52 protein-coding genes (1 of these 52 running past the window's edge) are annotated in these 57,671 nt (G+C 41.7%); 28 read left to right on the top strand and 24 right to left on the bottom strand.

From position 1 onward, the window contains the following. A protein-coding gene (locus ACTQ53_RS09620; protein ID WP_218417003.1) for a vWA domain-containing protein crosses the window boundary here: on the top strand, positions 1-400 show its 3' portion. It extends 224 nt beyond the left edge of the window; the window shows 400 of its 624 coding nt (coding positions 225-624); its start codon lies off the left edge, out of view; it ends in the stop codon at positions 398-400. Between the two features lie 474 nt (positions 401-874). Here the strand turns inward: ACTQ53_RS09620 and ACTQ53_RS09615 are convergent, their stop codons facing one another. The 7 genes from ACTQ53_RS09615 to ACTQ53_RS09585 all read right to left on the bottom strand — a co-directional run bounded on the left by ACTQ53_RS09615 (position 875) and on the right by ACTQ53_RS09585 (position 4,110). Beyond that, positions 875-1,339 (bottom strand): putative polyvalent protein kinase domain-containing protein, encoded by a 465-nt coding sequence (locus tag ACTQ53_RS09615; RefSeq protein WP_441932850.1) that lies wholly within the window; start codon positions 1,337-1,339, stop codon positions 875-877. 4 nt (positions 1,340-1,343) lie between these two features. After that, positions 1,344-1,544: a hypothetical protein gene (locus ACTQ53_RS09610; protein WP_427866531.1), complete on the bottom strand. Its 201-nt coding sequence runs from the start codon at positions 1,542-1,544 to the stop codon at positions 1,344-1,346. A gap of 267 nt (positions 1,545-1,811) precedes the next feature. After that, positions 1,812-2,108 carry a DUF3791 domain-containing protein gene (locus tag ACTQ53_RS09605; protein ID WP_441932849.1) on the bottom strand — a complete coding sequence of 99 codons (297 nt, stop codon included), beginning with the start codon at positions 2,106-2,108 and terminating at the stop codon, positions 1,812-1,814. A gap of 12 nt (positions 2,109-2,120) precedes the next feature. Further along, positions 2,121-2,597 (bottom strand): DUF3990 domain-containing protein, encoded by a 477-nt coding sequence (locus ACTQ53_RS09600; protein WP_441932848.1) that lies wholly within the window; start codon positions 2,595-2,597, stop codon positions 2,121-2,123. Then, the gene (locus ACTQ53_RS09595) at positions 2,594-2,809 is read right to left on the bottom strand and encodes a DUF3791 domain-containing protein (RefSeq protein ID WP_022120288.1); all 216 of its coding nucleotides are present in this window, start codon (positions 2,807-2,809) and stop codon (positions 2,594-2,596) included. The genes ACTQ53_RS09600 and ACTQ53_RS09595 overlap by 4 nt, the downstream gene beginning before the upstream one ends. A 59-nt stretch (positions 2,810-2,868) precedes the next feature. Then, entirely contained in the window at positions 2,869-3,696 is an 828-nt protein-coding gene (locus tag ACTQ53_RS09590; RefSeq protein ID WP_441932847.1) for an ADP-ribosylglycohydrolase family protein, read from the bottom strand. Between the two features lie 24 nt (positions 3,697-3,720). Beyond that, complete coding sequence (locus ACTQ53_RS09585; RefSeq protein WP_153094400.1) at positions 3,721-4,110, bottom strand: A1S_2505 family phage non-structural protein; 390 nt, start codon at positions 4,108-4,110, stop codon at positions 3,721-3,723. A 1,009-nt stretch (positions 4,111-5,119) separates the two neighbouring features. Here ACTQ53_RS09585 and ACTQ53_RS09580 point away from each other — a divergent pair. The 3 genes from ACTQ53_RS09580 to ACTQ53_RS09570 are packed head-to-tail and all read left to right on the top strand — an operon-like array spanning position 5,120 to position 6,631. Next, positions 5,120-5,659, top strand: a complete 540-nt coding sequence (locus ACTQ53_RS09580; protein WP_441932846.1) for an RNA polymerase sigma factor — start codon at positions 5,120-5,122, stop codon at positions 5,657-5,659. Positions 5,660-5,707: 48 nt separating this feature from the next. After that, positions 5,708-6,097, top strand: coding sequence for a hypothetical protein (locus tag ACTQ53_RS09575; protein WP_441932845.1), 390 nt, complete (start codon positions 5,708-5,710; stop codon positions 6,095-6,097). Between the two features lie 54 nt (positions 6,098-6,151). Further along, positions 6,152-6,631 carry a hypothetical protein gene (locus ACTQ53_RS09570; RefSeq protein ID WP_441932844.1) on the top strand — a complete coding sequence of 160 codons (480 nt, stop codon included), beginning with the start codon at positions 6,152-6,154 and terminating at the stop codon, positions 6,629-6,631. Between the two features lie 71 nt (positions 6,632-6,702). Here the strand turns inward: ACTQ53_RS09570 and ACTQ53_RS09565 are convergent, their stop codons facing one another. The 3 genes from ACTQ53_RS09565 to ACTQ53_RS09555 form a co-directional block, all read right to left on the bottom strand. Further along, positions 6,703-7,824 (bottom strand): DUF3810 domain-containing protein, encoded by a 1,122-nt coding sequence (locus ACTQ53_RS09565; protein ID WP_441932843.1) that lies wholly within the window; start codon positions 7,822-7,824, stop codon positions 6,703-6,705. A gap of 474 nt (positions 7,825-8,298) precedes the next feature. Then, the gene (locus tag ACTQ53_RS09560) at positions 8,299-8,997 is read right to left on the bottom strand and encodes a M15 family metallopeptidase (RefSeq protein WP_441932842.1); all 699 of its coding nucleotides are present in this window, start codon (positions 8,995-8,997) and stop codon (positions 8,299-8,301) included. An 11-nt stretch (positions 8,998-9,008) separates the two neighbouring features. After that, positions 9,009-9,485 (bottom strand): Lrp/AsnC family transcriptional regulator, encoded by a 477-nt coding sequence (locus ACTQ53_RS09555; protein ID WP_118141730.1) that lies wholly within the window; start codon positions 9,483-9,485, stop codon positions 9,009-9,011. 250 nt (positions 9,486-9,735) lie between these two features. On the opposite strand from ACTQ53_RS09555, the gene ACTQ53_RS09550 reads away from it, so the two are divergent. After that, the gene (locus tag ACTQ53_RS09550) at positions 9,736-10,869 is read left to right on the top strand and encodes a 5-methyltetrahydropteroyltriglutamate--homocysteine S-methyltransferase (protein ID WP_441932841.1); all 1,134 of its coding nucleotides are present in this window, start codon (positions 9,736-9,738) and stop codon (positions 10,867-10,869) included. Between the two features lie 183 nt (positions 10,870-11,052). On the opposite strand, the gene ACTQ53_RS09545 is transcribed toward ACTQ53_RS09550, so the two are convergent. Beyond that, the gene (locus ACTQ53_RS09545; RefSeq protein ID WP_441932840.1) at positions 11,053-12,642 is read right to left on the bottom strand and encodes a PepSY domain-containing protein; all 1,590 of its coding nucleotides are present in this window, start codon (positions 12,640-12,642) and stop codon (positions 11,053-11,055) included. 222 nt (positions 12,643-12,864) lie between these two features. On the opposite strand from ACTQ53_RS09545, the gene greA reads away from it, so the two are divergent. Continuing rightward, complete coding sequence (gene greA, locus ACTQ53_RS09540; RefSeq protein WP_089544955.1) at positions 12,865-13,329, top strand: transcription elongation factor GreA; 465 nt, start codon at positions 12,865-12,867, stop codon at positions 13,327-13,329. Between the two features lie 217 nt (positions 13,330-13,546). Here the strand turns inward: greA and ACTQ53_RS09535 are convergent, their stop codons facing one another. The 4 genes from ACTQ53_RS09535 to ACTQ53_RS09520 form a co-directional block, all read right to left on the bottom strand. Then, positions 13,547-15,490: a MutS-related protein gene (locus ACTQ53_RS09535; RefSeq protein WP_441932839.1), complete on the bottom strand. Its 1,944-nt coding sequence runs from the start codon at positions 15,488-15,490 to the stop codon at positions 13,547-13,549. Between the two features lie 12 nt (positions 15,491-15,502). Beyond that, on the bottom strand, positions 15,503-15,892 hold the full coding sequence (locus ACTQ53_RS09530; RefSeq protein WP_153119074.1) for a nitroreductase family protein: 390 nt from the start codon (positions 15,890-15,892) through the stop codon (positions 15,503-15,505). Positions 15,893-15,910: 18 nt separating this feature from the next. Further along, positions 15,911-17,125: an ATP-binding protein gene (locus tag ACTQ53_RS09525; protein WP_295347634.1), complete on the bottom strand. Its 1,215-nt coding sequence runs from the start codon at positions 17,123-17,125 to the stop codon at positions 15,911-15,913. A gap of 248 nt (positions 17,126-17,373) precedes the next feature. Beyond that, positions 17,374-17,694: a hypothetical protein gene (locus ACTQ53_RS09520; protein WP_441932838.1), complete on the bottom strand. Its 321-nt coding sequence runs from the start codon at positions 17,692-17,694 to the stop codon at positions 17,374-17,376. A 281-nt stretch (positions 17,695-17,975) separates the two neighbouring features. On the opposite strand from ACTQ53_RS09520, the gene ACTQ53_RS09515 reads away from it, so the two are divergent. The 4 genes from ACTQ53_RS09515 (at position 17,976) to ACTQ53_RS09500 (ending at position 21,041) form a co-directional block, all read left to right on the top strand. Continuing rightward, on the top strand, positions 17,976-18,455 hold the full coding sequence (locus tag ACTQ53_RS09515) for a helix-turn-helix domain-containing protein (protein ID WP_441932837.1): 480 nt from the start codon (positions 17,976-17,978) through the stop codon (positions 18,453-18,455). Next, positions 18,452-18,943 carry a DUF3990 domain-containing protein gene (locus ACTQ53_RS09510; RefSeq protein ID WP_441932836.1) on the top strand — a complete coding sequence of 164 codons (492 nt, stop codon included), beginning with the start codon at positions 18,452-18,454 and terminating at the stop codon, positions 18,941-18,943. The genes ACTQ53_RS09515 and ACTQ53_RS09510 overlap by 4 nt, the downstream gene beginning before the upstream one ends. A 4-nt stretch (positions 18,944-18,947) precedes the next feature. Continuing rightward, positions 18,948-19,151: a hypothetical protein gene (locus ACTQ53_RS09505; RefSeq protein ID WP_118117227.1), complete on the top strand. Its 204-nt coding sequence runs from the start codon at positions 18,948-18,950 to the stop codon at positions 19,149-19,151. Positions 19,152-19,475: 324 nt separating this feature from the next. Beyond that, positions 19,476-21,041: an ATP-binding protein gene (locus ACTQ53_RS09500; RefSeq protein WP_441932835.1), complete on the top strand. Its 1,566-nt coding sequence runs from the start codon at positions 19,476-19,478 to the stop codon at positions 21,039-21,041. A 589-nt stretch (positions 21,042-21,630) separates the two neighbouring features. Here ACTQ53_RS09500 and ACTQ53_RS09495 read toward each other — a convergent pair. The 6 genes from ACTQ53_RS09495 to ACTQ53_RS09470 form a co-directional block, all read right to left on the bottom strand. Then, on the bottom strand, positions 21,631-22,800 hold the full coding sequence (locus tag ACTQ53_RS09495) for a DNA-methyltransferase (RefSeq protein WP_288232177.1): 1,170 nt from the start codon (positions 22,798-22,800) through the stop codon (positions 21,631-21,633). Between the two features lie 10 nt (positions 22,801-22,810). Beyond that, complete coding sequence (locus ACTQ53_RS09490) at positions 22,811-24,592, bottom strand: restriction endonuclease FokI C-terminal domain-containing protein (RefSeq protein WP_441932834.1); 1,782 nt, start codon at positions 24,590-24,592, stop codon at positions 22,811-22,813. A gap of 4 nt (positions 24,593-24,596) precedes the next feature. Beyond that, positions 24,597-25,427, bottom strand: coding sequence for a DNA adenine methylase (locus ACTQ53_RS09485; protein ID WP_441932858.1), 831 nt, complete (start codon positions 25,425-25,427; stop codon positions 24,597-24,599). Next, positions 25,427-26,446 (bottom strand): DNA adenine methylase, encoded by a 1,020-nt coding sequence (locus ACTQ53_RS09480; RefSeq protein ID WP_441932833.1) that lies wholly within the window; start codon positions 26,444-26,446, stop codon positions 25,427-25,429. Before ACTQ53_RS09480 ends, ACTQ53_RS09485 begins: the two co-directional genes overlap by 1 nt. Positions 26,447-27,154: 708 nt before the next feature. Beyond that, positions 27,155-28,684, bottom strand: coding sequence for a hypothetical protein (locus tag ACTQ53_RS09475; RefSeq protein WP_441932832.1), 1,530 nt, complete (start codon positions 28,682-28,684; stop codon positions 27,155-27,157). Between the two features lie 62 nt (positions 28,685-28,746). Continuing rightward, entirely contained in the window at positions 28,747-31,563 is a 2,817-nt protein-coding gene (locus ACTQ53_RS09470; protein ID WP_441932831.1) for a TonB-dependent receptor domain-containing protein, read from the bottom strand. 283 nt (positions 31,564-31,846) lie between these two features. On the opposite strand from ACTQ53_RS09470, the gene ACTQ53_RS09465 reads away from it, so the two are divergent. Then, complete coding sequence (locus ACTQ53_RS09465; RefSeq protein WP_441932830.1) at positions 31,847-32,662, top strand: carboxypeptidase-like regulatory domain-containing protein; 816 nt, start codon at positions 31,847-31,849, stop codon at positions 32,660-32,662. An 86-nt stretch (positions 32,663-32,748) separates the two neighbouring features. Then, a complete protein-coding gene (locus tag ACTQ53_RS09460) occupies positions 32,749-33,066 on the top strand; it encodes a helix-turn-helix domain-containing protein (protein ID WP_006848442.1) in 318 nt (105 codons plus the stop codon). A 161-nt stretch (positions 33,067-33,227) separates the two neighbouring features. On the opposite strand, the gene ACTQ53_RS09455 is transcribed toward ACTQ53_RS09460, so the two are convergent. Continuing rightward, positions 33,228-34,361 (bottom strand): AAA family ATPase, encoded by a 1,134-nt coding sequence (locus ACTQ53_RS09455; RefSeq protein ID WP_441932829.1) that lies wholly within the window; start codon positions 34,359-34,361, stop codon positions 33,228-33,230. A gap of 368 nt (positions 34,362-34,729) precedes the next feature. On the opposite strand from ACTQ53_RS09455, the gene nhaD reads away from it, so the two are divergent. Next, positions 34,730-36,100, top strand: coding sequence for a sodium:proton antiporter NhaD (gene nhaD / locus ACTQ53_RS09450; protein ID WP_441932828.1), 1,371 nt, complete (start codon positions 34,730-34,732; stop codon positions 36,098-36,100). Between the two features lie 337 nt (positions 36,101-36,437). Here the strand turns inward: nhaD and ACTQ53_RS09445 are convergent, their stop codons facing one another. Continuing rightward, complete coding sequence (locus tag ACTQ53_RS09445; protein WP_441932857.1) at positions 36,438-36,626, bottom strand: DUF3874 domain-containing protein; 189 nt, start codon at positions 36,624-36,626, stop codon at positions 36,438-36,440. Positions 36,627-36,940: 314 nt separating this feature from the next. Next, positions 36,941-37,270 carry a DUF6078 family protein gene (locus ACTQ53_RS09440; protein ID WP_441932827.1) on the bottom strand — a complete coding sequence of 110 codons (330 nt, stop codon included), beginning with the start codon at positions 37,268-37,270 and terminating at the stop codon, positions 36,941-36,943. A gap of 931 nt (positions 37,271-38,201) precedes the next feature. On the opposite strand from ACTQ53_RS09440, the gene ACTQ53_RS09435 reads away from it, so the two are divergent. The 15 genes from ACTQ53_RS09435 to ACTQ53_RS09365 all read left to right on the top strand — a co-directional run bounded on the left by ACTQ53_RS09435 (position 38,202) and on the right by ACTQ53_RS09365 (position 57,419). Next, positions 38,202-39,752: a hypothetical protein gene (locus ACTQ53_RS09435; RefSeq protein WP_441932826.1), complete on the top strand. Its 1,551-nt coding sequence runs from the start codon at positions 38,202-38,204 to the stop codon at positions 39,750-39,752. Positions 39,753-39,782: 30 nt separating this feature from the next. Further along, positions 39,783-40,124 (top strand): hypothetical protein, encoded by a 342-nt coding sequence (locus ACTQ53_RS09430; RefSeq protein WP_044080479.1) that lies wholly within the window; start codon positions 39,783-39,785, stop codon positions 40,122-40,124. A gap of 15 nt (positions 40,125-40,139) precedes the next feature. Further along, the gene (locus ACTQ53_RS09425) at positions 40,140-41,813 is read left to right on the top strand and encodes a hypothetical protein (protein WP_441932825.1); all 1,674 of its coding nucleotides are present in this window, start codon (positions 40,140-40,142) and stop codon (positions 41,811-41,813) included. 20 nt (positions 41,814-41,833) lie between these two features. After that, the gene (locus ACTQ53_RS09420) at positions 41,834-45,703 is read left to right on the top strand and encodes a hypothetical protein (RefSeq protein WP_441932824.1); all 3,870 of its coding nucleotides are present in this window, start codon (positions 41,834-41,836) and stop codon (positions 45,701-45,703) included. An 82-nt stretch (positions 45,704-45,785) separates the two neighbouring features. Further along, the gene (locus tag ACTQ53_RS09415) at positions 45,786-47,705 is read left to right on the top strand and encodes a hypothetical protein (protein ID WP_441932823.1); all 1,920 of its coding nucleotides are present in this window, start codon (positions 45,786-45,788) and stop codon (positions 47,703-47,705) included. A gap of 23 nt (positions 47,706-47,728) precedes the next feature. Further along, positions 47,729-48,376 (top strand): TerD family protein, encoded by a 648-nt coding sequence (locus ACTQ53_RS09410; RefSeq protein ID WP_441932822.1) that lies wholly within the window; start codon positions 47,729-47,731, stop codon positions 48,374-48,376. A 23-nt stretch (positions 48,377-48,399) separates the two neighbouring features. After that, positions 48,400-49,005: a TerD family protein gene (locus tag ACTQ53_RS09405; protein WP_441932821.1), complete on the top strand. Its 606-nt coding sequence runs from the start codon at positions 48,400-48,402 to the stop codon at positions 49,003-49,005. 20 nt (positions 49,006-49,025) lie between these two features. Continuing rightward, complete coding sequence (locus ACTQ53_RS09400) at positions 49,026-49,625, top strand: hypothetical protein (protein ID WP_441932820.1); 600 nt, start codon at positions 49,026-49,028, stop codon at positions 49,623-49,625. A gap of 450 nt (positions 49,626-50,075) precedes the next feature. Further along, positions 50,076-50,438, top strand: a complete 363-nt coding sequence (locus ACTQ53_RS09395) for a hypothetical protein (RefSeq protein ID WP_441932819.1) — start codon at positions 50,076-50,078, stop codon at positions 50,436-50,438. A gap of 2 nt (positions 50,439-50,440) precedes the next feature. Beyond that, positions 50,441-50,941, top strand: a complete 501-nt coding sequence (locus ACTQ53_RS09390) for a DUF3761 domain-containing protein (RefSeq protein ID WP_441932818.1) — start codon at positions 50,441-50,443, stop codon at positions 50,939-50,941. 34 nt (positions 50,942-50,975) lie between these two features. Next, positions 50,976-51,677: a TerD family protein gene (locus ACTQ53_RS09385; protein ID WP_441932817.1), complete on the top strand. Its 702-nt coding sequence runs from the start codon at positions 50,976-50,978 to the stop codon at positions 51,675-51,677. A 44-nt stretch (positions 51,678-51,721) separates the two neighbouring features. Continuing rightward, positions 51,722-53,761 carry a tetratricopeptide repeat protein gene (locus tag ACTQ53_RS09380; protein ID WP_441932816.1) on the top strand — a complete coding sequence of 680 codons (2,040 nt, stop codon included), beginning with the start codon at positions 51,722-51,724 and terminating at the stop codon, positions 53,759-53,761. 13 nt (positions 53,762-53,774) lie between these two features. After that, positions 53,775-56,624 carry a cation-translocating P-type ATPase gene (locus ACTQ53_RS09375; RefSeq protein ID WP_441932815.1) on the top strand — a complete coding sequence of 950 codons (2,850 nt, stop codon included), beginning with the start codon at positions 53,775-53,777 and terminating at the stop codon, positions 56,622-56,624. A gap of 80 nt (positions 56,625-56,704) precedes the next feature. Further along, positions 56,705-56,869 (top strand): hypothetical protein, encoded by a 165-nt coding sequence (locus tag ACTQ53_RS09370; RefSeq protein ID WP_167639501.1) that lies wholly within the window; start codon positions 56,705-56,707, stop codon positions 56,867-56,869. A gap of 1 nt (position 56,870) precedes the next feature. Further along, positions 56,871-57,419: a phosphatidylglycerophosphatase A family protein gene (locus ACTQ53_RS09365; RefSeq protein WP_441932814.1), complete on the top strand. Its 549-nt coding sequence runs from the start codon at positions 56,871-56,873 to the stop codon at positions 57,417-57,419. Positions 57,420-57,671: the final 252 nt, after the last annotated feature.

The following is a 57,671-nucleotide window of genomic DNA, read 5'->3' as shown; positions in this document are numbered from 1 at the left end:
AAGGGATTACAACCCATGTGGCGGCACCCCTCTTTATGATGCCATCGGCATGGGCATCGCCAAGATCAACGCCCTGACCACCGAGGATGATAGCGTATTGGTAACCATCATTACAGATGGTGAGGAGAACTGCAGCGAGGAGTATGATTTGAAGATGATCAAGAACCTCATTGAGAAGTTGAAGAAGCAGAACTGGACCTTTACCTTCATCGGCACCGATGATCTTGATGTGGAGAACATAGCTCATGGTATGGGCATCGACAACCACTTGCAGTTCTCAGAAGATGAGGCTGGCACCAAGGCGATGTTTGCCAGAGAAAACAGAGCCCGAGAGCGCTACAACAAGTGCCGTGCGATGGATTGCAAGATGGAAGCAGGCAGTTATTTTGAGGAGAAATAAAGGATGGACCTCAGTATAAGCAGAGAATTACCCGCAAGCGAGTAAACTAAATTATAATATGAGGGGTGTGTTATAAGGCAATGGCGCACCCTTTTTGTTTTTGCAACAGATGGAATATTGAAAAGGATTAGTGTTTTTCTATCTGCTGTATTATAATTGTTTTTTTCAAGAATTGCCATAATCTGCCATATATTGCCATAAAATCAGCGAAATATAGGTGTTTTAGAGGAATTTTGGGACTAAAAATAAGAAAGCATTGAACAAAAAAACTTTTCCCCGGTTCAATGCTGGGCGTTTTCAATCTCTTTTTTGCAATTTTGACTGACGACGTAGAAGAAATTACGTCCCGACGTAGCATCTGATACGTCCCGACGTACAGTCTACTACATCCCGATGCAGTTTCCAAGACGTTCTGCCTACTCTCAAGTAAGTTCTTAATCAGGCATGACGTAATTTAAGCCCTCATAATTAGGCTTATTGAAATTCTACTTCGTTGGTTAAAATACGAGTTCCTCCTGTCCTGAGTTCTGGGATATTGATACGTATATCGCAATCTATTACGCAAATATGTCCGTCTGGAGTACGAAGAACATTCTCATCATGCATATCGCTAAGATAAATATCCTTATTTGCAAAGGTCCAATTTCTAGGATTGATAGATTTAAAACCCATTTGTTCCACGAAAGTTGCAATCTCAGTGTCAGTCATCATCTTGCCGTGAATAAAAGGTTGTTCTATTATCACCATAAAATCTTTATTGGTATTTCTGCCAAATCCCAATACATTCATTTCTGTTTCTTCGAAATAAGCATTGTGCAAAGAGATTCTATCTAAGGCCAAGATAGGCTGGATGAAATAATCTAACCCGATAGCCTTTAATACTTTATTACCATTGTCAAACACAATGGCTTCTCCGCCTTGATCGATTTTTTCGCCCAATCTTCTATTCTCTTCTCTTGGATCTTTCCGAGTTGCTGCTCTCTTTTGAAACTGCCTTCTGGCGCAGAGAGTTGATCTGTGCCAACTTCTGCTCCCGCGAGTAAGGATGCAATAACATGGATTCTACCTCCTTCACGGCACCCATACTGTTCTGACGGTGAAAATCGTTTATATAAGATCTTTCCAGTACTGAATTGTTCTGCATAATCATCTAATTTTGCTAGACCTTCAGATGTAAATCCTTCATTGATTATGTCACTGATGGACATCCAAAAATCATGATTCGTCATATTTACTTGTTTTAATTGCCACAAAATTACGGTTTTTCTTCGATAACACCAAATTATTTGGGCTTTATTTCGCATGTTACATTTTTTTGTGTGACATGTGAATCCTCTGCCTATTCCTGCGAAGCCTTGGAGTTTGAAAGGAATATCCGTGAAAAGTTGATGGTGATTATTTTCCCTTAAGGCTAAATATTTTTAGGCTTAAGAACGTTTGTGATCCTTTCTGTAGAATTGCTGAAATTGTCGGAGCAGATATTGAACGATGCTGTCTTGTCTTTCTTTTTCCACTCTTCTTTGATTAATTCTGCCAAATATCCATCGCTTCTGCAATGCATGTCTGCAATGCCTTCATTCATCATCTGATAAATAGAAGAAGTATAAAAGAAATCTAGGGCATCTTCCAATGTAATGCCTATTTGCTCTGCAAAGATAGATACTATGCGAGCATATTTCATTTGAAGTATAGTCTTGTTTGCTTCCATAAAGAGTCCTCCTTATATTATTTCATCTGACCGAAGAAAGTGCAGATGCTTGTTTAGAATATCTTGATTTAAAATACATATCTGGTGATTGGGATGGATAAACTTTAAGCGTTTAAGTGCTTCTTCTTTGCTGATGTTACCGGAGAAGTAAAGATCTATGGTATTGAATACCTTATCATCTGCTATACCACCTGTAACCATATCAAACTTATTTGTTTGTTTCCCAATTCGGCATAAAGCAACGAAATCTAACCACTCTTCGTTGTAGCCAATAAACTCTTTTATCTTATATTCTCTGTCTAAGTTTTCATCTAAGATGTATTGGTTAAGATATGCTTTGTCGCCTTGGAAGATGAATCGCTGGGCATATTTCTTCGCCTGTTCGACGAGTGATGTCAGATAGAATCCTTTGCCGAAATCCAATAAATCACGAGAATGATAAATGTCTGGTGATTCTATGATGAATTTTGATGCGTGATAAACTTTCATTTCAATGCTCCTCGTTTCTTTAACAAGCTAATCAAATCGTCCATGATGTATTCCTTGCCGAAAGTATGGAGCACATCATAGCAGGGTATCATATAGCCATTTAAGATATCTGTTGACCGTAACATCTTATATACCTTACTGGCACTCATGTTCAATCGGTCGGCTAAGTTGCCAACGCAATAGGTTACGAAATCCAATTGATATTCTTGCATAATCTTACTTTTTTAATATGTATGGGGCAAAGTTAAGACTTTTCTTCGATAACACCAAATTATTTGGGCTTTATTTCGCATTTCCCTGCAAATTGTTTCAATACATCTTGCATCTCATCCGGCAGATATTCCATAGCTCTGTTCTTAATCTCTTGCGGAATACCGAATCGTGCTTCGGCGATGGAGCCAACGATGGCTCCGATGGTATCGCTATCGCCGCCATGAGATATGGCTAGGCGGATAGCATCTTCGAAGGATGAGGCTTGCGAGAGGAGATAGAAGGATAATGGCACGGCATCCATGCAGGTTTCGTCGAACTTGCCTTTCGGATAATCTCGTGTTTCGAAATCCTCATAATAGCTGCGGGCGATATTCTTGAAGGCTTTCATTGCTTCATCATCAGATTCTTTAGAATTCTTATCTTTACACTCCTTAGATTCTTCTGAGAATCTGCTCTTGCGGAAATGCCAGATGGCATGAGCCACGGCTTTGGCTCCCTTGATTCCTTCGGGATGGTTATGAGTAGGAAGAGCCGTTTTCTCTGCCTCTTCCAAAACCTGCGACAGGTCATCGAATAGCCAAGCTACCGGTGATACTAGCATTGCCGAACCATTGCCAAAACTATTATATGGCTGCGGATCAAGAGAATGAATCCACCCCGCAAATCTTCCGCCATACGCTCCTTTTGGAGAAGGATAGCGGCGGCACCAATCCAGCAGGCTTTCCTGATAGCTTCGTCCGTTCAATATCGCATCAGCTATCGCCACTGTGCAAATAGTATCATCGGTGAAGTCGCATCCTTCGCCGAACATCTCGAAATCATAATCAAACGTATTGTTGAACTCATATTTTGAGCCAGCAATATCTCCTATTATTGCTCCTAACATAAACTGCTAATTATATCTATAACTTTACTCTATCACCTCCCAGAAACTTTCCGGAAGGCTGATGTTCTTCATCTCCTTTGCCTTCTCGAACAATGGGGCGATGTCTTCGGCTTCGAAACCGGCGATGCCGCAACCTATTGGAGTTACTAGGAAATGCTTCTCGGGATGTCGCTTGGCATAGGCGATGAATCTGTACACGTATGGACGAATGGTTTCTACGCCGCCCTGCATCGTAGGGATGGCATAACTCTGGCCTTGCAAGCCTACACCCTTGCCCATGACGGCACCGAAATGCAGGCGGGCAATGCGGGCAGCTCCACCACCATGCATGCCAGCCAGATTGCTGCCAAACACAAAAATCTCGTTCTCCTTCAATGAATCAATCCAGCTAGGAGTGATTCTTCCCTTCTTCATATCTTCCATATTATTCTTATTATTAAATATGTTATTGCTATTATCAGTCGCTTCCTCGCAGCACTTGCATTCGGACATCATTCTCGGCATCGACATCTTAGGAGCACTGGAAACTGATGCGTCTTCATCGCCGAACGACAGATAGCTTCCGTATTCCGATGCATCGAAGTATCTCTTGAAATAAGGAATCACCACATCGTGCATCATCTTCTGACAACGCTGGGTAACGGCAGAATGGGAAATGCCCAACTGTGCGGCTACGTCCTTGCCCCGGAATCCCTCTATATAGAGCATCTTCAGAATGATGCTGTTCTTGCTGTCTCTGCCATAATAGAAATTGCCGATGTCCTCTATCGTCTGATAAAGATCGTGCTCAAACTGGTTGTCGGTCACGTCAAACTGCATCTTGCGGCTTTCCTGCCTTGCTTCGAAACTCTCGAAGCGATGCTCCTTTACCACTTCCTTCAGTTTATCCAGCAGCAGGAAGCGGAAACCATTCACCATCCAGGTTTTGAGCGACATGCTCGGCTTCCGGTCTTCCAGAGGCTTGAAGTCGTGTTCGCAAAGATAGAGATAATATTCGTGGGCCAGCGAGAAGAAGTCCATGCCCGGCTTGTGCTGCAGGTCATATCGCTTATCGTAGATACAATAAGCCACCCGGCAGTATCCGTAGTAATACTCCCTTACGATTCTCGCATCGGCATCCTTGAAGCCCTGCAGAATCTCATCATCCGATAAGCTTTCCAATGTCTTCTTCTGAAAATCAGTTTCTGAAAAATTCTTTTCTTTCTTCATATCGATATATCTTTTTGATATCCGCAATCCGTTTGCAAATATATACTTTTTCTTTGAGAAACAGGAAGAATAGCTCCCTTTTTTCTCTTCTCTATGATATTAAAAGAGAAAAGAGGAGGAAAAATTAAGCTGGTATCGAAAAAATGCATCCCGCTTTTTACTTTTCCCTTTTCTGCAGGTCATATAATCGTAACGTTCATGAAAATAAACGAATATGAGTATTAATGACAAAGGCATAGTGGATACGCTGAAGAAATGCCCGGAGAACGGATTCAGAATGCTGATGATGAAGTATCAGGAACCGGTTTACTGGCACATACGCCGATTGGTGGTTTCGCATGATGATGCACAGGATGCTTCGCAGGAAACTTTTGTGAGAATCTATCGCTCGTTCAATCAATATCGGGGCGACTGCTCACTGAGAAGTTGGATTTACCGCATCGCTACCAACGAGGCTTTGCGGCTCATCAGCAAACGGAAACAGAAAGAAGTTTCTCTGGAATCAGATTCAACGGGCGTCAGTCTCATCCCAGCCGATAATTATATCGACTTCGATGATAAGGTGGCAGTAAAACTGCAGAAAGCGATTCTCTCGCTTCCGCCTAAGCAGCAGCTGGCATTCAATATGAGATATTACGATGAACTCGGGTTCGACGAAATAGCGAAGGTTGCGGATTCCACGCCAACCAGTATCAAGGCAAGCTATCATGTTGCCAAGGAGAAAATTATCAAGTACATGAATTCGAACGATTAAGTGAGAGTTCTGTGAGTTTTTAAATGGTTATTCAAAATGGAAAAGAATATGGATACAAATTTTGATTTCAACAAAACCGGGAAGTTTGACTTCGACCAGGTGGGTAAGCGGATGCCTTACTCAACGCCAGAAGGATTCTTCAAGGAGATGGAAGCCAATATCCTGGAACAGGTGAAGGATGACAAACAAGTACCTGTCAGGAGACAGCTGAAGAAGCGCCCTCTGATGAAGGTGATATGGACGGCTGCAATGGCTGTGGCAGCATCGGTGGCAGTACTCCAGGTACTCAACATCGATTTCATGGCGCCTCATTCTTCTCTGCCATCTCAGGCAGATAATGAGATGCAGGCGGTAGATCAGGCTTTCGCTCAGTTATCTTCTGCTGATCAGGCTTATTTGCTCAATGTTTATCAGGAGGATGTCTTTCTTGATGAATAAACGGACTCGGTAATATATAATAAATAGATTCTATAATATATAAAAAGGTGAATTATGAAAAAGATTTTAGGTATTTTGATGATGGTCATCGCTATGATGACTGTTACAACAAATGTATGTGCACAGGCGCCTAATCAGAAGCAGCGCCTTTCTCGTGAACAGTTGGCTGAAAAGCAGGCACGATATATTGCTCACGATTTGGGGCTTGATGACAAGACCAGCTCTAAGTTTATTGACACCTATGCCGAGTGTCAGAAAGAAGTTTGGGCTTTAGGACCTCGCCTTCATCATAAGAAAGGCGAAGTAAAGACTGATGCTCAGACAGAACAGGAGATCAAGCAGCGCTTCGAGATGAGCGAGAAGATTCTCAACATCCGTCAGAAGTATTACAAGAAGTATTCCCAGTTCCTGACCCAGCAGCAGATTCAGCGGGTTTATGAGATAGAGCGCCAGATGATGAAACGCTTTGCTCAGAAAGGTCTTCGCAAAGGAATGGGAAAGGACGGCAAGCCAAGACCTAGAAGAAATTTTTAAAAGAAATTACTTTCTATTCAGGTATATGCGAATGGCGGTTGGTGCAGGAATATGCATCAACCGTCTTTTTCCTATTTTTTATCTTGTTGATAATTCAGAATTGCTTTCTTTTCTTCCCAGGCAAGAATCAATCCGATGACCCCCGAATAGCTCTTTCTGCCTTCTGTCACATGATTGCCCTTGAGGTAGAGGTCGAAGATGAAATCCTGAGCGGCATCCAAAGCCTTGCATCGCTTGCTGATCCAATACTGGCGGTCGCTTCTTGCCAATTGGATAATCTCCGGTCGGATATGTTTCAGATATTTCTCGCCCTCCTTTTCACCAAGAATATTGAATACATTATTTAATACATGGAAGAAAATGTGGTAGTATCCGCTGAATCTCACTGCTTTATCTTCTGATGCGGTGCATACGATATAACTGTAGAAATTCGCCTCTCCTTCGTTTGCCACTCCCAGGAAATGGGCAAATTCGTGAGCGTATGTGGCTGGATAGTCATGAGAGCGAATATCTCCGTTCAGCGTAAATTCGCAGAAGAAAGGACCCATGCTTCCGGTGACGCCTGCCATAGAACTGAGTGGGGTGAATACCATCGTCTTCACATGCGGGTTCTGGTTAAAAGGTGGGTTGATACCTTCCTGATATCCTATTTTATTATATTCTGTCAGTATCGCATCTTTCACCCGATTCTTCAAATCATTATCCACAATACTATTGATTTTTTCACTCTTCACTCTTCGTTCTTCACTTAACCGGTTGAGCGTATCAGCATATTGGTAGGCAAATGCCTTGAATTTGGCTTCGCTTACTTCTACGGGCTTCATACCTATTCTATTATAGATGTTCGGCTGAGAATAGTTCAATCCCCAAGCCAGATAAAACCATACGTATACCCAAAGCAGATACTCTATCACTTTTCCGAAAACACCCTTTTTCTTTCTCCATCCTATCTCGTATATCGGATAGAGAATAACCCATGCGATACTGAGAGCGATGAAAATATCGCCTACAGCAAAAGGAATGATTCCGGAAACGGGAGAGAGCAGTTTTCCGATAACCGGATAGATGCGAGTGGTATAGAGGAATCCCCAAAGAGGAATCATCTTGGTAAGGGTGACGAGGAGGAACAATGCTAAAAGTAACCAATGTCGCCACTTGATTTTATGAATCCGTAAGACATGCAATATCTTCATGACGCTTCTTTTTAAAGATGTAAATATGGTATGATGGAGCGAGAGTTTTGCACTTTTTGCTCCCACTGTGCAAAATTACAAAAGTTTTCTGAAATATTGACATGACCTATTTGTTTTTTTACTATTTTTGCTAATGAAAACTATAATGAGTTTATAAACAAGAAGATAGGAGGTATTATTATGAAACAAACACGTGAAGCCTTTGAGGCAAAAAACCTTGAGTACGAAAACCTCTATAATGAGGAAGATGAACGTAGAGATTATAATTCAATTTGGTATAACTAAATAATTCTCTATATTAGGTTAGAAAAGATTGAATTGTATTTCATTATAAAAATAAAAAAGATAATGAAGGATAATTAAAGGCTATGCCAATAGTTGTTATTTAGGGGATACAACGTGGGCATAGCCTTTTTTATGTCTTCTTTTTAGTATCTTCTTTAATGTCTTTTCTCAAAATCTTATCGGGAATTCTTATTTCTCGAAGTGCTGGTAATCCTTGCTGTGTTTCCAATCACCTCCCCATCGGAATCCTTTCGCCTTGAAGAGGCGGTAGCAGAGGTCGCCTTTCTTGATCATATAAACATGATGCTTGCTGCGGTCCAGATAGGGACGGCCAGTGGCTGGCTCCACCACATCCTTGCCGTTTTTCAGTCGTTTGTGGTAGGGGTTATAGAGAGTGTTGATGTCGATGGCAAGTCCTTTGCCATGCTTCGATACGGTATGGGTATGCGAGATGAAGCGGAAGTTGAAACTGGAGGAGTTGTTGGCTCTCATCGCCCTTTCGTCGTCTGCATCCCAATAGTCGATGAGTCTCATCCGCTCTATCGGATATTTCGCCTCGTAGAGCTTTTTGAGAATAGCGAGCACATCTGCCGCTATCGCCTTGTTCACCACCATTTCGCCCACTATCTTCCTGCCGTCCTTATCCACATGCAGGCATCGCAGGTATCTCAGTTCGCTTCTTTTTACGGCGCAGTTCTTCTTGTATGTCTTCCCTTGCATCAGGTAGAAAATTTCATCAGGGATGGGGGAGATGGAGAAGAAATGCTTCTCTCCCAGTTTTCTGATGGTTTGTTCGCTGACGATATCTCCTGGTTTCTGTGCCTTGGCTGGAAGGCAGAAAAGCATGGAAATAAACAGGCATATTATTAAAATCCTTTTTGCAGTCATAACGTTTCTCCTTATTTTGCTACGGGAATATAATGCGAATCCTTGATTTCGCCAATTACGATGATGCTATGGAGACTTCCGATGCAGTCGATATTTCCCAGGGTGTTGAGCATGAAGTCCTGATAGGCTTTCATGTCGCGGGCATACACCTTGATCTGGAAATCGTAATCACCGGTGGTGTTGTAGCATTCCGTAATCTGGTCGATGGTTTGCACGGTATCCATGAATTGCTGAATCAAATCATGGGTGTGTTGTTTCAATCGGATATTACAGAGCACAATCACGTTGTGTCCCATCTTGTGATGATCTACTATCGCTCCATATCGCTGGATGTATCCCTCACGCTCCAATCGCTTCTGCCGCTCAAAGGTGGGAGAAGGGGAGAGGTGTACTCTTGCGGCAAGTTCCTTGACGGTGAGTCGGGAGTTCTGCTGCAATAACTTCAGTATTTTAATGTCGATTTCGTCGAGATTTTCTTCTGTAGCCATTGTTTCTTTATTACTGATTTTATTCATTTTTGCAGAATAATATTCTGCTGATTTACTTAATACGCTGCAAAGATAGTATATTTTTCTGAATTACGGAGAATATTTGGCAGATAAAATTCTTTCTCTTACCTTTGCACTCGCAATTCCGGAAGCAAAGAGCCGTTCATCATCCGATAATGACTAATTAAGAATCGTTCATAATGGCAAATTAAGAGTCATTCATCATTAAAAATATATAGGAGATAAAATAATGAGCAACGCAAGAAATATACATTTTGAGGCAGTGGGCAGCTATTTGCGCCCTGCAGAGTTGAAGGAAGCAAGAGCCAAGTTTGCTGATGGCAAGATTTCTGCCACCGACCTTCGCAGCATCGAAGACCGTCTGATAACAGAGGTCGTCAAGCAGCAGAAGGCGCATCATCTGCCTTATATCACCGATGGCGAGTTCCGCCGCAGCTATTGGCATCTCGACTTTATGTGGGGATTCAATGGTGTGGAACATATCGAACTGGAGCATGGCTATCAGTTTCATGGCGAGGAGACAACCAAGGGTTCTATCCAACTGACCGGCAAGATTACCGGTGAGAATCATCCTTTTATCAAGGATTTCCTGTTTGTGAAGCAGTTTGAGGAGTTGGATGCCGAGGGTGAGTTTATCTTCGAGGCAAAGCAGACGGTTCCGGCTCCGGCTCAGTTTCTTGCGGAACTGTTTCGTGGCAAGAATGCCGAGAACACCCGCAAGTTCTATCCTAATACCACCCAGCTGATTGAAGACATAGCCCAGGCTTATCGCACCTTCTTCCAAGAGATTTATGCAGCCGGTTGCCGCACCATCCAGCTGGATGATTGCACCTGGGGAATGATTGTGGATAGTGATTACTGGAAAGCAAAGGTGGGCTACGGCTTCACCCTTGAACAGGAAGCCCTGCAATATCTGAAGGTGGACAACCTTGCCATCGAAGGCAAGCCGGAGGGGTTGACTATCAATACCCACGTATGCCGAGGCAATTACCATTCCTGCTATGCCACCAAAGGTGCCTATGATGCCGTGGCTCCTTATCTTTTCGCTCATGAGGATGTGGATACCTTCTATCTGGAGTATGATGACGAGCGTTCGGGCGGTTTCGAGCCTTTGAAGTATGTGGCAGATGGCAAGAAGGTGGTTCTGGGTTTGGTAACCTCCAAATCTCCGGTGTTGGAGGATAAGGCTACGGTTATCGCCAGAATCCACGAAGCTGCCAAGTATATCCCTCTCAATCGCTTAAGCCTCAGTCCTCAATGCGGCTTTGCCTCTTGTGAAATCGGCAATAAACTGACCGATGCTGAGCAATGGGCAAAGATAGATCTGGTTAGAGAGATTTCCGAGGAAGTTTGGGGAGAATAAAAGGTATTATTAAAACTCTACACACCCTGAGCTTTTGTAAGTTAGCCCTACACGCCCTGAACCAACGGTCACCGGCCGAAGGGAAAGGTAAAGGGCAGAAGCTCCTAGCCCAGGGCAGCGCCCTGGGTTACGCATAAGCAAGAATGTCGCCTTGTAAGGGCAAAAGCTTTATATATCAAAGATTTATAAATGCTTTTGCCCTTTCTTCTTCCTCCTTTTTAATAAGATATAGCCGGAAAGCAAAACCAGCGTAATCAGCAAGCCGGAGATGAAGACGAAAAGGTCGGAAAGAGGTCCTAAGAATGGAGAATAGCATCTACCCACATGGAGTTCTAATGCCACATTCCAAAGCGACATGGGGGTGGCAGAAAGCAACTCGGGGGTAGATGTTGTTTCACCTAAGCTCGCCCCTTTGCTATAATCGAAAATCACTTCTTTTCCTCCAAAGAAGTCCTTGGAATAACCGCTGACCAAAGAACTGGAAATCGGAATCATCGATTTTCCTTGGTTGGCTTTCCCCGTAAAATAATCTACTATCAGATTCTTTTCCGGATTCCAACGGAACATGCCGCTGAATGATCCTATCAGCCAGTCACCCTTGCCGTCACTCTCGAAAACATTCACTCCCATCGGACTTACCTTTGGTGCCTTCTCCTTATTTAATAAGATAGGTTTATGCTGGAAATACTCATCCACTCTCAGGAATCCTTCTGAGGTAGAAACAAGCCAGTTGCCCTCTGCTGCATCCCATCGGATAGCACGAAGTTTATCGTGCCAGACATTTCCATCCTTCACCTTTTCTGTGGTTTTGTTCATCGCCAGAGGTATCATCAATGGTGGACGGAGACACATACCTGTTATTGACAGCCAAAGCGTAAGGATGATAGTCGTGTATCCTAATTTATTATGCCATTTGGCATGGAAAACCATCTGTTTGCCAAGCTTCTGCATCTTTTCTCTTGCCTGTAATCTCTTCTGTCGGCGGATACGATAAGGAAGAATGAAAAGGATGATGCCCGTTATCGAAAGGATGATAAGTACGATGGCGATGGCATCCACCACCAATCTTCCGGCTAATCCGAAGAAAGCACCGCTATGCAGGTTCCAAACGGTCTTGAAAAGGGTAACTTCCGGAACAAAACCTTCTGGTTGACCGATGATTTTGCGGGTAATATTCGTCTTTTTGCTGATTGCATCCCTCTTTTCGTTGGTTGCATCCGTCTTCTTACCAGATATTTCATAAACGGCAGAACGGGTTATGGCGATGATGCTTGTGCTGTCTTTGGTCAATGTAATGTCAGCGATACGCTCTTCATTGTCTGCGAGCGGAAATATCTTCCATTCCTTTCCATCAAAGCGATATACATCCATCATGGCTGCACACCAGATTTCTCCGTTTTTCGTCTGTACCATGTTGCGGATATTCCTGCCATCCACGTTCTTGGGTAATCCCTTATTAAAGTCTTTCCAGGTTTTCATCTCTGCATCGGTAAGCCATACGCCGCCATATCCATACGCCAGGATGGAATCACTTGGAGTTTTGCTGATGCGGTGATTGATCTTGATAGAACCCTTGATGATGCCGTTGTTGAAATTCTTGATATGATAAGCCGATGGCATTAGACTTCTGCTTACCTCACAACCGGCGAAAAGCTGGCGATGATTCAGAATAATGCCTGATACGCAGAATACCAACATGAATACTGACAGTACAAGTCCGAACCAACGATGGTATTTCTTCCAAGTAAAATGTTTCTTCTTTTTATCTCTCATTTTTGTAATTCTATAATTGGAGTGCAAAGGTAAGAAGATTTATGGAATTCTGCAATACTCAAAAATAATGATTTAGGATGCCTCTGTTTTTTTCTAATCTTTAGTTTCTTCACTTTTTCACTAAAAAAGTTTGGTGTTTTCATGAATTACAAGTAACTTTGCACCCCGAAATTAAAAATCATCATTCATTAAGAACAATAAGAAACTAGAAAATAAGGAAAAATGGAATATATGTCTCAAGAAGGCTACGATGAGCTCGTGGCCGAACTTCAACACATGGTAAACGTAGAGTTGCCAGCCGTTCGCGATGCAATTGCTGAGGCTCGCGACAAGGGTGACCTCAGCGAGAATTTCGAGTATCATGCTGCCAAGCGTGAGCAGGGCAAACTGTTGAGCCGCATCAGCTTCAAGCAGAAGGTCTTGGAGAATGCCCGTGTCATCGACAAGTCTCGATTGAAGAGTGATACCGTTGGCTTGCTGAGCAAGATTAAGATTACCAATCTCGCCAACAAGTGCAGCATGAGTTATGTTATCGTGAATCCTCACGAGGCAGATTTGCATAGTGGAAAAATCTCTATCAAGTCGCCTATCGCCAAGGCCCTTCTGGGTAAGAAGGCAGGTGATGAGGTAATGGTAAAGGTGCCAGCCGGCTTGCTGAAATTCCGCCTGGATAGCGTTGAGTTATAACTGGATAGTGTAGAGCTATCATGTATTATTTAAAAGGAAAGAGGGGGTGTCATAAGTATCTTGCCTAGGGTATAGATAAGGCACGGATTACACGGATTACACGGATTTATGCCGCTAATGTAAATAATACGATTATAGCCTCATGAAAAATCCGTGTAATCCGTGCCTAAAAACAGCAGAGGGCAGGCTTTATGACACACCCTCTTCTCTTTTTATTCTAATATTTCTCCAGAATCTTATTCAGTAAGAAGGTGGCATTCTGGTTTCTTGCTACGCCCTTCTGTATCTTATAAGTATAGGTAACATCCGTGCCCAAATCTATCTCGAAACAATAGTTGTGGAATTTCCCTGATGCATCATTCTCCATCTTGGAGAGTTCCAAATCGTGGGTAGCGATGATACCGCTCACCGGCTGCTTGGCGATGGCTTCTAGGAATTTTCTCGAACCATTCAGCTTATCCAACGAATTCGTTCCCTTCAGAATCTCATCCAGAATAATCAGCGTTCGGAGTGGCTCCTTATTGCCCTCTGCACTTTCCTTACAGAACATTCCCTCTGCACTTTCCTTGCAGAACTTCAGCAGCTCCTCCAGTCTTATCAGCTCAGCATTAAAGTAAGAGATGCCATGCGTCAAATCATCGGTGGTTCTCATACTCGAGAACAATCTGAAACGGGAAATCTTCAGCTGATCCGCAAATACCGGCATACCCGCCATCGCCAGGATATAGTTCACGCCCAGCGAACGCAGGAAGGTACTCTTTCCCGCCATGTTGGCTCCGGTGATGATATAATAGTTGTCATCCTTGATGGTGAGATCATTCTTCACCGCTTTGGCCCCCAGGAAAGGATGATAGAGATTTTTACCCTCGAACACGATTTCCGGACTTCCGATTCCTGCATTTTCTGAAACATCGCTTTCGGTATCTGCTTCCGGACTTCCCGAAACAAATTCCGCCTCTTCAGCCTCCGGATGATTATATCTGAAATCCGCCATCGAAACCATTGCATCCATCTCGCTGATGATATGCATCCATTCCTCCATCTTCACCATATAGGTATTCTTCCATTTCAGGAAACTGCGAACCAGGAAGAAATCGCTCAGCATGAAGGCATCGGTGAAGAAAAGACCCAGGAAGTTGCCTCTTCTGTCATACCCCTTCAATATCTTTTCCAGTTGGGCAAAGGAAGGCAGGGCATCTGCCAGAGAATCCTGCACCTCCTTGCCTAATTCGCTATGGAAATTGCGCCTGTTGATAAGCTGGAGTATCTGGGCATAGGCGATGAGCTGATGTCGAAGCTTGCCGCCATTGCTGTCTATCTTATCAAGTGTCTGCTTGCAGACGAAGAATACCACCATGTATTGTGCCAATACCCACCACAAAGCGAAATCCACCGAAACCATATCGCATATCGATAAAATCACGGAACTGATGACTCCGATAATCATCAGCCATCCGATAACGAGCGAAATCGGAGATCCAAACCATGCCGGCACCTCCATCTTCGAAACCTTCTGCATCGCATCCACCACCGCAGCAGAATCAATCTTCTTCATCTTGCCATTCACCATTTTGCCATCTGCAGTTTGGCTTCTGTTCTTTTCGCCAAGTGCCAGGAATTCCATTCGCCAGTTTTCGCCTTCTCCAGCCAATTCCTTCTGCAAATCTCTTCTTCTTTTGATATCTTCCAGGCTCAGAGGCGTTTCCCGGGTAAGATTCCTGGCGAGTGCCTCCGAACCGCCCGATGTGATGGTTCGGCAGATGCGGTTGAACAGCGAACTCTTGCCGAAGACATCGAGGTCGAAGGAATAAGGATGCTGCGGATTCTGATAGGAATCGCCCGTTTCGAAAGGCGAGAATTCGCCCTCCCAAGCCTTGATTTCGTCCTGATAAACCTTGAGCAATGCCGAAAGATGCTCTATCTTTTCCTTGTTCTTATCGTCAAGTCGTCTGATACCCAGATAGGCAATCAGGCACAATGTCGCCCCCATCAGATAGTTCTGCGTATCTCCATCCAATGCGAAATAGCAGATCAGGAAGGCGAGGATGCCACCGAAAGCCAGCAACTCTCCCGTTATAAATCCCGTATTCTTACGCTTCAAGGCTGCCACCTCAGAAGCATATCGGCTTACATATTGTTGATAATTCTCCTTGATACTCATACTTTTTCTTTATTATGAATTTTTCTCCATCCATTTATTATAGGATACATTCTCCTCTTTCCACTTATCCTTTGCTTCCGCCAGATTCTTCGGATATCCGATGATGAGGGTGTTGAGCGGAATCATCGTCTTGGGCAGATGCAGTAGTTGCTGCATTCCCTCGTATCGTTCTTTCAGGGGATAGAGGGCTGTCCATACTCCGCCAAGTCCCAGGCCGTGAGCCATCAGCAGGATGTTCTCCGTGGCTGCCGAACAGTCTTGAATCCAGAACTCCTGCTCTGTGCCTTCCAGCGTCTTGTCAAGGCATCCGCAAACCACGATGGCGAGTGGTGGCATGTCTGTATAACTTCTCACCGATGTACGGCTCATAATATTTTCAAAAATCTGATTCTTTTCCATCATTGCTTTTCTATGTGAGTCTTATTTTTTAGGCGAATCATAGCATTCCATAAGCCAGTCGAGCACATATTCTTGCTTGATTCCATCATGAAACTGGACGGGGTCGTTGTCCAGGGTGAGCAGATGTTTTGGAAAATTGTCGGAGATGGACTTTAGGGGTGCCAATTCTCTCTGCATCGTGGTCTCATCCCTTACGCTGAGCGATACCTGATAGTATTCCTTGTGCTCACCAATGATTACCACGAAGTCTATCTCTGCATCACCGGCTTTGCCTACATAGATTTCTCCGCCTCGTCGTGCTAGTTCCAGATACACGATGTTCTCCAGTACGTGCCCCAAGTCGCCACCTTTGGTGCCATTGATGACTTGGCGCAGACCTACGTCGGCAAGATAAAGTTTCTGTCCAGTCTTCAATAGCTGCTTACCCTTGGCATCATATCTCTGCACTGGGTAGAAGATATAGCTGTCGGTGAGGGCAGAGACGTAGTTTTCTATCGTATGAGATGTAGTCTTTCTGCCCAGCGAGGTCATGGTATCGCTGATGCGCTTGATTACGGATATGTTGCCTATATTGTCAGCAAGGAATCTTACCACACTTTGCAACATCATCACATCGGTTATCTTTTTGCGGCTCACCACATCTTTCAGTACGATGGTGTTGTAGAGACCTGACAGGTATTCACGCACCATCTCTCGGTCTTGGCTGATTTGGGGAATGTATGGGAAGGAACCCAGTTCGATGTATTGGCGATAGGCAAGCTCTCGGGAAGTATGGGCAGGCTGCGTCTGCATGAATTCTCGGAAGGAGAAAGGGAAGAGTTTGATTTCGATGTATCTTCCGGTGAGCAGGGTGGCTATTTCGCCAGAGAGCAGGTAGGCATTGCTGCCAGTAACGTAAATGTCTACGTTATCTAGCAGGAACAGGCTGTCTATCACTTTCTGGAAATTTTCCACCATCTGTATCTCGTCAAAGAAGAGATAGTTCATCTTGTCTGGGCACAGGTTCTGCTTTACGTGCGCGTACAAAAATTTATAGTCGAGGAACGGTTCGTTGTCGAGATCCTCGAAGTTGAGGTTCTGTACTTGTTCTTCGGATACTCCGTCCGAGAGAAGTTTCTCCCTAAACATCCTCAGCAGCGATGACTTGCCACAGCGTCGTATGCCTGTTACTACCTTAATGGCCTTCTTGTCTCTCCATTTCTCCAGGAGATTCATGTATTCTTTACGCTCTATCATATTCTCTTTATGTTCTATTTATTCACTTTGCTATTCCTTTTGCATTCTATCTTGATTGCTAAAAATGAAATGCGCTGCAAATATACGAAACTTTTTCGGGAAATTTGCAGTGTATTGCAAATTTCTTGTGTTTCTTGGTGAAATTTGCAGTGCATTGCAAATTTCTTTCTGTAGAACTGATAACACTTTCTGTAGAACTGATAACCTTTCTATAATCTGTATATCCGAGAATTTGTATTTATTTAGTTTTATTGCCCGAAACATCCTATCGTTTTTATCGCCCGAAACATCCTATAGTATGCGTATATATAAGCCGATGTCGTTGTTATCATACTGATGATGTTCACGCTGATGAAAGCAGTCTGCCGGGTGTTGCCTGCCAGATAAAACACTGCCGCAGGGAGGAGATTCGAGCATAGCAGCCATGCGATGAAAACCAGGACAAGGGCTATGCCCAGTTTGTGCATGTGGCCCCTGTGCTTGTTGCACAGATGACAGCCGGCTACCAGGGAGGCGATGAAGGAAATCAGGCCCATCGTGCTTTCTGTCCAGATGAGTATGGAAGCCATTTGGGTAATTTGTCCGTTGTTCTGAAGGATAAGCCCGCTTGTCTGCAAACAGAAAATGCCAGCGAAAACAATGCGAAAATGCAATATGCATACATGGCATATTGTGCAATGCGATTTATATCCTGTTTCAGGACATCAGCGTCTGAAGATAGATATGCATCTTCTTGAAACATGTAGGCAAAATATGAAATATCTTCTTCAAGTCTTTTTTATACAACTTTAAGTTAAAAAAGTTGCTCGTTTGGGAAACTTTGGCTATTTTTGCTCCAAAAAGAACAGATATGAAAAAGAAATTCGATAATACGGATAATATCCTGGGGGGCATAGTGAAAAAAGTTCGTCTGGAAAAAGGGCTATCGCAAGAGGCTCTTGGAAAATATGTGGGATTGGGCAAAAGCAGCATCAGTAAAATTGAGAGTGGCAAGACCAATATCTCTATAGATGATGCTTCTGTCCTCCTGGAAGCTATGGGCGAGAAACTGAGTGTGTATATAGACAGTCAGTATCCGTCAGCAGAGACCATGATGAAGGCCACAATCTTTGTCACAGTTGCAGCTTGCTGGTTTGCAGAAGACAAGAAAATTACCAAGCAGAAAGCTTTCAACTTCCTCCAAAAAAATCAAGGCATCAGATTTTTGGAGGAGAATTGGGAAATAGAGCAGACTCAGCCAAGGGAACAGATCATTGAGGATTTGACTCGTATCTGCAATAACCATATTGCAAAAGCTAAGGAAAAGGAAAGGAGGGTAATGGCGTCATGAGATTGCTGCATGGAAGTTATACAGAGATTCTTACTCCTAATCTCACCAAATGCAAAGGGAAAAACGATTTTGGCAAAGGATTCTATCTCACTCCAAATTGGAAAAGAGCTTGGCAAATGGGCAAACGCAGCACTTTTCTTCATGGAGGAAAAATTACAGTCAATGCGTTTCTGTTTTATCCTAATATAGGTGAGAAAAAAGGACTTCAAATTAAAATCTTTGAAGGATTTACAACAGAATGGCCAAAGTTCATTCTCCAGAATAGGGAAGAAAGCGGATTCAAGCATGACTACGATATTGTTATTGGACCCGTAGCAGATGCCTTCATTGATCAAGAAAGAAAAAACTATATACGCCAATGTGGGGAAGCTTATCTTGATGAAAGTAACTTGAGTATTCTGGTTTCCAGAATATCCCAATTTGGACTTAGCTATATACAATATTGCTTTTGTACACAAAAGGCTATTAATGAACTCATTAAAGATTGAGAATATGGGAAATAAGTATAATTATGAAAATGTATTAGGTGAAATTGCTTGTTATATAGCAAAAGAATGTAACCTTACTCCAAGCGAAGCTGTAGGTGTGGTAATGAATGATGATTGCACAGACGCTGTCATTGAAGAAATTCAAAAATCAGACAAGATAGACATAGAAGCTTTGGCCTCTCGTTATTTGACAGAGGAACTTTGTTAGCAGACTGCCGTTTGTACATTTTAGGTATGTTGAACCCTATTGAATGGGGTATACCGCATTCTCTTCCATAACCCAACAAAAAAGCATGGCGCAAATCACTGCGCCATGTCCCAATAAAAGAAAACCTTATAGTCAAAATATGAAAAATCTTCTTCAATTTCTTTTTTGTTTTGGAAAAAATGAGATAAATATCTTCCCGAGAGTTATTATTGAAAATGATAACCCAATATTTCTTCTTTTTTAATAGAGTTTCCAAAAAAACTTCGTATCTTTGCAGTGGCTTTATGCAAGATAAGCAGTTGTAATATCATCAAGCGTAGAATTATGGCAAGAAAAAGATATCCTATAGGAATACAAACCTTCGATAAGATTCGCACGGAAGACCGGCTCTATATCGACAAGACAGAATATGTTTACCGCATGACACATTCTGACAGCAACTATATATTTCTGGGACGCCCACGCCGTTTCGGAAAGTCTTTGCTTGTATCTACGTTACAGAGTTATTTCGAAGGAAAGAAAGAACTCTTTAAGGGACTAGCCATTGAAAAGCTGGAGCAGGAATGGACAGAATATCCTGTGCTCCATTTCTGTATGGCTATGGGCAAACACATGGAGAAGGAGCAACTGGAAAGATACCTGCTCTATATCATCGGCTTGAATGAAAAGAAGTTTGGTATAGAAAATGATGCTGTTGATCCGAATGTGAGATTGACAAACCTGATTATGAATGTGTACAGACGGACGGGAAAGAAGGTGGTCGTGCTCATCGATGAATACGATGCTCCTCTTCTTGATGTAGCACAAGAGGATGACAATCTCAAGAATCTTCGCAATATCATGCATAATTTCTATAGTCCATTGAAGGATTGCGACCCATATCTCCGCTTTGTCTTCCTCACCGGTATCACCAGGTTTTCGCAAGTCAGCATCTTCAGCGAACTGAATAATATCACCAATATTTCGATGAACAGGGAATATTCGGGAATATGTGGAATCACCAAGGAGGAGCTGCTCACCCAGATGTCGGACGACATTGATGAATTGGCAAAATCGCTAGGCTCCACAAGAGAAACTGCCATCGAAGAACTGAAAATGAACTACGATGGTTATCATTTCTCTGCTCAATCGTCAGATATATTCAATCCGTTCAGTCTGCTCAACTGCTTTGCCAATCAGGATTTTGGTTCATACGGGTTCGCTTCCGGCACTCCAACCGACTTGATTAACATGATGCGGAAGTTTCATGTCTTGCCGGCAACTCTTGGAAAAATGTATGCCAAATCATCAGCCTTTGATGCCCCGACAGAGAACATGACGGCCATAACCCCTTTGCTATACCAAAGTGGCTATCTTACCATCAAAGATTATGACAAGACCAGCAAGCTCTATACTCTTGATTTGCCGAACAAGGAAATCAAAGTTGGATTGTTCGAGAGTCTTCTTCCTAACTATCTGGAAGGAATGTTTGCCCAGAATGGAGATGTCACCATCGCTCAGATGTCTGTGCTTATCCGTCAGAATGATATGGACGGAGCATTACAGCTGCTCCAGACCTTCCTGGGAACTGTGCCATATTGCAATGTCACCAACCATGAAGGTCATTACCAGCAGATGCTGTTTATCATCTTCTCGCTTTTGACTGGCTATGTGGTAGATGTAGAAGTGCACACTCCCAATGGAAGGGTAGATATCGTGCTGTTGACCGACATCCGTCTCTATGTCATAGAGCTGAAGCTGAACAGGGATGCCCAGACGGCTTTGCAGCAAATCAACCTCAAGAACTATGCCCAGCGCTTTGCGCTTTGCGGGAAACCTATAGTAAAAGTAGGTATCAACTTTGATTCTACCCAGGGAAACATAGAGGATTGGATAATTGAAGAGGAATGATATGGTTAGTTAGCCTCTTGTAAAAAGAGAATGCACATCAGCTGAAACACGCATGCATAACAGCTGGGCGACATGTGCACAACAGTTGATGTGCAACCGCACAACAGCTGATGTGCGGTCTTAGGAGCTATATCTTCTAAAAACAGATTGTAACTCTTCTGACAACTTCAATTAGCTCTTTTGAAGACTATACTAAGATGTTTCGAACTGTGCCCTTCTACATCTACCACATAAGTTGTCAAGAGCGAGAAGAGGATAAACAGCATTTGTTGGAAACGTTATGCTGCAGTTCCATCCTTATTCTTGCCTGTTACTACCCTTGTGTCGTGAAACACGACGTATGGGTAGTGACTGGTATAAGGAAGGATGGAATAGCAGCAAAGCACTGGTATAAGTTGATCTTTGTCAACGAGAGCGGATTATGTGCTTTTTGAACCGTTGCAAAATATGCAACGGTTACGTTTCGTGGTTGTTGCCAGAAAAAGTGCGATAACAAGATTACCTCTTGTCCAGAACCAATAATCTCCGGCTGAAGGAAAAGGTAAAGTCTGTTTTTTATACATGTGATGAATTGTTTTGTTATGTATTATTATTTTGTTCCAATAAAATCACTTAGTGGTCTTATCTTAGAACGATATGTGTTGATTCCTTGTCTAAGCTTGGGTAAAGTAGAAAAAGGAATTTCTTTATGGTTGTCAAAATGAAGAACCATATAATAAGAAGCATGTTCGGGATGAAATCCTTGTGCCTCCAAAGTTTCTTTTGTCCAAATTTGAAAACAGCCTTGCTGCCTTAGTTTGAATAAATGACAATTTTCTCCACCTGTATGTAACAATATATACCCCATCCGCTCAAATCCTGGGGTAACCAATATTGAGCCTTTGGAGTCTCCTGCTCGCATATAGGTAATTCCTTTTTCTATCATTGTTGGTAAGATGCTGGCTCTGACATGATTTACAAGAACTTGTACTTCATTTGGATTCTCAGACATATGCTTGAAGATTTGCTCGGCTTTTGCTTTCTCCTCGATTTCTGCTTTTCGCTTTAGTCCTAATCTTATGTATTTCTCTTCTTGTTCAATGCCAATAAAGTTTCTGCCCAGTAAGTTTGCAGCTATGCCTGTCGTACAGCTCCCGGCGAATGGGTCTAAGATGGTTTCTCCAGTTCGTGTTGAAGCCAAAATGATACGGTACAGGAGTCGTAAAGGCTTTTGGGTTGGATGTTTGCCACAAACCTTTTCCCATGTTCCTGGTGCGGGCAGTTTCCACACATCTGGCATATGGACACCATTATTCATGGCTTCCATCAGTTGGTAATTGAAATAGTGAGGAACTTTCTCGCATTTTCTTGCCCAAATAATGTATTCGGCTGAGAAATTAAAGCGCTGTTCTGTGAGCGTTTTGGGAGGGTCAGCCTTTTGCCATACTATCATATTTAGAATCTTGAATCCTAAGTCTTTCATGCAGTTTGCTACTTCGTAAATATTGTGGTAAGTACCACAAACCCAGATTGTTCCAGAATCTTTCAGTACTTTTCTGCAAAGTGAAAGCCATTTGTAATTGAATTGATATATCTCTTCCTTGGAGCGAATGTGGTCCCACTCTCCCTTGTCGAAGCTGACATATCTATTGCCAATTTTTACAGTCCCATTTCCTGTAGATAAAAAATAGGGAGGGTCAGCGAATACCATGTCTATTGTTTGGTCTATAAGAGATAGCTCTTGCATACAATCTCCTTTTCTTAATATAAATTCTTCCATTTTCTTTTTTTTAATTGTATGGATATACCAGTTCGTCATTCTTTCCAAACAAGTTTATGAAGTCCGTTCGTTTTACGGTACCACCTTTGATGGCATCGGCAAAATACAATAAGTTTTCTGCTGTAAGTACGCAACCGTCAACTCCTGTACTCTGTTTGATGTTGTTGAGCATGTGTCTTACCTCGCCTTTGAACATTGAAGAGATGAAGACGAAATTAAAGTGATTGACATTGTCGCCAAAGTTTAACCACCATTGGGTTTTGTTTCGTTCTGGGTTTCTGTCGTTGTTCTCTTGTACGTATCTTACCATTTCGTCAGCCATACTTCTGGTTATGGTAAATCCTTTAGAGTATGCTTTATTGTCAATGATAATGCCTTGTTGATTATAATCGAAAATACCATCAGGTTTTCTTGTACCCCCAAGATGAATTCCATTGAATGCAAGTTCGTTGACAAGCAAGTCTATGGTGTAAATTTCAAATTCAGTGCAATTGTTCTTGCCCGAAAATGCGTAATCAATGAGCGTGAGATATTTGTGATTGATATTATGCAATCTAACTCTTGCTCTGTCTTTTACGACAACGGCATCTGTTGTTTCTTTCGTTATATTTTCCTCGTAGAACCTTAGTTTCGTAATGATGTCTCTGAGTTTGAAGGTATCGCCTTCGTTCTCAATGTCCAAGCCGATATTAATGAGCCCCGTCATATCGTCTCTGATGGTCGTGGCTTTTTCTTGAATGCCCTTGGTGGCAAGGAAGGATACAATCTCTTCTATAGTTTTGGCTTTGTGCTTACTTAGAAATTCTATGATTAAAGTTCTGCGCATTCGCAGATAATTGGCATCAGATGCTCTGCTTGCCAACATCTCTCTATACACAATTTTCGGGATTCTTGGACTTTTCGACATACCTATGGCTTTCCTGTAATTGATGATGCCCATTGCGGTTATTTCAAATGCAGATGTAATCTCGCATTCGTATGTTTTCGAGCCAAAAGTTTCCTTTACGGTTTTCGGTTTCTTGCTTACCCAACCGATGGATTCAAGCCAGTTGCAAATCATGCGGGCATACTTATCTGAAGAGCCTTCGGTGTCAGAGCGTAGTTTCTTCTTTTCGTTAGCATCTGTAGCTTCCTCGTAGGCCTGAACCCAAATGTTCTGTGGAAAAGAGGTGAAACCAGCTTCGTCGGTGAATCCAAGTTTCGCTCCAATTTCAAACTTGGTCATGTGTTGGTATTTGCATAATAATCCCATGACTCTGCATACAGGTGGATACGACAAAAAAGCTCGGCCTAATATGGCGTTCTTCTCTTTTGTGTTTTCTGCATTGACAAAGTCTATGCCTAATGGTGTTATACTGCAAGTATCATCTGAATAGTTGTAGTTGAGAAAGCCGAGAGATACTGCCCATCTTATAAAACCATCTGCTGTCCAGTCGTCAGTATATGGTTTCTTTATTTTTACAATTTTGTTGTCAATGGTATATGTTTGGCATTGTTGTCCTGTTACCGCAGCTTGGGCAAGTCCAGAGCATTTGGCGTTTTTTCTGCTTCCACCTCCAGCTCCTTTTCCTTTAAGGACATTATATGCAATAGGTTTGTTCGCTCTGAGAATTTTTTGAAACTCCAAGTAAAGATTGGGTGTTTGGAATAGTCCTGCGCTAGCCAACAGAGGCAATCTTTCTTCTGTCATATAGGTATGGAATTTCGAGCCTTGGACAAAAAGCCCGAGAATGTCTTTTAGAGTGTCCGTGGATGAAGGATTTTGAATCCAACCGAAAGTTCTTGTTGCCATATTCTCAATAGTTTGTAATTAATACTTCTTTTGTGTTGCTAACCGCAGCCTGATAGTTGGAGTTGGAATAATCAGCTTTCAGATAATGGATGTTATATCTGTTGGCCCATCTTGCCAAGGTCTCGTTGTTCATACCTTTGTGCTCGATAACATTCGACAAAGCAAAGCTGATTCCACGCTCGTTGAGGTCATCCAGTTTTTTGAAGAGAAGCAGGTCGTCTTGTTCGCTCCAACCTGCAAATCCTCTTTTGCCATCATTATACGAACCACAGGATATTAAATAAGGTGGGTCTGCATATAGAAAGTCTCCTGTTCTCATAAACGTAAGGTCGAACTCTCTGAAATTGCAAACATGAAATTCTATGTTTTTTAGGATGTTATGCATTTGTTTGAGATTGTGCTCGATGTTGGCATTGTATGAGCTCCTGTTTATGCCGAATGGATTGTTGAACTCTCCTTTATTGTTGAATCTGAACTGGTGGTTGAAGCCGTAGCAAACAAGCATGAATAGGTGAAGCGGTTGGTGTGTCCGATTGTATTCTTTGCGTAGAGAATTATATCCGTCTCTGTTTTGTTTGCTTAGTTGATATTCTTCGATAACCAGTTGAATTTGCTTTGTTAAATCATCTATGCTGGTTTCTTTGAAATATTTAAAAAGACTGATGACGTAATTGTTGATGTCGTTACAGATTATGCGTTGGGCATCTACATTGATAGACACGTCAAGTCCTCCAGCAAATAAATCGACAAAGGTATTTATCTGTTTTGGAAACAAAGGAAGTATTTGGGGCAATAGCCTGTACTTCCCGCCGATGTAATTGAGAGGAGACTTCATCATAGTTTTTTTTCGATAAAATAAAGTTGTTCCTTTAAGCCTGCGGCATTGTTTGGAATTTTGTTTTTATATCTTCTGTAGTCATATTCGAACAATCTGAATGTTTGTCTGATTCCTGCTTCTTGAATGATTTGAGACATCACGTCTGTGGACAGTAAACTTTCGTTGTTGTATGATAATAAGATGTATCTACAGTTGAGATTTGTCAGTAATTCCCGAAACGCTTGTTCTGCTTTGCTCTTCTTGCAGAAATCCGACATCTTTTCGGGATCGATACGCATGCCAGTTATACCTTTTATCTGTGGGTAATCGTATCTTGCAATAGTTTCGAGTATATGATAGTTTGGCATATATTGCCTGCCATTATAGGGAGGGTCGAGATAGGCCAAATCGCTTACTACTTGCTGAGCAAAATCAGTGGCGTTCATATTGTAGCATTTGCAATCAACGTTACTGTGCAAAATTTCTATTTCTTGGAGAACTAAAGAATTGTAAGTCCTTTTGTCCCAGAATTTCAAGTATGCTCCATAAGTGCCAGTTATGTTGGACACATATGGTACGGCATTGATAAGCAAAGCTAAAAGATAAAAATATTCACTTTCAGTAATTTGTGGTTTCAATCGTTCTATCTCTTGCCTTATCAAGTCTATCTTTATGGCATTTTTATTTTGGAAATACATCCTTTTACTATTCTCGTTTGGAGAATAGTTCTGGTAGATAAAAGCTGTATTGATGTCGAACCATTTGGCATTTTCGATGGTTAGAGTGTTGAGGTGATTGATAGTTTCTTTCAACTTTGGACTTATAGGATTGTCCATTTCCAACATTCCTTTGCTCAATACGTACGACATATATAAACTGTCGTTAGAGTAAACGGAGTATCCGTTTTGCTTAAAGAATTGTGACACGACTCCTGTCCCCGAAAATACATCAGCAATGGTCTGAACATTCTCGGTGTTTTTGTCGATGACATTTTTGATGTTGGACAACATCAAGATCTTACTTCCTATGTAGCGCATACAGTATCTTTGATTGATAGTTTGCTAATTGCACCCAACTATCAATCCGCAAAACGCAATAGGGTATAAGAAAGGCGTGATGCCTCTTATCGCGTTTAGCACGGGGCGGCCTCGGAATGGAGCCCCGGAATACCTAATAAGAATGCATCACGCCTATGGCGTGTGCATCGCTATTGGTATTCCAGAAGCTACAATACGAGCCACCTGTCACATATTATTTTCGTGCTTTTTATTCCAATTAGAGTTTCCGAGGCTCTTGGCTAAACGCGAAATAATAGCGAATGCGTAATTTTTACCCACAATGTCTTGGAAAAATGCCGTGAAAGGCGAAATTCCAGTGCAAAGGTACAATAAAAAAATGAAAAGGTGGAATAAATGCATCTTTATTTTTAAGCAAACGGCTTTCTTTTTGTTTTATAAGGTGAAATTACTAAAAATAACATTGTAAATGGGCAAAATATGCTGTCTTAGGCAGACTTGATACGGTGAAACGCCGTACATGGGTATTGACAGGCATCTGAACTGTTACAAAATATGCACCAGTTGCGTTTTGTGGTTGTTGCAAAAAATGCAATAACCTCATTTTCCTCCATAATCTAACAACAAAAAAAGCATGGCGCAAATCACTGCGCCATGCCCCAATAAAAGAAACCCTTATAGTCAAAATAGAAATTAGCTATTCTAATTCTTTTCCGGTACTAATCTTTTCTAGTACTTTGCATTCTGAGGATCAAAGTTGGTCCAACCATTCATCCAGTTGGTGCTGCCATCGAAGGCTCCGATGTAGGTTACGGTGTCGAAACCTGTCCAGCCATTGAAACTTGCGGCACCGAGCAATGGGCTTCCTGCGATAGGTGTATAGCCATCTGCACCAACCAATGAGGTCCATGAATCAAAATACTTGTTGCTCTGCTCTGCAAAGAAGAAGGTGTTGCTGTATGACTTCTGATTCTTGTCGATGTCCTTCTTCTGGGCAGCATCGTAGAGGTAATCCTCATACTGCTTGTTGGCATCAGTGCCAACGGCATCCATACCAGCGAAATATACATTCTGAAGCTTGAACTTGCCATCCTTGGCATCCTTTACGGTTTCACCCTTCTCACCATCAACAATCAAACCGATAGGCCAGCCTAAGGCTACAGAGTTGATGCAGTTGAGGTTAGAAGAACGGCGAATCTGCATGGCTGACTGGAACTTGCCAAGGGCTGAACCATTGTTCGGATTGTAGGCACCGGCATTGATATAATCTGTGGTGTTCTGGAACTTATCATCCAATACCTTAGGACCTACAAAGGTGATGTTAGAGAAGGTTGCCTTGGTACGAGGATCCACGGTAGCACCATCGGCGCAGTTGTCGCTCTCGAAACCGTTGCTCTGAGAGGTGTCGGCTATCTTGCTGTCGCGCAGAGAAAGACCATACTGCACCTTTCCTGAGAAACCGTTATCTGTATCGAAATCATCATCCCAGCCCTTGTAGGCTACGAGATACTTGCAGTTTACTGTACCGCCAAACCACTCGAAGGAATCATCATTGGAATAAGATACCTGAACGTGGTCAATCTCTGTGCCTGAACCTACGGAACCGAGAGTCAAACCATTAATCTCCTTATCCTTCTGGAATGGATAACCGGCAAACTCGATGCGTACATAACTCAAGGCTCCTGAGTTGTCAGCATCATCTGCGCCACCATGCTTGGTACGAGGACCACCCTCTATCTGCTGCTCAGTCTGGTTGTTCTTAGCCTTGCCGCAGAGAATGATGCCACCCCAGTCGCCAGGCTTTCTGCTGCCGGCAGCCTCTTCAGATGTAAAGACGATAGGCTCTGTGGCTGTACCCTTGGCGATGAGCTTGCCGCCACGCTCTGCGATGAGTGCCGCCTTGGTTTGCTTGTCGCCCTTGATAATCGTTCCCGGTTCGATGGTAAGCTCTGCACCATCTGCAAGATATACCCATCCCTTGAGGAGATAAGTGCCTTTCTTCAAAGTCTGCTTGCCTGTGAAAACGAATTCCTGGTCGCCGTTGCCAATCTGTGTTCCGTTGGCGTTTTCCTTGTCATCTGTTCCGAAGAGGATGTGGTCGCAAGCCTTCAAGCCGCCATTGGTTGTCCACTTGTAAACTACTTCTGATCCAGGATTTGGAGAAGGAGTTGGATCGTCATTGTCACTGCTGCAGCTGCTCAACATGGCAGATGCTGCGAGGATGCCCATGCATCCTAAAAAATACATCTTGTTCATCATTGTTTCCTGTTTTATTAAACAAACATCTATTATTATCTTTCTTGAAATTCTACGGATAGTCTCTAAAATTTATAGATTGCCTGCAAACCGATGTTTCTACCCGGCTTGTAGCATCTTGCTATTTCTTCTACTTCCTTCTTGCTTCCGTCGCTATACGTTACATCGGCAAACTGCTTGTAATATATCTTTTCAGCAAGAAGATCTCTTACGTTGAGCTTCAGTTCCAGATGCTCGCCGAATTTCTTAGCCAGCGAGAAATCAATGGTGTTGCGGGGCATCTCGTAGCTGTGAGGCACTCGGGAATTGGAGTCATCGCCTGTGCTCCCCTCGCTTCTGCCCACACCGATGATTCGCTTGCCTATGCGGTTGTAGAGCAGGGCGATATCCATCTTTAATGGCTCATTCTTATAGAAGATGCCGGTGTTGATAAGGTATGGCGACTGACCCTGCATCGGTCTGTCTTCCTCTTTCGAACCCTTCTCAAACTGCACCTTGCTCTTAATCAAGGCACCGTTAAACGACCAGCTGAAATCCTTCAATCCTATGAATCCGAGATTCTTTCTGATATCCAGCTCCACACCATAGTTGTTGGCACTCTTTGCATTCTTGTAAGAGTAAATCAAGTCAGTGCCACCAGCCACCGTATAGGTCCACTCGATAGGATAATCGAAGTGCTTGTAGAAGACTGCCAGAGAAATGAGCTCTCCACGGGATGGATACCACTCATATCGCAGGTCGAGGTTATCGACATAACAGTTCTTCAACTCAGTGTTTCCCTGCACATTGCTGGCAAGGTCGAAGTCGTAATACACCGACGACGATACTTCACGGAATTCTGGGCGGTTAATACTGCGGCCATACGACAGTCGCACCTGGTGCTGGTCGCTGATCTTATATGTTGTATTGAGAGATGAAAAAACATCATCGGTCTTGTAATGACGGCTCGATTCACTCTTCTCGTAGTCACGGGAATTGGAGATGAGTTCCATATCATTATGCTCGAAGCGGACACCGGCGTGGATGCCGAGTTTGCCAAAGGGGAGAGACATCGCCAGGTACCCGGCGCCTAAGGTGTTGTGTCCGCGGTAGTTATTGCGCATCTGCTTTTCCTCCAGAAGATACAGCTTGTCGTAACCCATGTTTGCCTCGCTGGAGAGCAGGGTTGGGATGTCGCTGTGGCGGAAGTCGGATGGCATGTTGTTAGCTGAAACATTCCAGTTGTAGATGAAGTTGCGGGTCTGGTATTCTCGGCTGCGATACTCCCCATAGGCACCCACCTGTAAGTTTGGCTCAAAGTTGCCAAACTTGAAGTGGTGCTTGTCATTTACCCCAAGAGAGAGAATGTGTTCGTCGAGTTGAGTCCACTCGCGGGATATGTCGTTGCCGGTGCTCAGGGCATAAACGCCCGATTCAAGAGCATCGTCGATGAGGTATCTACGACGGTCAGGCAAATGGCGGTTGGCATACGCATACCCGATGCTCCAGTCAAGGGCATCGCTAGTGAAGGTGTGCTTGCCGGTAAGCTGACCGTTATATGTAGTTCGACTGCGGTAGTAATACTCTGCGCTTCGCTCCAGGTTCGACTGGGCGCTCACGCCATCACGCCAGGTATATCGGCTGGTAGCCAACTGGTTGAAGATGTTCTTGAGCTGATACTTGTGATTGCCGTCCTTGGAAAGGAAGGTGAAGTTGAGCATTGCTCCGAGTCTCACATTATTATTATACTGGTCGTCAACAGAGTGACGAAGATAGTTCGGCTTGTCGTTAGCCGCATCATAGATGCCATAGAGGTTGTTCTCCATGTTCTCGTAGGTGCGGTATTCGTTGGTATAGTTCAGGGCGGCGAGCATGCCGAGTGTTCTTCCGCCCAGCATCCAGCGCTGGTTCAGGCTAGCTGCCAGTTTCAAGTCGCCCAAAGGCTTCTTGTTCTTGATGAGCCAATCATTGTTGAATCCGTTGCCCAGGAGCGAAGTAGCATAATCGCCCACCGGTTTTCCGTTGGCATCGAGCTGTGGATTCAAGTCAGCATGGATGCCCCCATTCAGGTTTCTCAGTCCATTGTCGAACCCTAGGAAATCGGTTCCGGAACCTTTTGAGTAAGAAAAGTCCTTGAAGGCAGAAGATGTATTCCAGTTTCCGCCTACGGCGATGTTGAAACTGTTTTCTGCCGGAATCTCCTTGGTGTTGACGATGATGAAACCGCCTGAGTAATCTGCGGGATATTCAGCCGTTGGCGACTTCACGATGGTAAGGTTGTCAATCTGCGAACTTGGGATGATATCGAAGGAGAATGCCCTGGAATCAGCCTCAGAGCTAGGCACTGCTCCTCCGTTCACCCATACATTGTTATAACGCTGCGACAAGCCACGAACCATCACGAATTTATCGTCGATGAGGCTCACGCCTGGCACTCGGCGTATCACCTCACCCGCATTCGTATCTTGAGTTCTGGATATTTCCTGTGCCGAAACATTGCTCACGATGACGGGACTGTTTTTGGCCACCTGTATCATTGCCGCATCCGTATTACGCCTTTCCACTGCGGTAACGGTCACCTCTTTCAGCTGCTGTTCATCAGGTTGCAGCGCGATTACCTGGTCTGCGTCCTTCGCCTGAACCCCGTCAATTTTTTGAGTCTTATATCCTATATAATTAATATATAGTGTATATTTCTTGTCTTTATTCAATCCATCGATCTGGAAGTTTCCGTCGATGTTGGTGATAGCCTTCACGTTGGTTCCATCCACAGTGACGACTGCACCGATGAGTATCTCTTTCGATTTCTGGTCGATAACCACACCCTTAATCTGTTGCGCCCACGTTGGCATGCTAGCCGCCGAGAGCAATCCTAATACAATAATTCCCCTTTTAGCATTCATAACCTATATCGTTTGATTTCGGTTGCAAAGGTACGGCGGTATTATTACATCGCGATTGCAATGAAGTTGAAAGGCATTGACGAAGCTGTGACAATGGTGTTACGGTTGCAACAACTAAAAAAGTTTAAACATTTAACCTGAAGTTTTGAGATAAATATAGAAATTACTATATTTGCATCATGATTACGGAATATGGTATAGAGGAAAAGTCTAATTCTGAGATTATATCTGGATTAGGAGGACGATGCTATACATATAAACATAAAATTTTAAAGCTATGAATATGAGGAGATTTATATTTTTTCTGATTGTCTGCGAGTTCTTTTCTTTGGCATGTATTGCTGCAAATAAGACTATAAAAGGACATATTGTAGATGAATTTGGTAAGAACGTTGAATTCGCTAGCGTATATGTAGATAGTATATATGCAGTATCTGACAAGGAAGGAAAATTCTCTCTGGTGGTACCCGATGGCATGAAACAGGAACTTGTGATTAGTCATATCAGTTATCAGACCAGTGAAATTCCTTATGATGTATATAGCAAAAAGACTTCGCTGCAACTTACGTTGAAAGAAAAGACTTGTGATTTGTCAGATATAACAGTCGTTTCCGGTAAAAAGCAGGAAAGTATTCTTGGAAAGGGAGTTCGGGCACCAGGTGATGTTGCATTTCATAACGTTAGAAACACGAAATATGAAACGGGACCCTTATTTGTTGTAAATAAAGACTATTATGTGAAAACAGCTAAGTTGCGAGTACAAAAATGTACTTTTGCTTCATGCACAATTCGCTTAATCATTTATGAAGTAAAGGGAACAAATTTTGTGCCTGTACAGCATCGACCTTTGTACGTCCGATTATCCGAAATTTCAGATAAGAAGGATTTGTCTGTTTGGATAGAAGAACCGTTGAAGCTGGAGCGCAATCATAAATATTATATAGGTGTAGCTGTTATGGCAAGTAGCGGTAATGGCGAAATTCATTTTCCTGCTTATTTCAAGAAGGGCTGCGTAAGAAATCTGTGTACAGATAGGAAAAAGAATTTGCCAGTAACCTTGGGCGTTTCTCTTTATGGTATATCTGCAAAGCATCTTTAGTAACATTTTCTATTGCAATAACTAAAGATATTTAAATATTTAACCCTATATTTGGCGATAAATAAAGAAATAACTATATTTGCAGCATGATTACGGAATATGGTATAGAGGCAAAGTCTAATTCTGAGATTATATCAGAATTGGGAGGACGATTCAAGCAATATCGTCTGTTCAGCAATCTCACTCAGAAAGAGGTGGCTGTAAAGGCTGGTGTGAGCATTTTCACCATTAGCCAGTTTGAAAAAGGCGAAGCTAAGAACATAGGCTTTGGCACTATTCTTTCTCTGTTGAGGAGCATTGGATTCCTGCAGGAAGCTGAAAAACTCTTGCCGCCGCTGCCAATGCTGCCTAGCCAAGTGAAGAAAATGAATGAAAAGAAGGAAAGGGTAAGACATGAAAGATAATGTTGTGCAGGTGAATCTCTGCCTGACCATTGGGGAAATGTGGTCTTCCAGAAATGGATGGAAGCCAACCATCTATTTTAAGGAAGAATAAGAAAAGAAAACGAAAAGATAATCCGAAACAGAAGCATTGGCAGTTATCTGTTTCGGATTTTTTGCAATGATTAATTTCCAACGCAGTTCTTCCTCAACCACATCCCGAAGAAGCGGTCGTAGATGATATAGCTGCCATTGTACTTGTAGATGAATTCTCTATTGATCAGCGTCTTGAGAGCAAGACTCACGCTGCTGGCAGCAGGCAAGTTGTGGCGGCTGATGAAATCCTGCGAAAGAATGGAGGTGACAGCCTTATCCTGGGCAATGGCAGATAGAAGGGCAGCCTGATTGTCTGTAAGGGAATCGTAGTAATTCACGAATGCCACTTCCTGCTCGTTCACTAATTCCAGGGTTACATCATCAATTTCCGCTGTCGTAATTTCCTTTCCGTTCTGATAGAGTCGGTTCAGAATATCCTGAATATACCAGGTTTGACCATCCACCTTATTATATAGATAGGCAAAGGTATCATGATCCATGGTCAGATTCCGGGTTTCCATCCATCTGTTGGCAAAACGATGATACTCATCCTGGTTGATGAGGGGAAGATTGAGAATTTGCGAACTCTGATAGAATGGTCGCTTTGCCGACAGGAACATATCGGTCATCATGTGCTGCTTGCTGCCTGCAAAGATGAAATATACATTCGGCAAAAACTGGATATAGGAGCGTAGCAGGGCCTCTGTGCCATCTTCGGGATATTCGGCTATCTGCTGGAACTCATCGATGGCAATATAGATTCGTTTCTCCGATTGTTTCAGATACTCGAAGATATGTGTAAGGGAATCTTCGCGCTGGCTTGGCGAAACCGTAATCGAGAACGTAGGGATTCCCGTCATTTCATCAAACGACATCGTAGGCTTGTAGCCGGCAAAGAAAGTGGTAATCTTGCGCATGGCAGTTTGCGAGAAAGTATCAACCTTCCCGATAACCGTCTTTGCCAATAATTGGATGAATTGGCTCAGATTTCTTGTGGCATTGATGTCGAGATAGAAACAATGCGTTTCAGGCTCCTGCTTACTGATGTTCTCAAAGACATGGTGTATGAGTCCCGTCTTTCCGATGCGTCGGGGAGAGATGAGGACGATGTTGCGCTCATTCTGCAAAGCCTTCATGATGACTTCCGTCTCTTTCTTGCGGTCGCAGAAGTATTCTGCTCCCTTATATCCGTAGATAACAAATGGGTTATTCAGCTGTTCCATAACGTTTTATATCTATTCCATGTTTTGTGTTCCATGTTTTATGTAATGCAAAGATAGTAATAATCTTTTAGGTAAGAGATATATTAGTAAGAACTTTATTACAAATTAACTTTTTACTAGTTATACTGATGTCATTTTCGGGTTCCCCAAATTCAACAAGCATGTGCTAAACAACGAAATGCCTCAACCATACTAGTCGAAATCAGTTATTATTAGGTTAAAACTGTAAGTAAGTAAGCGATTTCATACAATTATAATAAGGAATCGTGTGGTTATTGCTTTTCTTTTTGTATCTTTGCAACCGTTTGGCAATTGTGGGTACCAAATCATACATAAAGGAAAGAATATCTAATAATAAATAAAAAGTAATGACTACACTTACAATTTCTATTATTGTCGTTTTCGTGCTCGGCTATGCACTCATAGCCACCGAAAGCTTGACTAAGGTAAACAAGGCAGCAATTGCCCTGTTGATGTTGGTAGGTTGTTGGACCCTCTACATGGTGGATCCAATGCAGTATCTCCAGTTGATGCACCCTGATTATACAGGCGGTGCTGCTGGAATGGTGGAGAAAGTGACCGGAATCATCCAGGAACATCTGGGCGATACCGCCACAACACTCTTCTTCCTGATGGGTGCAATGACCATCGTGGAAATAGTTGACCAGAACGGCGGATTCAACTGGGTTCGCAAGGTGATGAAGACCAAGTCGAAGCATGCGCTCCTCTGGCGTATCGCTGTCCTTACCTTCATCCTCTCGGCTATCCTCGACAATCTGACCACCAGTATCGTGATGATCATGATTCTCCGAAAGCTCGTCACCGACCACAAGGACCGCATGGTTTATGCATCCCTAGTCATCATCGCAGCCAATTCGGGTGGTGCCTTCTCACCAATCGGCGACGTTACCACCATCATGCTCTGGAACAAGGGATTGATTACTGCAGCCGGCGTTATCGCCGAAATCTTCATCCCGTCTGTGGTTTCCATGGTGATTCCTGCCCTCATCCTTCAAACCATGTTGAAGGGCGAACTCATGATGCCTGAGGTTTCTGACCAGCAGAATGCATCGGTCAGCGATTTCACCGAAGGTCAGCGCAAGGCAGTGTTCTGGTTGGGAGTAGGCGGCTTGATCTTCGTTCCTATCTTCAAGAGTATCACCCACTTGCCTCCATTCGTAGGAATCCTCCTGGTATTGGGCGTTCTCTGGACAGCTACCGAAGTTTTCTATCGCGGTTTGCATCGTGGAGCTGATGCCGAGGGCACTCAGAAGCGAGTAACCAAGTTGCTTTCTCGTGTTGATATGAGTACCATCCTCTTCTTCCTCGGTATCCTGATGGCAGTATCCTGCCTGGCTGAGATTGGCGTGTTGACTGCTTTGGGTCAGGGCTTGAACGTCGTATTCGATGGCAACCATTACCTCGTAACTGGTATCATCGGTGTGCTTTCAAGTATTGTTGACAATGTGCCTCTGGTAGCCGGATGTATGGGAATGTATCCTGTGGCAGCCGCCGGTGATATGGCTGTGGATGGCGTCTTCTGGCAGTTGCTCGCCTACTGTGCCGGTGTAGGAGGTTCAATGCTGATTATCGGTAGTGCTGCTGGTGTGGTAGTAATGGGTTTGGAGAAGATAACCTTCGGCTGGTATATGAAGCACATCTCCTGGATTGCTTTCGTAGGTTACATCGCAGGTATCGTTTGCTACTGGTTCATCCGCACCTTCCTTTATGCTATCTAAAGGACAGAACTTTCGTATATGGGGAAGTTAAGGGAAGTTAGGAAGTTAGGGAGAAGTTAGAGGGACAAATGTTCTAAGTTTTACGCTAGAAGACTATTGTCTCTTAACTTCCCGAACGACCGTAGGGAGTGATAACTTCTTTAACTCCTTTAACTTCTGAACTTGCTTATAAGGTAGGCTTTCTCTTTTACGTGAAAAAGTTTTTTTTGAGAAAAAGTCTCAAAGTCTCATTTTTTATTGAAAATACCGGCTAAAAGACTTGATAGATAATAAGATAAAGAAAATGAGACTTCTCTATTTTGGTGCCGAGAAGTCTCATTAAAGTCTCATAGAAGTATCATTGTTTCACTTTTTTCTTTACAAGATACTTCATACCATCTGCAAATCTCTTGTGTTTCAACTCACTCATATTCGCCAGTTTTCTGCCGAATCCCATCAGGCTGTTTACCTTGAGCGATGAACCTATCTGCTTTTTCAGATAGTTGAAAATCTCGGCAGCAGTCAGATATTCACCCTCTTTCTCTATGTAGTCTATGTAGTCAACTAAATATAGACCGCTTAACGGGCTGTGACAGACCTCCTTATGGTCATTATTCCTAGTCCTACTTGTCAGTTTTTTACCTTATTCCTAGTTTGTATTGACATACTTTATAAACTGGAAAAGTAGACACTATCGGTTTTATAAAACTGAAATACTAGACACTTCTAGAAAGGTTAGATTTTAGTGAAGTCAATCTCATCAGAGAAGTGCTCGAACTCAACATCCTTATATCCGTATCTGGCGAAGAGCTGTTTGATATATACCTGTTGTTCCGGCAGGAGTTTCAGTTGTCCCAGTTTCTAACGGTAGTATTGTCCTTTGCTGCCGAGGTAGTCTCTCATTTCGGCGCGCAGTGCAGGAGCGTCTTTCACTTTCATTTCGGTAAAGAGATGGTCGAATCCCCATGCCATTTTCACGACACGCAGCGGAGCGAAGTACTTGCATTCTCTGTTTTTCAGGGCATTTGGGAAAATGGCATCCCCTCTATCAGTCTTCTCGTTTTTGTAGAGACCGGATAGATAGTGAATACATTTGTCTTTCATCGGACATGGTTCGGTGAAACAATAGGTGATGAGGCTAGGAACGTTTCCGTATTCGAAAGCCTTTTTCAGTAATTCCTTTTCATCCATGTTTCTTAAGTATTAAGAATAAAACATTCTGTTTTACTAAACGCAAAAACATCCTGTTTATTGCCTTATAAATGCTATTATTATCACTTCATAAAGCTTTTTTTCGATGCTAAGCAGCAAAATCATGATACTTCTCCCTAATTTATGATACTTCGATGAGACTTCTCCCTCCGTTTCTAGAGAAGTCTCATTTTGTTAATGCGCTGTGTATTAATATTATAACCCTCAATTTTCAAGGTAGAATGATACTTTGATACTTTTTCCGAGGAAAAACTTTTTTGCGTACGATGTTTATCGGATTAAATTTGATAGCTTACGAAAATAATATGCAATGTCTGAATTTGGAGCAGTTTATCAAGCAAGTAAACTTCTTTTTCTCCATTGTGTACCCTAACACAATTTTTTTTGAAACTTTTTCGATAAAAGTTTTGTTGTTTCGATAATTTTCTATAATTTTGTAGGCAGTTAGCGGTTGAAATGTTTAAAAACATGAATTTCGCTGCGAAAGTCTCGAACCACGCCGAGCCTTTTCATATTTGCTTTAGCTTTATGATAGAGGAGAATAGGGTGGGAAAGAGACACGACATATATAAGGCGCATACTTGGCGCTTTGTTCACGACTGATAGAAACTTCGCAACTTTCAGATACTGTCATGGACTTAGCAGCGGTAGGTGTCTACGGGTGTGATTATATCACAGCCAATGGAGTATTGTATACCTATAATAATAGGTAAGATACTCCATGTGGTGGCGTATATCATATCGGCGTGGGCTCTAACGTTGTCTGTTCAGCAGTATCGGGCAATGCGAAGGCCTCTATCAGTGGGACAGACGACAGGCAGTTCCCACGCTTTTTTTATGTTCGTATGAAACTTTGATGTCTAATCGCACAGTGTTGATGGGGACGTATCTGCGCACATAAAAAAGCAAAATGTTAAATAAATCTTTAAAACTGCCTAGGATTGGTTCTTCTTTATTGATGTTTTTAGCCTCAATGAGTCTTGTTGGTAGCTTGTCAAGTTGTGGTGGAAATAAGGTGGATTTGAGTCCTAATCCACAAAACATCCAAGCTTACTACGAGAAAGACTCACAGCGAATGCCAAATGAGGGGAAGTGGGCTGCCTATTTTGATTTTTCTGGTGTTTATATAGCATATGATGACCCAGCTACTGCTCAAACCTTTAATGGTATCACACAGAAGGTTACAGGTTCATTGAATAATTATGACCTTTATTCATTGGCTAATGAAAAGATTGAAAAGTTGAATGGAAACGATTTGCATTCAGCTGCGAATATCTTTGCTCAACTACATAACCCTGCAGCTCAAGGCCAATTGTATGCTCCTATAGAAAAAACTCTCAAGAAAATTGTCGATGAGAATAGAAGTGCCTTATTGGTAACGGATTACGAGGAATATACACCAGGACATCAGATTTATCAACAAGCTTATGCTACTCCTTACTTTGAGGAATGGTTAAAGAGAGGTAAGGATATAACTTTCTTTGTAACAGATTACAAAGAAGGTGCTCTAGATAAACATCTTTACTATACTGTTTTTGATGACGAGAATCATCGCTTCTTGAAAGAAATTGAAGATGGTTTGCAAGGCAAGGCTCAGAACTATAAACGTTTTACGCTTTCTATGCATAACTACACTGTATTGCCAAAGAAAGGTGGAACAAGTGGTGCTTATGCAGGTCCTTGTATAGGCGGAACTTATCATGATGGAAACGGTGATGATGTAGTTACTGGCTCTGTGGAGAATGGAAAGGATGATGGCTTTAATTTCTTGCAGGGATCACGTGCCGAGTTGTATACTTTTGATGAGGATTGGCAAGCTATCGTGGAAAATGCTCGTGGCCAGCAGGAAGAAGAAATTCCTTTGCAATACCGATTCCGGCATTTGTTCCAAAATCTATATGCAGATTTTTCTAATGTCGATTCTTATCAAATAAAAGGTTTAGCGGCAAGAATGGCGGACATAGGAAAAGATTTTGACCTTTATATGAATTGGCATACAGCTATGCTATATAAACCTAAGACTACAATAGTTGAAGGAGAAAAAGAGATTAAAATGCCAACTGAAAGCTCTAACTTATATGATGAGCAAGGTAAACTTTTACCTAAGTTTGATTATGTAAAGTTGGGAGGTAGAAATATTGCGGATATTCAAGGAGTGGTAGCCTTTGATCAAAGTTTGTTCGCTCAATCTTTTGCCAAGACGAAAGGACATGATGTAGAGTTAGCAGTAGATTTGAATCCTCAGTTTGGTGGTGTTATAGCTGGTAATGAGGAACCTTCAGGTCTTTATCGCATAGACATTATTGTGGCTAAGGCAGAGCCAAATCTTGGTGTTCAAATAGATAACCTCTTCTCTTGGCCTGGCAATAATTGTCTCAGCTCTGCAATTAGAAATGTATTGCAGCATTGCAATCCTCAAGGTAGCTGTGTATATAGCTATTTTATCAGAATGAATCAATAACAATCGTATAACCATATAAAAAGAAAAAGTATGTCAGAAATTATCGTTCCTGTTTATATTTGTGCCTTGGTGGCATCGGTATTGGCTTTGGTGTTGGCTATCATTTTGTCCAACAATGTTGCTTATCAACCTAATCTGAGTGATGTAAGAAAACGTAAGGGGATATTCTGGTTCTCCAGTATTGTTGCACCTGTTGTTTCGGCGTTACTTGCGTTCTTGTTTGTATATATTGGTTTGAAGACAGGCTCTAAGAAAAGTACCTTTATGCTTCATATGTTTATCGGACTTTGTGTTTCGTGGGTGGTATATGTAGCACTTGGATTTGTGGTTTCTAAGGCAAACAAGCAAGGCAAGTTGGGTTCTTGGTTCTAATATGAGATTTCGATTATGAAAGATAATTTATTTGTTATAGCCATTGGTGGTACAGGGATGAGATGCTTGGAAGCATTTGTGCATCTCTGTGCAGTAGGTATGTTTGACAATGAAGAGATAAACATCCTTACCCTTGATACCGACCAAAGTAATGGCAATAAAGGTCGTGTGGAGCGATTGATAGAGTTATATAACAAGGTGAAGACTGATAATCCAGATTCTCCTGGTGGAAGTCCGAACTCCAATACTTTCTTCTCTTCCAAACTGAACCTTTATCGTTTCTATACAGATTATTCTATGGCAAACCGTAGTACTTATTCTAAATTGAGTGCTACACAGGGCGTAGGACAGGGCACGGAAGAAGATGACCATGATTTGGCAGACTTGTTCTTGGAGCATGATACGGTGCAAAGCTTTAATCTGGAGCATGGCTATCGTGCGCAAACACATTTGGGTTCAATGCTGATGTACCATGGCATTGTGGAGGCAGCTTGTCATTATGTGGCAAACAAAGCTAAGGCGACGGAGCCTGAGCTACAGTTGGCTGATTTTCTGACAGAATTGCAGAAGAGTGGAACAGGTGCTCGTGTCTTTGTGTTTGGTTCGGTATTTGGTGGAACTGGAGCATCTTCGATACCTGTGGTTCCAGAGGCTTTGAAAGAAGCAGGAAATATCATTTCCCAAAATACAATAGACTTCAATAAGGTGAAGTTTGGTGCCACTTTGCTTACGGAATATTTCAGTTTCCAATCTCCTTCGGATGCGCAGCGTAAGCAAGAAAAGCTGATAGCTTCTTCTGATTATTTTGCCATCAACTCACAAGCGGCTTTGCAGTTCTATCAGAACGACAAGACCGTGAAGGAGCGTTATAAGCGCCTCTATCATGTAGGTTGGCCAGCAAAAGACCTTAATGTCTCTGACAGCAATGGTGGTAATACAATCACTGGTGGTGCAGAACAGAAAAATGCTTGTCACGTGGTGGAATTGATGAGTGCTTGTGCTGCGTATGATTTCTTTACTATTGATGAGCAGAACTTACAGAATACATCTGCTCAATACCTATATCGTTCGGTAGAGTTGGATGATGCAAAGAACTTAACTTTCCGTGGTACGGATTTCGTAAGTCAATCCAAGGCCTCTGAGTTTATGCAAAAGTTGGGCTCGTTCTTGACGTTGGCGCATATCGTTCTATCTAAGCATGGTGGTGCTTTGTTGCAGAACAACGTGGAAGATAAAACGAGGGGTACTCGTGGCTTTATCGCTCGACTTGCGGAACAGGAAATTCCTGACTACAATGATATGAAAAAGGAACAGTCTAAGGAAATTGATGACTACATGAAGGAATTTGCTTATAGCACCGAGAATGGAACTATAAAGCGTGGATGGATTTATCAGGTATATAATTCTGTTCGTTTGGCAGGTGTAAGTCGTTTCTTGTTCCCTTCGAAAGTTTTTGAGGAAAATGTGATGTCTCTTGCTGCAATGGATCCATGTAAGGAGATTCAGGAAGAAAAGAAATCGGGCTTGTTTAAGACTGATAAGCGTACCGATTATGATGACTTCATCAAGAATCTTCCTAAGTGCCGTCCTGTAGATGAAAAGCAAAATGTAAGCACGATGAAGGAACGTTTCTTGGCACACATGTTTAATGCCATTAATATAACAATCCCTTTTAGTGCCAAATTATAAAAGTTTAAAAGATAAATCTTATGCCAGATATTAAAGCATTAGTAATCAATGTCAAACCTCGTAGCCAACAGCAAGGTGCTGCTGGCCAGTGGCAGGATTTGACCTCAAGCATACAGGCTTTTACACGAGATATAGAGACTCCATCCATTCAAGATGGGGTGGATGTTAGTGCTATCGTTTCGGGTGTGCCAACGGTCTTTGCTCGTGCCGACCTTTTCAATCATGCGCTTAATGAAATACAGACCATCCGCAAGGATGCTTCTGTAGGTCTTAACCAATATTATGTTAATCTTGTAGATGAATGGCGTGGTCTTATTGCTTGTATCGCCTTGAATAATACGGCAATAGAGATACGTCGTATCAACCTTGCCTATAGTGATGGCAAGGACATGAAAACTACGGAAAACATGTATGAGCCAAAAGGTGCTTTTGGCAACATGTTGATGAATGATCGTAGTCTTTGGACTGAGCAAGGTAAGGCTAAGAATGACCAAGTGCAGCCTTTCCTATACCTTATTAAATATAATAAGCAAGTGGTGGGTGCTACTTCGCCTCGCTCTCTGTTCTTTACTTCTGTGTCTTATGACATAGATAAGAATGCTGCGTTTGTTGACCCTACAACTCACCGTTTTACTGACCCTTTGCATAGTACGATTTCGGACGAACAGTTGCTCAACTTGTTTGCTTATGTAGATAAGTTGTTGCCTCGTATCAAGCAGTTGGAAGACTACTATAAGCAGGCTGGACTCACATACGAAGGAATCAAGGGCGAGTTGGGTACTTGGCGAAATGAGATTTTGAAACTTATACGTGACCGTAAGCTTGATGAGAATAAAGCAAGTTCCCTTCCTGTGCAAGGTTTTGGTTTGCCTTTTGGATTTCTCAATTACACTGAGGAACTTTATGGTTATAATGGTAATATAACCACGGCTCCTGATGCCGATGGTGTGTCAAAGGCATTCAAGCCAGAGGAACTTTTGTTGCCTAAAAATTCCAAGTTGCTTAGAGTTTGGCTCCCACGTGAGTATGAAAAAGGAGAAAAGGATATAGCGTCATTGCCTATCTTTTTGTTGAGGGCTCATAAGACAGGTAGCACGGATTATGCCTTCTTTGCCATTCCTTTGAGCCAAAAGGGATTGGTGGTGTTTGGCCGTAATGTGAGCACCTTGTTGGGTTATGCGCAAGTAGGCGTTAGTATCAATTCTCACATGGATGCTGAGTTTGATGAGGAAAAGTCTAATCTTTCAGTGCGTTTGACCATTTCTGTAACCGATGAAAATGGCGACCGCAAGGAGAAGACAATTCCTATAGAGTACAAGATTAGTGGCATTTTTAAGAGAAACAAAGATGTCGTGCTGTGGCCTAATTTTATATCCGATAAGTGGAATCGTTATTTCTTGTATTCGGAGATGCCACATAATGCTCGTCAAGAGGACTGCCAATACAGTGCAATTCCTTTTGTTGGTGATGAAAAGCAAGATAATGAGATTATTACCGATTATGATGGTAATATACAGTATCTTGCGGATAAAGGTGTCGCTTTAGGTGATGCCAAACTGTTGGTGACCAGTGATAGTCGTACTGCGACTCGCAAATATAAATATGAGATATTTGAGAGCAAGCATCCTTTCAGAGGTGTGCGCTTTACTCATATCACTGGTTGTGATAGTGGCTTTGTCTTGATACATTATAGCAGTACCTTGAATGCGAACGATGGCTTGCCAAAGGATATGCTTGATGTTAATCGAACATTGAGTGATGTTACCGTTGGTGTGGACTTTGGAAGTACTAATACTTCTGTAGCTTATCATGATGGGCAGATGCAATATGCAGAAGGCATACAGTTTACAGGACAGCGAGTTTCACTCTTTAAAGATTTGGGAGCTAATGCCAACCAAGCTCCAGCAGAGCGAAACGTACTCTTCTTCCAAAACGAAGAGTTGTATTCTAATGCCATTAAGAGTATTCTGGCTATCCATGATGACCAACGTTTGCCAAAGAATGAGATGGATGGTATCAATACCTTGCGCAGTGAGGCTGTGCAAGGAGGATTCCCATGCTTCTGTCGCCATTTGCCTGTAGACAATGTTACGGATGACACGATGACACTTGGTTTCCGAGAAGGTCAGAATATAGTGCAACTCATCCACAATATGAAGTGGAGCGATAGAGAGGAGGACAAGGCGCATAAGCAGGCATTCTTGTCTTCTCTGTTGTTGCATGTCTATGCGGAGTTGTTTGTCAAGGGATTTGTACCAAAGGTTCTTAGGTGGTCATATCCTTCGGCGATGGGCTATAATTTGATGTTGCAATATAATCAAATTTGGCGGTCATTGGAGCATGTTTCTCCTGTAGTAGATGCTATGGGAAATCCTGTTTCGTTGTCAGTGGCTACTGTACCAGGTTTGCAAATACATATAGGTGTTAGTGGGTTTGGTGTAAGTGATGAAGGTTCAAACACAATGTCAAACGATGGTTTTGATAGTGATAATCCATTTGGGGCAGGAGATCCGTTTGGCGGTGATCCTTTTGGTTCTATGGATGCCTTGGAATCTTCACAGGACGAAACGAATTCTTTCTCAAATTCTGCAAGTGCGTTTGATGATAGTGATAATCCTTTTGATTCATCCTCGGCTAAGCAAACGAGAAAAGAGCAGAAACCACTTGTTCCTCATCGTGAGCCATTCAAGTTTGAGTTCAAGGATATTGACACTAGTAAAGCTATGACGGAAGCTTGCGCTGTGGCTAACTTCCTATCATACAACATCAATAGTCCCAATGAGCTAACTTTCTGTTTTGATGTGGGTGGAAGCACGACGGATATATCGGTTATTTGCAAGGACAATGAGGCAAGTAAAATGCTGAAACAGAACTCCATTCGTTTTGCAGCCCAGAGAATATCTGCGGCAACGAAATCTATGGAGTCGCAGTTTGAGAAGGCTTTGACAAATGTCTGCCATCGCAACAACTTGAAATTTCTTGGATTTAATGATGGACCGAAACTCTATTCTGCAGCGACAGCTCCATATTATTTCGAGCAAGTGGTTGACCAATTGGATACAAAGCAACTTACGGAGTTCTATCAGATTCTATCAACAGAATGCCGTCCTTTGTTCTGTGTGGATATGTATGTAACAGGTCTTATTACCTACTATGCAGGACAGTTGGCTATAAAGTTGATAAAGGAAGCTCGTCAGTCAGACGAATTGTCTATGTTCAAGAATGATTGGAAACCCAAAGTGAAGATTATTTTTGCAGGTAAGGGCTCTCGTATCTTCGAGTGGTTATATACCATCAATAAGAATGTAGCGCAGAAATACTATATGGAGATGTTCTGTATGGGTATGGGTGGTGTGGAAACCGTCAAGTCAAATCTCGGTGGTTGGCCAAATATAGACATTCAGACGAAACAAGCAAATGATGTCAAGTTTGAGGTATCTAAGGGATTGGCAAAGACCATTGCAAGTCCATTGCAAATCTCGGATAAGGTTATCGAGATTGTAGGAGAAAACGGCTTCACTCTTTATAATAGTAGTACAGGCAAGGAAGAAGAGTTGACCTTTGCGGATAGTCTGTCTTCAGACTTTATGGAGAGTATAGGTGTTTGTTTCAAATCACCAGAAGCCTTGGATAAGAACAAGATGTGTTTCTATAATTTCTCTGGTATCTTCTATAAGTATGTGAATGGTCTTTTCGGAAAGGATATGGTGGATTTGTCCAAGATGATGAATGGCATCATGTCGATGGCGAATATCAATACTTATATCCAGAATCTTCCAGAGGTGCAGAAAGCTCGTCGTCAAGCAAAGTTTGACTATGTGGCTCCTATCATCATTCTCGAAGGTATGAAATTCTATGATGAGTTCTTGATGGACATATTTAAGAGTTGAAAACAGATAAAAACTGAAGAAAGTGAATTATTGCATATTGGTAACTATATCTCGTAATGGTATCTCCTTCCGCTATAACCGCATGGATGGCGACAATCGCTTTGTCGATTTTATGCAGGATGGCGGAGGCGAGATGCCTTTTGCCATAGAATGTGTAGGCAATGAGTTTGTGATAGGCAAGAGTGCATTGGAATCTGCAACCCAAAAACTTGCACCCAATGCTTTTGCTAACATTTTCGATACTTGCAAGGAAATGAGGACTTTCCGTTTTGCAGGTCGTGATGAGCAACTCAATAAATTGCCATTCTATGCCATCAAGCATTATATCAATAAAATCTTGCAAAACTGTTTTTATGGAGTGGTTGGGAATATAGATAGTAATGTGTCTAAGTTGCCGTTGGTGTTCCTTTTTGCTCCAGAACTGGATACGGATAAAAAACTCTTTATCAGTAGTCCATTTGAAAAAGGGGGCTTTCAGAATATGTGCTCAATAAGTTACCATCAGCTCTTGTTGCCAGTAGTCATGGGAACTATTCCTGAAAAACAAAGGGCAAAGGTTGCTATTATGGTTTCGGTAGATAAGAATGACTTGCTTTTGCAATTTTATGATGCTGAAACGAAGGAATCGCTGATGGATTCCATTAGAATAGAAGGGCAGGGAAGCGACCCAAGATTGAAACAGGCAAAGGATTTGATTTGGGCAGGACTTTATAGTTATAACTATCAGCCTCGTGAACCGGAGGAAGATATATTGCGAGAAGCAGCATTGCGATTTCTCAATAGTAATGTGAGGATGGTTAATGAAGAATTGTGTATGAGCGATGGCTCAATGCAAGATTATTGTCTGTCTCGGGATGACTTGGATATGTCTGCTATAGGTGAGGCTACTAGATTGGTTTCTCATCATTTGAATGAGGCGTTGAATCATAATGGCTTGAATGTAAGTCAATGCCAAGTTATTTTGGTGGGAAAAGCTGCTACAGACTATTTTGAGAATATCTTTGGTCAGATGCCATTGGCTTATCCTGCTAAAAAGGTAACAGATAAAGAGAAGAACTTGATGCTAGACCGATTGCTCGGTTTGGTGAGAAAGGCAGATTATCAGGTAAGTAATTTGTTTGCTTCGACTCCTAAGGCTAAGGATATACCTGTAGATTCAAAAGCAACTACTGTAGATTCAGAATTACCTGTGGAAGATGTGCCAGTTCCAACTTCGGCTGACAAAAGAAAGGTTCGTGTTATGAAGGCTGATATAAACGCAAAACTTCGTGTAAATGACATGAAGGGTGCTTATGCAGTTTATGATCAACTGAAAGGATGGATCGCTCAAAAAGGCTTTATAGAATGGGATGAGGAACTGAGTCGGTTGGCAGAAACGATGGGTGGCCTGAAAAGGAATGAGAAAAAGACTTCTGAAAGGAAAGAAAAGATAACTTCTGTTCCCCAGTCTGTTTCTGATTCTCCAAAGAAAGTTCCAGTCGTTGATATGAAAAAAATACGGCGAGAATTTCATAGAGAGACAGCTGACATAAAAGCTTTAGCTCGAACAGGTAGAAAGGATGATGCTAGAATAGCATTAGATAAATTGGAAGCACGGTTGCATCGTGATGACATCCATGAGTTTGATACAGCTTTGGCAGACATAAGAAAGGAATATTGCTTGGAAAAAGATGTCGCAAAGAGAAAAGAGGTTGAACCTGTTAAAAAGAAAATGTCGGAAGCAGAGAAGCTACTACAAAAGGGATTATTTGCAGAAGCAAAGCGTAAATTTGCATCAGAGGAAGGTAATTCTGAGATGGCGCAGGTTTGTTCTAAATTGATAAGAGCAAAGCGCAATATTGCATCGTATGTTAGTGGAATCGATTCCGTTCGTCGTAGTCGTAATATGACAAGTAAGCAGAATGCTATCCGAGAGTTGGAAAATGGTATGGCTCTTTATCGTCAGTATGGCTTGTCCACGTTGGAGATAGAGCAATTAATAGAACAATATCAAACAATATAATTAACAATTAAAATCGTAAGATTATGGCTAGATTTCAAATTGAGAAAGGTGAGCGCTTTGTGCTTGACAAGAGTGAGGGATTAGAGAAGGTACAGATTGACCTTAACTGGAAGTCTGGCGCAGACTTGGATGCGTCTGCTTTCCTTGTTGGTGCCGATGGCATGATAATGGATGATGCCGACTTCGTTTTCTACAACTCTAATCGTCGTGCTAACCCTGAGACTGGTGAGGTAGAGCCTTTTAACAAGGCTGTTCATGGCAATAAAGTTCATTGGCGTACTGCTACAGTTCCTGTTTCTGCAGATGGTTCTGTCCTTGGCTCTTCAGATGACCTTGGCGATGATGAGGAAGGTGATGAGGCTGGTGAGACTATGCACGTGGATCTTTCTAAGGTGAGTCCAAAAGTTCAAGAAATCATCTTTTGTGTTACAATCTATCATGGGGACAAAGATGGAGTGACCTTTGGGGCAGTTCGTGAACCTTCTATTACCATTTCTAATGAGGAGACTGGTGAGGAGCTTTGTAAGTATAATCTTAAGGAAAATTTCTCCACAGAGACTGCAGTTGAAGCAGCTAAGCTAGTTTGTAATGATGAGGGTGAATGGGAATTTGAAGCCGTAGGTGAAGGCCACGATGGTGGCATGCAGACTCTCATTGATATTTATGCATAATAAATTTTCAAACGATTACGACTATGGGAAGATTTAATTTGTCAAAAGGAGAACGTTTTAAAATAGCCAAATCGGAAGGGTTGAGTAAAATCAAGGTGGTATTGGATTGGAATTCCGATGCCGACCTTGATGCTTCAACTTTTCTTTGTGGCGATGAGGGCGTGATACTTGATGATGCCGGCTTCGTGTTCTATAATTCAGAGAATCGAGAGCAACCATTTGACCGTGCGGTGTTTGGTAACAAGCGTAAGTGGATGGCTGAAACACGTCCAATGTCAAGTGATGGAGCAGTTCTAGGTTCTCTTGATGATCGTAATGGCGGTTCGGGGGAACAGATTGATGTGGATTTGGACAAAGTTGATCCAAATGTTTGTGAAATTGTCTTTGTTGTGTCAATACATGATGAAGGAATGACTTTTGGCGATGTTAAAGAAGCTTTTATCAGTGTAGTTAATGCAGTGAACGATGAAGAGCTTTGCAGATACGAGCTAAATGAGGCTTTCACAGAAGAAACAGCATTGTCTGTTGCCAAACTTGTTGTAAATGAGGATGGTGATTGGGAGTTTGAAGCTGTTGGTGTTGGTCATGTTGGTGGCTTGGAAACTCTCATAGACATCTATGCTAGTTAATGAATTAAAAAGTTGTAGTTATGGCTGATAATAAAAAGCAAAGAAAATCGACACGTTCCTTTAATATGGAGAAACATGTTGAGCGACACTTCGATATAGAAAAGGAGCAAGTTCCTGTATTGGATGCTCCTCAAAATAAAACTATAGATGTGCAAACGCAAGAAACAGATGGTGGCAATAATGGAAATGGTAGCAAGAACAAGATGGTTGCTATTATTGCTGTTATAGTTTTGATTGTTGTTGCTTTTGTTGCTTACAGAAGTTGTGGAACAAATGAACCAAAGGTAGATGAGCTTACTAACACGATAGTTTCTGATTCTACAGAAAAAGCTGATACAACCTCAAATGAAGAGAAATCTGCAAGTCCTATAAGTGAGCAATCACAATTAACATCAAGTGAGGTAAGTTCTGAAACTGGAACAAACGCAGAATCAGATAATACATCTGCAGTACCAACTACCAAAAGTGAATCATCAGGAAAAAGTATAGAAGAAAAAGCTATGCAAGTTTGGGATGGTGTTTATGGCAATGGAACTGAAAGAAAGTCAAAGTTGGGTTCTGATTATAAGGCTGTTCAGAAGCGTGTGAATGAAATGTATCGTAACGGATACAGACATTAAAATGATATATTTGGACAGAAGGGTAATACTGAGCCCTCTGTCCAAATTATTTTTAATGTTTAAATTTGTTTTGAAAATATGGAACAAAGACATCATTACACAGGCTTAACTGATGCTCAATTGTTAGAATGCTGTAATAAACATGGTGCTAATAACTTGACACTGCCAGAGAAAGGAAACATTTCTTAGAGAAGTTTGGCGCCCCTATCATTATCATTCTGCTGTAGCAGGAGTGTTGTCAATCGGTATTTTTTGCTATGAGTTTTGGGGATTGCATGAACGTGCCGAGACATACTTTGAGTCAGTTGGTATCTTGGTGCCAATTGAGTTGTGGTTTGTATTCCCTCTTTTAGTTGATGGATATAAATAATCTTAAGGCTTGGTGTTTGGTGAGTCACATCATGGCAGTGTTAATATTGGTTTTAGTGATTTATCGAGAATTCTTATAACATGAAGAAAAAGTTTTTGTACTCTATATTCATTTTGTCATTATTGTCTTCTTGCTCTCTTACAGGAAATGGTAAGCAAGGTGACATTAATGGTGTAACTCCTGTACAGGAAAACTTGAAATTACAAGGTTGGGAGTTCAATGATTCAGAAAGAGGACTATTTGAAGAATCTATGGGAGTAAAACCTATATATGGTTTCCTGGACAACTATTCTGATATAGCGGTGAAACCAGACTTTAGTGTGGCAATCAAAATTGTGAGTCTTGAAGAGCATAAATGTCATCGTTATGTCTTTGTACCAGAAGTTCAAACGGTGAAAGTTAATGATTTTTTACAAGGTAAATATTATCTACAATCTTTATAGTTATGAATAAGAGTTTTTTGTATTATGTTATAGCATTGCTGTTGTCTTTTTGTACGAATAGCTTTGGGTTTACAAAGTATGTTACTAATAATCTTAATTTGCGGTATGAGGCAAATGCGCATTCGTATGTTCTGACGGTTATACCTAAAGGGACAGCAGTAACTATAGATGAAGATTGTAATTGCTCTTGGGTCTTTGTGGAGTATAATGGGTATGTAGGTTATGTTTCAACTAAATATTTATCAAAGAATCCTGTATCTCACAAATTTAAACCAAATATCTCTAGACGTAAAATCACATCCTATAATCCCACTAATAGTAGGGTACGTTCAAATAGAGTTCGATATTATACGAATAAGTATGGTAATCGTGTTCAGTCACCGACAATATACAATTCTAAACCTGCTGGGGCTACAGCTCTTTGTAGAGATGGTACATATAGCTTTAGCCAAAATAGAAGGGGTACCTGTTCGCATCATGGTGGGGTAGCTATATGGTACTGAATTTTAATGTAAAAGTAACGTAAATTTAAATATTATGGTTGAATTTTTATCAATACTTGTAGCGGTAGTTTTGTTCTGTTATTTCTTAAGTAATAAAAAGAAAAAAAACATAGAGGAAAAAGAGATGGATGGTGTTGTCAACACTAACACTTCGAAGACTTTTAATGATAGACGTTGGAATCCCTCTGTTCGAAATCGAGATTCTTATACTGGAAGAATCGTTGTTGCGTTGAAGTGGATGGGGGATGACAATTTGGATCTAGCTGCATTTATACTTAGTGAGACTGGTAAAATTGCATCAGATTCTGATTTTGTTTACTATAATTCGAAATGTAAAATAGAAGGAAAATTCCCTTCTAATTTGGAAGAAACCGTTTTTCTTGCAGAGGAACATGCTCTCTATATGGAAGAGCATACAGATTATAACTGTGAAGCGATATGTATAGATTTTGATAGGATTGATGCTGATAAAGTTTCAGCTATAAAGTTGGTTTCTTGCAATTATGATAAAGAAATAGCTTTCAAACATATTGATTCTGTTGAGGTTTGTATATGTGACGATGGTTTAAAGGAAGTTTGGGGAGAGTTTACTCTCAACAATCTCAGCAAAAGCAAAGGTAATGCTTTAGATATAGGTTCATTTGTGTATGATAGAGGTAAAGGTTCTTGGATTTATAAGCCCAAAATGGTTATTCAAAATGGGTGGTGGAATGAATTCATAAACATTTATACTTGATGTTGATTAGAAATCTTTCTAGTAAAAATATATAATAAAATATTATGAGACAATTTATTTTATCAATATTAGTCTTGTGTTCTTCAGTCATGTTGGCTGATAACATCAAACGCCCTGATAGCTATAATTATAGTCGGGGCGTAGAAGCTATCAATAACAATAATGCGGAGGAGGCTCTTGATTATCTGAACAAAGAAATCAATGAGCATCCGGATAACGGCTATGCTTTTGCATGGATAGCTTTGGTGAGAAATTATAACGAAGAGTTTGGACGGGCTTTGACGGCAGCCAATATTGCAGTGAAGAAGATACCATCCAAAGATAAGGAGTATAAGGCTTTTGCCTATGGTACAAGAGCTAAAGTGTATTTAAACTTGGAAGATACGATACAAGCTTTGAAAGATTATAGCCAGGCGATAAATGTTATGCCAGATGATGACCGTCTTTATAATCAAAGGGCACAAGTGTATTATGAGCAAGAAAAATATGATTTGGCAGATAAGGATTATCAAAAGATGATTTCTTTGAAAGCTGGTGACGTGATGGGCTATATGGGTATCGGCAGAAATGCAAATGCCCAGAAACGATATGGGGATGCCATCAAGCAATTTGATTACGTTGTAAAGTTGGACCAGAACTACTCTTCTGCGTATTCTTTCCGTGCTGAGAGCTATATCGGATTGAAGAAATATAACGAGGCAATTGATGATGTGATAACGGCATTGGGTATAGATAAAGATAGAAAAGCCTTTTATGAATTGCAAGAGTTAGCTGATTCTGCATTTGAACAAACAGTGGCAAAACTAAAGGCTCAAAAAATAAAAGAGCCAAATGAGCAAAGTTGGGCCTATGATTTGGGTGTAGTGTATGAAAGAGCTGCTAAGTATAACAAGGCTATTGCATACTACAAGGAATCTTTGGAGAAAGAATCTAATATCATAACAGCAAGTCGCATATCAAGTTGTTATGATGATTTGGGTGATTATGACAAGGCTTTGGAATATTGCGACCAAGCGATTGCTTTGGATTCAGTAAAATCAGATTATTTGTATCAAAAGGCAAATATTCTTGATAATGCAGGGCGTTCAAAGGAAGCCATAAGGGTAATGGGGGAATATATCGCCAATAATCCTGATATGGCAGAAGGCTATTATAGAAGAGGTTGGTTTGAAGACCATTCTGGTAATGTTGAAGAAGCTATTGAAGACTATACCATGGCAATTACCTTGCAGCCAAATGTGGCTTATGCGTATTTGAATAGGGGTGTTCTATATCGTTTGAAAGGTGAAAATGCTAAGGCTGAGTCTGATTTCAAGCAAGTCGTTCGTTTGGATTCTATACCAGAAGAAGCTGAATGCTCTTTTTATGCTTATTATTACTTGGGACAGAAAGATAAGGCTATAGAGATTTTGAATACAATGCTTGATAAAGATAAAAAGGGTAATTGTTATGATGCTGCATGTCTTTACTCTGTAATGGGAGAGAAAGAAAAAGCTCTTTCGTATCTTCGCCAGTCTTTGGAGGATGGTTATAGACGCTTTGCTCACATCAAGCGTGACCGTGATTTGAATAATATACGCAATACAGAAGAATTTAAGGTCTTACTGAAAGAGTTTGAAGAAAAGCATCTGCAGGAGATAGCCGCTGATGCAGATGGGGATGATTCTGCATACGAATTGAAAGTAGAAGAGATTCCATTTACAAAAGAGGGTGGTGTTTGCAAGGTGAAGTGTGCTATCAACGGCTTGCCTTTGCATTTCATCTTTGATACAGGTGCTACTGATGTTTCTATTTCTTCTGTTGAGGCCACGTTTATGGCAAAGAACGACTTTTTGTCTTCTTCAGACATTATCGGGAAACAGAACTATCAGACTGCTGATGGAAACATAACTGAAGGTACGGTTATCAATTTGAAAGATGTAAAACTCGGTTCTTTACATCTGAATAACATCAAGGCATCTGTTGTTCGCAATCAGGCTGCCCCTTTGCTTCTAGGACAAAGTGTTCTGAGTAAATTGGGAAAGATAGAAATAGACAATACGAAGAATGTGTTGCGTATTACACATAAGCAAAAAATCAATTAAATACAATTATAGTATGGAACAAAAACATCATTACACAGGCTTGACCGATGCCCAAGTGCTCGAAAGCCGTAGTAAACATGGTGCCAATGTCTTGACACCACCAGAGAAAGAACCTTTATGGAAACAATTCCTAGAGAAGTTTGGCGACCCTCTGATTATCATTTTGCTGATAGCCGGAGTGTTGTCTATCGGCATTTCTTGCTATGAGTTTTGGGGATTGCATGAAGGTGCAGAGACATTCTTTGAGCCAGTTGGTATTTTTGTGGCTATCTTGCTTGCCACTGGTATCGCCTTTGTCTTTGAGTTAAAGGCTGATAAGCAGTTCTCGGTTCTCAACCAAGTTAATGACGACGAAATGGTAGAGGTAATCCGAAATGGAAACACAACTTCTATCAAGAAGAAAGATGTCGTTGTTGGTGATATTGTCGTGTTGAATACAGGTGAGGAGATTCCTGCTGATGGTGAACTTTTAGAGGCGGTTACCTTGAATGTTGATGAGTCTTCTTTGACAGGTGAGCCTATTTGCCATAAGACAATTCATGAACAAGAGTTTGATAAGGATGCAACATTCCCTTCTAACCATGTGATGCGTGGTACAAAGGTGATGGAAGGCCATGGTATTTTCAAAGTTTTGGCAGTTGGCGACAAAACGGAAAATGGTAAAGTCTTTGAGGCAGCACAGATAGATGATAGTGTTCGCACACCATTAAATGAACAGTTGGATGGATTGGCAGACTTGATAACCAAGTTGAGTTATATTTTCGCTGCGCTTATTATCGTTCTCAAACTGATGGTGTTCTTCAGTTGGAGTCCTATTGTTTTGACATTGGCGGTTCCTACAGGCATCTTCTTCTGGATGGTTATTAAAAAGTTTGACGACTGGAGTTGGAAGGTTGTTGTTCCATCAATCATTGGCTATTTTGTGATAGTGATGGGTATGGTAGTTTATTTCCATGATACTTTGATGCCGAGTGAGCAAATAGCTAAGTTGATTACATATACGTTGGATACCTTGATGATTGCAGTAACACTTGTGGTTGTTGCGGTACCAGAAGGTTTGCCAATGGCTGTTACTTTAAGCTTGGCTTATAGTATGACTAGAATGATGAAGACCAACAATTTAGTTCGTAAAATGCATGCTTGTGAGACGATGGGTGCTACGACTGTTATCTGTACCGATAAGACTGGTACTTTAACACAAAATCAGATGCAAGTGCATGATACCAATTTCTATGGTCTTTCTGCTCAGACGTTGGGTAATGATAAGGAAAGTTTGTTGATAGAGGAAGGTATCGCTGTCAATTCAACTGCTTCTTTGGATTATTCAGATGTTGAGGCTGTAAAAGTATTGGGTAATCCTACGGAGGGCGCTTTGCTTCTTTGGCTCAAGAAGGCTGGCGTTGATTATCTGAATCTACGTGAGTCTGCTGAGGTTTTGGAGGAGTTGCCTTTCTCTACGGAGCGTAAGTATATGGCAACAATTGTTAAGTCTTCCTTGTTTGAAGGCAAGACAATTCTCTATGTCAAGGGTGCTCCTGAAATTGTAAGTGGTTTGTGCAAGAATATCGAGAACAATGTTTCTAAAACTGATATTGAGAATCAGTTGGTTGAATATCAGAACCAAGCTATGCGTACCCTCGGCTTCGCTTATCAAACAATTGATAGTAAGGCTGACGTATTCAAGGATGGTAAGGTTGTGGCTGATAATTTAACCTTTATGGGTGTTGTGGCTATCAGCGACCCTGTTCGTCTGGATGTTCCTGCAGCCGTTGCAGAATGTATGAATGCCGGTATTAATGTGAAGATTGTTACTGGTGATACTCCTGGTACAGCTAAGGAAATCGGTCGCCAAATTGGTCTGTGGACAGCAAAGGATGGTGATAAGAATATTATTACTGGTCCAGAGTTTGCTGCTCTTTCTGATGGAGAGTTGGATAAGAGAGTCTTGGATTTGAAGATAATCTCTCGTGCTCGTCCTATGGATAAGAAACGATTGGTTGAGGCTTTGCAAAGAAAGAACCAAGTCGTTGCTGTTACTGGTGACGGAACCAACGATGCCCCTGCTTTGAAGGCTGCTCATGTTGGTTTGTCTATGGGTGATGGTACTTCTGTAGCAAAGGAGGCATCTGATATTACCATTATTGATAACTCATTTAGTAGTATTGGTAAGGCGGTGATGTGGGGACGTTCACTCTATCAGAATATCCAACGTTTCTTGCTCTTCCAGTTGACTGTGAATGTGGCTGCTTGCTTTATCGTTCTTTTTGGCGCATTTATGGGTGAGGAAAGTCCACTTACCGTAACTCAGATGCTTTGGGTAAACTTGATTATGGATACTTTTGCTGCAATGGCATTGGCATCTTTGCCTCCATCAGAGAGTGTGATGAATGATAAACCTAGAGATAGAAATGCCTTTATCTTAAATAAGGCGATGTATCAGAACATCTTGGGTGTAGGTGGATTCTTCTTTGTGTTGCTGCTTGTATTACTTTATGTCTTTGAGCATTCGAATGTTACGCAGTTAACAGATTTACTCAACGTTCAGTTAGGTGCATCTGATGGTCTTACTCCTTACGAGTTGACCTTATTCTTCACCATCTTCGTGATGACTCACTTCTTCTATCTCTTCTGTGCAAGAGCATTTGAGACAGGTAAGAGTGCGCTTCATTTCAAGGGATGCAAGGGCTTGTTGATTATTGCAACTATCATTTTAGCTGGTCAGATTGCTATGGTAGAGATTCCTGGTTTGCAGAATTTCTTCAATGTAACTGGTTTGAAGTTTGAGGATTGGGTAATCATCATCGTTGGTTCTTCGCTTGTGCTTTGGATTCGTGAAATCTGGAGTTTGCTAAAGAAAATCTAAAATAAAATAGAAGGAGTTGCGTTATTCTTTAAGATAGAAGGCGCAACTCTTTTTTGTCAATTCCTAAAATATATAAAGATATGTCTAAGTTTAAAATACCAGGAGTGTCATTCTCCTTAAATCGGGCTTTAGGAATCACGCAAGCAAAACAAAAGTTTGCTCGTGAGACAGGTATTCCAACCTCAAAGGCAGGATTGGAAAGAAAAATTGGTAAGATGGTTCTGAAGGCATTGTTTGGAAAATAATATGAGTAATAACAATAATAAACAGTTAGGTGAAGCTCCTTGGCTTCATGTAATTATTTCCACAGGATTAGGCACAGGTTTTGTACCTAAAGCACCTGGTACAGCAGGTGCTTTCCTGGCTTTGCTCATTTGGATAGGTCTTTATTATGTCCTTTCTCCGATAGGGTTGATGGTGGCTACAATTTTATTGGTTGTTAGTTCTTTGTTGATTGGAGTCTGGACTGATAATGTGATGGAGAAATATTGGGGTGAAGACCCAAGGGCTGTCGTAATTGATGAGTTCTTTGGAACGTGGGTTGCAGCTTTAGCTGCTGTTTGTGTAGATGGTTCAGCTTATGTCTCAATATCCCTTGCTACAATAGGTTTTGTGTTGTTTCGAGTGATAGATATAACTAAACCGCTTGGTTGCAGATGGATAGACCGGAATATTCATGGTGGATGGGGCTGTATGCTTGACGATGCATTGGCTGGCTTCTATGCATTTATTGTAACATTAATAATCAGATATTTCCATCTAGTAGAAAATATTCATGGGACATTTAACTTGTAAAAAAGTACCAACAACTGGTATCATTGGAGCAATCGCTGGCGATTGCTTCGGGGCTGCGTATGAATTTCATCCAGTAAAGCATGGGGACTTCGATATATACAAAGAGCCTCGTTTTACGGATGATATGCATTGTAGTAACTATGCTGCCCCTCAAAAAGTAGACACAGAAAGGTGGAAAACTGATGGAAAATGATTACCTTTGCAAGCAGATAGAGTTGTGTGCCCTGTAGAGAGGGCGTAGCCCGAACGTAA

The organism is Prevotella sp. Sow4_E9_plate (assembly GCF_052116205.1).
In the GTDB taxonomy this organism is placed as follows: domain Bacteria; phylum Bacteroidota; class Bacteroidia; order Bacteroidales; family Bacteroidaceae; genus Prevotella.
This window is presented reverse-complemented; position numbering and strand designations above follow the sequence as displayed.

Coding starts and splice junctions, on each gene's coding strand:
- ACTQ53_RS09610 (WP_427866531.1), bottom strand. CDS start 1,544: ATGCAGAACAATTCAGTACTGGAAAGATCTTATATAAACGATTTTCAC.
- ACTQ53_RS09605 (WP_441932849.1), bottom strand. CDS start 2,108: ATGGAAGCAAACAAGACTATACTTCAAATGAAATATGCTCGCATAGTA.
- ACTQ53_RS09600 (WP_441932848.1), bottom strand. CDS start 2,597: ATGAAAGTTTATCACGCATCAAAATTCATCATAGAATCACCAGACATT.
- ACTQ53_RS09595 (WP_022120288.1), bottom strand. CDS start 2,809: ATGCAAGAATATCAATTGGATTTCGTAACCTATTGCGTTGGCAACTTA.
- ACTQ53_RS09590 (WP_441932847.1), bottom strand. CDS start 3,696: ATGTTAGGAGCAATAATAGGAGATATTGCTGGCTCAAAATATGAGTTC.
- ACTQ53_RS09585 (WP_153094400.1), bottom strand. CDS start 4,110: ATGAAGAAGGGAAGAATCACTCCTAGCTGGATTGATTCATTGAAGGAG.
- ACTQ53_RS09580 (WP_441932846.1), top strand. CDS start 5,120: ATGAGTATTAATGACAAAGGCATAGTGGATACGCTGAAGAAATGCCCG.
- ACTQ53_RS09575 (WP_441932845.1), top strand. CDS start 5,708: ATGGATACAAATTTTGATTTCAACAAAACCGGGAAGTTTGACTTCGAC.
- ACTQ53_RS09570 (WP_441932844.1), top strand. CDS start 6,152: ATGAAAAAGATTTTAGGTATTTTGATGATGGTCATCGCTATGATGACT.
- ACTQ53_RS09565 (WP_441932843.1), bottom strand. CDS start 7,824: ATGAAGATATTGCATGTCTTACGGATTCATAAAATCAAGTGGCGACAT.
- ACTQ53_RS09560 (WP_441932842.1), bottom strand. CDS start 8,997: ATGACTGCAAAAAGGATTTTAATAATATGCCTGTTTATTTCCATGCTT.
- ACTQ53_RS09555 (WP_118141730.1), bottom strand. CDS start 9,485: ATGGCTACAGAAGAAAATCTCGACGAAATCGACATTAAAATACTGAAG.
- ACTQ53_RS09550 (WP_441932841.1), top strand. CDS start 9,736: ATGAGCAACGCAAGAAATATACATTTTGAGGCAGTGGGCAGCTATTTG.
- ACTQ53_RS09545 (WP_441932840.1), bottom strand. CDS start 12,642: ATGAGAGATAAAAAGAAGAAACATTTTACTTGGAAGAAATACCATCGT.
- greA (WP_089544955.1), top strand. CDS start 12,865: ATGGAATATATGTCTCAAGAAGGCTACGATGAGCTCGTGGCCGAACTT.
- ACTQ53_RS09535 (WP_441932839.1), bottom strand. CDS start 15,490: ATGAGTATCAAGGAGAATTATCAACAATATGTAAGCCGATATGCTTCT.
- ACTQ53_RS09530 (WP_153119074.1), bottom strand. CDS start 15,892: ATGATGGAAAAGAATCAGATTTTTGAAAATATTATGAGCCGTACATCG.
- ACTQ53_RS09525 (WP_295347634.1), bottom strand. CDS start 17,125: ATGATAGAGCGTAAAGAATACATGAATCTCCTGGAGAAATGGAGAGAC.
- ACTQ53_RS09520 (WP_441932838.1), bottom strand. CDS start 17,694: ATGGCTTCCATACTCATCTGGACAGAAAGCACGATGGGCCTGATTTCC.
- ACTQ53_RS09515 (WP_441932837.1), top strand. CDS start 17,976: ATGAAAAAGAAATTCGATAATACGGATAATATCCTGGGGGGCATAGTG.
- ACTQ53_RS09510 (WP_441932836.1), top strand. CDS start 18,452: ATGAGATTGCTGCATGGAAGTTATACAGAGATTCTTACTCCTAATCTC.
- ACTQ53_RS09505 (WP_118117227.1), top strand. CDS start 18,948: ATGGGAAATAAGTATAATTATGAAAATGTATTAGGTGAAATTGCTTGT.
- ACTQ53_RS09500 (WP_441932835.1), top strand. CDS start 19,476: ATGGCAAGAAAAAGATATCCTATAGGAATACAAACCTTCGATAAGATT.
- ACTQ53_RS09495 (WP_288232177.1), bottom strand. CDS start 22,800: ATGGAAGAATTTATATTAAGAAAAGGAGATTGTATGCAAGAGCTATCT.
- ACTQ53_RS09490 (WP_441932834.1), bottom strand. CDS start 24,592: ATGGCAACAAGAACTTTCGGTTGGATTCAAAATCCTTCATCCACGGAC.
- ACTQ53_RS09485 (WP_441932858.1), bottom strand. CDS start 25,427: ATGAAGTCTCCTCTCAATTACATCGGCGGGAAGTACAGGCTATTGCCC.
- ACTQ53_RS09480 (WP_441932833.1), bottom strand. CDS start 26,446: ATGCGCTACATAGGAAGTAAGATCTTGATGTTGTCCAACATCAAAAAT.
- ACTQ53_RS09475 (WP_441932832.1), bottom strand. CDS start 28,684: ATGATGAACAAGATGTATTTTTTAGGATGCATGGGCATCCTCGCAGCA.
- ACTQ53_RS09470 (WP_441932831.1), bottom strand. CDS start 31,563: ATGAATGCTAAAAGGGGAATTATTGTATTAGGATTGCTCTCGGCGGCT.
- ACTQ53_RS09465 (WP_441932830.1), top strand. CDS start 31,847: ATGAGGAGATTTATATTTTTTCTGATTGTCTGCGAGTTCTTTTCTTTG.
- ACTQ53_RS09460 (WP_006848442.1), top strand. CDS start 32,749: ATGATTACGGAATATGGTATAGAGGCAAAGTCTAATTCTGAGATTATA.
- ACTQ53_RS09455 (WP_441932829.1), bottom strand. CDS start 34,361: ATGGAACAGCTGAATAACCCATTTGTTATCTACGGATATAAGGGAGCA.
- nhaD (WP_441932828.1), top strand. CDS start 34,730: ATGACTACACTTACAATTTCTATTATTGTCGTTTTCGTGCTCGGCTAT.
- ACTQ53_RS09440 (WP_441932827.1), bottom strand. CDS start 37,270: ATGGATGAAAAGGAATTACTGAAAAAGGCTTTCGAATACGGAAACGTT.
- ACTQ53_RS09435 (WP_441932826.1), top strand. CDS start 38,202: ATGTTAAATAAATCTTTAAAACTGCCTAGGATTGGTTCTTCTTTATTG.
- ACTQ53_RS09430 (WP_044080479.1), top strand. CDS start 39,783: ATGTCAGAAATTATCGTTCCTGTTTATATTTGTGCCTTGGTGGCATCG.
- ACTQ53_RS09425 (WP_441932825.1), top strand. CDS start 40,140: ATGAAAGATAATTTATTTGTTATAGCCATTGGTGGTACAGGGATGAGA.
- ACTQ53_RS09420 (WP_441932824.1), top strand. CDS start 41,834: ATGCCAGATATTAAAGCATTAGTAATCAATGTCAAACCTCGTAGCCAA.
- ACTQ53_RS09415 (WP_441932823.1), top strand. CDS start 45,786: ATGGATGGCGACAATCGCTTTGTCGATTTTATGCAGGATGGCGGAGGC.
- ACTQ53_RS09410 (WP_441932822.1), top strand. CDS start 47,729: ATGGCTAGATTTCAAATTGAGAAAGGTGAGCGCTTTGTGCTTGACAAG.
- ACTQ53_RS09405 (WP_441932821.1), top strand. CDS start 48,400: ATGGGAAGATTTAATTTGTCAAAAGGAGAACGTTTTAAAATAGCCAAA.
- ACTQ53_RS09400 (WP_441932820.1), top strand. CDS start 49,026: ATGGCTGATAATAAAAAGCAAAGAAAATCGACACGTTCCTTTAATATG.
- ACTQ53_RS09395 (WP_441932819.1), top strand. CDS start 50,076: ATGAAGAAAAAGTTTTTGTACTCTATATTCATTTTGTCATTATTGTCT.
- ACTQ53_RS09390 (WP_441932818.1), top strand. CDS start 50,441: ATGAATAAGAGTTTTTTGTATTATGTTATAGCATTGCTGTTGTCTTTT.
- ACTQ53_RS09385 (WP_441932817.1), top strand. CDS start 50,976: ATGGTTGAATTTTTATCAATACTTGTAGCGGTAGTTTTGTTCTGTTAT.
- ACTQ53_RS09380 (WP_441932816.1), top strand. CDS start 51,722: ATGAGACAATTTATTTTATCAATATTAGTCTTGTGTTCTTCAGTCATG.
- ACTQ53_RS09375 (WP_441932815.1), top strand. CDS start 53,775: ATGGAACAAAAACATCATTACACAGGCTTGACCGATGCCCAAGTGCTC.
- ACTQ53_RS09370 (WP_167639501.1), top strand. CDS start 56,705: ATGTCTAAGTTTAAAATACCAGGAGTGTCATTCTCCTTAAATCGGGCT.
- ACTQ53_RS09365 (WP_441932814.1), top strand. CDS start 56,871: ATGAGTAATAACAATAATAAACAGTTAGGTGAAGCTCCTTGGCTTCAT.